Origin of the sequence: Vibrio sp. SCSIO 43155, from assembly GCF_023716605.1 — a bacterium.
Lineage (GTDB): Bacteria > Pseudomonadota > Gammaproteobacteria > Enterobacterales > Vibrionaceae > Vibrio > Vibrio harveyi.
Map to the genome: position 1 here is coordinate 286614 of NZ_CP071852.1, position 56722 is coordinate 343335.

56 protein-coding genes (2 of these 56 only partly in view) are annotated in these 56722 nt (G+C 45.7%); 28 read left to right on the forward strand and 28 right to left on the reverse strand.

Going from position 1 to position 56722, the window contains the following annotated elements; genetic code table 11:
- A protein-coding gene (locus J4N44_RS01380; RefSeq protein WP_005383143.1) for a DNA-directed RNA polymerase subunit alpha crosses the window boundary here: on the forward strand, positions 1–727 show its 3' portion. It extends 266 nt beyond the left edge of the window; only the last 727 of its 993 coding nucleotides appear in the window; the start codon falls outside the window, past its left edge; it ends in the stop codon at positions 725–727.
- Positions 728–753: 26 nt separating this feature from the next.
- Positions 754–1134 carry a 50S ribosomal protein L17 gene (rplQ, locus tag J4N44_RS01385; protein WP_005383141.1) on the forward strand — a complete coding sequence of 127 codons (381 nt, stop codon included), beginning with the start codon at positions 754–756 and terminating at the stop codon, positions 1132–1134.
- Between the two features lie 156 nt (positions 1135–1290).
- Here rplQ and J4N44_RS01390 read toward each other — a convergent pair whose 3' ends face one another.
- Both J4N44_RS01390 and bamJ read right to left on the reverse strand, forming a co-directional pair.
- Complete coding sequence (locus tag J4N44_RS01390) at positions 1291–1770, reverse strand: DUF2780 domain-containing protein (RefSeq protein ID WP_038897746.1); 480 nt, start codon at positions 1768–1770, stop codon at positions 1291–1293.
- Between the two features lie 151 nt (positions 1771–1921).
- Positions 1922–2542 (reverse strand): BamJ family beta-barrel-assembly machinery protein, encoded by a 621-nt coding sequence (gene bamJ, locus J4N44_RS01395; RefSeq protein WP_005450553.1) that lies wholly within the window; start codon positions 2540–2542, stop codon positions 1922–1924.
- Between the two features lie 231 nt (positions 2543–2773).
- Here bamJ and J4N44_RS01400 point away from each other — a divergent pair, with 231 nt between their 5' ends.
- The gene (locus tag J4N44_RS01400) at positions 2774–3370 is read left to right on the forward strand and encodes a LysM-like peptidoglycan-binding domain-containing protein (RefSeq protein ID WP_252044780.1); all 597 of its coding nucleotides are present in this window, start codon (positions 2774–2776) and stop codon (positions 3368–3370) included.
- 76 nt (positions 3371–3446) lie between these two features.
- Here J4N44_RS01400 and J4N44_RS01405 read toward each other — a convergent pair whose 3' ends face one another.
- Together J4N44_RS01405 and J4N44_RS01410 are read right to left on the reverse strand one after the other, a co-directional pair.
- On the reverse strand, positions 3447–4307 hold the full coding sequence (locus J4N44_RS01405) for a DMT family transporter (protein ID WP_252044781.1): 861 nt from the start codon (positions 4305–4307) through the stop codon (positions 3447–3449).
- Positions 4308–4760: a GNAT family N-acetyltransferase gene (locus J4N44_RS01410; protein WP_005450547.1), complete on the reverse strand. Its 453-nt coding sequence runs from the start codon at positions 4758–4760 to the stop codon at positions 4308–4310. It lies immediately after the preceding gene.
- A gap of 145 nt (positions 4761–4905) precedes the next feature.
- Between J4N44_RS01410 and dbpA the strand changes: the two genes are divergently transcribed.
- Positions 4906–6285, forward strand: coding sequence for an ATP-dependent RNA helicase DbpA (gene dbpA, locus J4N44_RS01415; protein ID WP_252044782.1), 1380 nt, complete (start codon positions 4906–4908; stop codon positions 6283–6285).
- Between the two features lie 66 nt (positions 6286–6351).
- Here the strand turns inward: dbpA and J4N44_RS01420 are convergent, their stop codons facing one another.
- Together J4N44_RS01420 and cpdB are read right to left on the reverse strand one after the other, a co-directional pair.
- Positions 6352–6924, reverse strand: a complete 573-nt coding sequence (locus J4N44_RS01420; RefSeq protein ID WP_010646401.1) for a Crp/Fnr family transcriptional regulator — start codon at positions 6922–6924, stop codon at positions 6352–6354.
- Positions 6925–7021: 97 nt separating this feature from the next.
- The gene (cpdB, locus tag J4N44_RS01425) at positions 7022–8983 is read right to left on the reverse strand and encodes a 2',3'-cyclic-nucleotide 2'-phosphodiesterase (RefSeq protein WP_053049882.1); all 1962 of its coding nucleotides are present in this window, start codon (positions 8981–8983) and stop codon (positions 7022–7024) included.
- Positions 8984–9258: 275 nt separating this feature from the next.
- Between cpdB and cobA the strand changes: the two genes are divergently transcribed.
- The 5 genes from cobA (at position 9259) to cysC (ending at position 15127) form a co-directional block, all read left to right on the forward strand.
- Positions 9259–10134: a uroporphyrinogen-III C-methyltransferase gene (gene cobA / locus J4N44_RS01430; protein ID WP_009698871.1), complete on the forward strand. Its 876-nt coding sequence runs from the start codon at positions 9259–9261 to the stop codon at positions 10132–10134.
- A 58-nt stretch (positions 10135–10192) separates the two neighbouring features.
- The gene (cysD, locus tag J4N44_RS01435) at positions 10193–11101 is read left to right on the forward strand and encodes a sulfate adenylyltransferase subunit CysD (RefSeq protein ID WP_005430587.1); all 909 of its coding nucleotides are present in this window, start codon (positions 10193–10195) and stop codon (positions 11099–11101) included.
- A gap of 18 nt (positions 11102–11119) precedes the next feature.
- A complete protein-coding gene (gene cysN, locus J4N44_RS01440) occupies positions 11120–12550 on the forward strand; it encodes a sulfate adenylyltransferase subunit CysN (protein ID WP_005528550.1) in 1431 nt (476 codons plus the stop codon).
- Between the two features lie 210 nt (positions 12551–12760).
- Positions 12761–14485 carry an SLC13 family permease gene (locus J4N44_RS01445; RefSeq protein WP_252044783.1) on the forward strand — a complete coding sequence of 575 codons (1725 nt, stop codon included), beginning with the start codon at positions 12761–12763 and terminating at the stop codon, positions 14483–14485.
- A 24-nt stretch (positions 14486–14509) separates the two neighbouring features.
- Complete coding sequence (cysC, locus tag J4N44_RS01450) at positions 14510–15127, forward strand: adenylyl-sulfate kinase (RefSeq protein ID WP_005450533.1); 618 nt, start codon at positions 14510–14512, stop codon at positions 15125–15127.
- Between the two features lie 90 nt (positions 15128–15217).
- Here cysC and J4N44_RS01455 read toward each other — a convergent pair whose 3' ends face one another.
- The 7 genes from J4N44_RS01455 to J4N44_RS01485 form a co-directional block, all read right to left on the reverse strand.
- Positions 15218–16123, reverse strand: a complete 906-nt coding sequence (locus tag J4N44_RS01455) for a TIGR03899 family protein (protein WP_252044784.1) — start codon at positions 16121–16123, stop codon at positions 15218–15220.
- 320 nt (positions 16124–16443) lie between these two features.
- Positions 16444–16938 carry a DUF3299 domain-containing protein gene (locus tag J4N44_RS01460; protein ID WP_005450528.1) on the reverse strand — a complete coding sequence of 165 codons (495 nt, stop codon included), beginning with the start codon at positions 16936–16938 and terminating at the stop codon, positions 16444–16446.
- 5 nt (positions 16939–16943) lie between these two features.
- Complete coding sequence (locus J4N44_RS01465; RefSeq protein ID WP_050924530.1) at positions 16944–18203, reverse strand: ABC transporter permease; 1260 nt, start codon at positions 18201–18203, stop codon at positions 16944–16946.
- Positions 18200–18928, reverse strand: coding sequence for an ABC transporter ATP-binding protein (locus J4N44_RS01470; RefSeq protein WP_005450525.1), 729 nt, complete (start codon positions 18926–18928; stop codon positions 18200–18202). Before J4N44_RS01470 ends, J4N44_RS01465 begins: the two co-directional genes overlap by 4 nt.
- A gap of 52 nt (positions 18929–18980) precedes the next feature.
- Positions 18981–19682, reverse strand: coding sequence for a zinc uptake protein ZrgA (gene zrgA / locus J4N44_RS01475; RefSeq protein WP_050924529.1), 702 nt, complete (start codon positions 19680–19682; stop codon positions 18981–18983).
- Positions 19683–19776: 94 nt separating this feature from the next.
- Entirely contained in the window at positions 19777–20076 is a 300-nt protein-coding gene (locus J4N44_RS01480) for a DUF2607 family protein (RefSeq protein WP_252044785.1), read from the reverse strand.
- A 205-nt stretch (positions 20077–20281) separates the two neighbouring features.
- A complete protein-coding gene (locus tag J4N44_RS01485; RefSeq protein ID WP_005450518.1) occupies positions 20282–20833 on the reverse strand; it encodes a YtfJ family protein in 552 nt (183 codons plus the stop codon).
- A gap of 215 nt (positions 20834–21048) precedes the next feature.
- Between J4N44_RS01485 and J4N44_RS01490 the strand changes: the two genes are divergently transcribed.
- Positions 21049–21249, forward strand: coding sequence for a DUF1107 domain-containing protein (locus tag J4N44_RS01490; protein WP_005450516.1), 201 nt, complete (start codon positions 21049–21051; stop codon positions 21247–21249).
- Between the two features lie 48 nt (positions 21250–21297).
- On the opposite strand, the gene msrA is transcribed toward J4N44_RS01490, so the two are convergent.
- Entirely contained in the window at positions 21298–21936 is a 639-nt protein-coding gene (gene msrA / locus J4N44_RS01495; protein ID WP_017817246.1) for a peptide-methionine (S)-S-oxide reductase MsrA, read from the reverse strand.
- Positions 21937–22102: 166 nt separating this feature from the next.
- Between msrA and tamA the strand changes: the two genes are divergently transcribed.
- The 4 genes from tamA to J4N44_RS01515 all read left to right on the forward strand — a co-directional run bounded on the left by tamA (position 22103) and on the right by J4N44_RS01515 (position 28591).
- Positions 22103–23815 (forward strand): autotransporter assembly complex protein TamA, encoded by a 1713-nt coding sequence (gene tamA / locus J4N44_RS01500; RefSeq protein ID WP_009698863.1) that lies wholly within the window; start codon positions 22103–22105, stop codon positions 23813–23815.
- Positions 23812–27732: an autotransporter assembly complex protein TamB gene (tamB, locus tag J4N44_RS01505; RefSeq protein ID WP_252044786.1), complete on the forward strand. Its 3921-nt coding sequence runs from the start codon at positions 23812–23814 to the stop codon at positions 27730–27732. The genes tamA and tamB overlap by 4 nt, the downstream gene beginning before the upstream one ends.
- Positions 27733–27760: 28 nt before the next feature.
- On the forward strand, positions 27761–28108 hold the full coding sequence (locus tag J4N44_RS01510; protein WP_005450512.1) for a gamma-glutamylcyclotransferase family protein: 348 nt from the start codon (positions 27761–27763) through the stop codon (positions 28106–28108).
- A 123-nt stretch (positions 28109–28231) separates the two neighbouring features.
- Positions 28232–28591, forward strand: a complete 360-nt coding sequence (locus J4N44_RS01515; RefSeq protein WP_005450511.1) for a DUF2799 domain-containing protein — start codon at positions 28232–28234, stop codon at positions 28589–28591.
- A gap of 63 nt (positions 28592–28654) precedes the next feature.
- On the opposite strand, the gene ppa is transcribed toward J4N44_RS01515, so the two are convergent.
- Positions 28655–29185, reverse strand: coding sequence for an inorganic diphosphatase (gene ppa, locus J4N44_RS01520; protein ID WP_009698861.1), 531 nt, complete (start codon positions 29183–29185; stop codon positions 28655–28657).
- A gap of 125 nt (positions 29186–29310) precedes the next feature.
- The gene (gene fbp, locus J4N44_RS01525; protein WP_005450509.1) at positions 29311–30327 is read right to left on the reverse strand and encodes a class 1 fructose-bisphosphatase; all 1017 of its coding nucleotides are present in this window, start codon (positions 30325–30327) and stop codon (positions 29311–29313) included.
- Positions 30328–30641: 314 nt separating this feature from the next.
- Here fbp and mpl point away from each other — a divergent pair, with 314 nt between their 5' ends.
- From mpl to thiQ, 5 genes are all read left to right on the forward strand, one after another.
- Complete coding sequence (mpl, locus tag J4N44_RS01530) at positions 30642–32000, forward strand: UDP-N-acetylmuramate:L-alanyl-gamma-D-glutamyl-meso-diaminopimelate ligase (RefSeq protein ID WP_050940878.1); 1359 nt, start codon at positions 30642–30644, stop codon at positions 31998–32000.
- Positions 32000–32638: a flavin prenyltransferase UbiX gene (locus J4N44_RS01535; RefSeq protein WP_005450501.1), complete on the forward strand. Its 639-nt coding sequence runs from the start codon at positions 32000–32002 to the stop codon at positions 32636–32638. Before mpl ends, J4N44_RS01535 begins: the two co-directional genes overlap by 1 nt.
- A gap of 251 nt (positions 32639–32889) precedes the next feature.
- A complete protein-coding gene (gene thiB, locus J4N44_RS01540; RefSeq protein WP_005450500.1) occupies positions 32890–33882 on the forward strand; it encodes a thiamine ABC transporter substrate binding subunit in 993 nt (330 codons plus the stop codon).
- A 14-nt stretch (positions 33883–33896) separates the two neighbouring features.
- Complete coding sequence (gene thiP, locus J4N44_RS01545) at positions 33897–35483, forward strand: thiamine/thiamine pyrophosphate ABC transporter permease ThiP (protein WP_252044787.1); 1587 nt, start codon at positions 33897–33899, stop codon at positions 35481–35483.
- Positions 35483–36187: a thiamine ABC transporter ATP-binding protein gene (thiQ, locus tag J4N44_RS01550; RefSeq protein WP_252044788.1), complete on the forward strand. Its 705-nt coding sequence runs from the start codon at positions 35483–35485 to the stop codon at positions 36185–36187. The genes thiP and thiQ overlap by 1 nt, the downstream gene beginning before the upstream one ends.
- 94 nt (positions 36188–36281) lie before the next feature.
- Here thiQ and J4N44_RS01555 read toward each other — a convergent pair whose 3' ends face one another.
- The 4 genes from J4N44_RS01555 to argR all read right to left on the reverse strand — a co-directional run bounded on the left by J4N44_RS01555 (position 36282) and on the right by argR (position 41473).
- Positions 36282–36719, reverse strand: a complete 438-nt coding sequence (locus J4N44_RS01555) for a universal stress protein (protein ID WP_005450497.1) — start codon at positions 36717–36719, stop codon at positions 36282–36284.
- A gap of 44 nt (positions 36720–36763) precedes the next feature.
- Positions 36764–39343 (reverse strand): TRAP transporter permease, encoded by a 2580-nt coding sequence (locus tag J4N44_RS01560; RefSeq protein WP_026000312.1) that lies wholly within the window; start codon positions 39341–39343, stop codon positions 36764–36766.
- A 306-nt stretch (positions 39344–39649) separates the two neighbouring features.
- A complete protein-coding gene (locus J4N44_RS01565; protein WP_009698854.1) occupies positions 39650–40618 on the reverse strand; it encodes a TAXI family TRAP transporter solute-binding subunit in 969 nt (322 codons plus the stop codon).
- 384 nt (positions 40619–41002) lie between these two features.
- A complete protein-coding gene (gene argR / locus J4N44_RS01570; RefSeq protein ID WP_005430583.1) occupies positions 41003–41473 on the reverse strand; it encodes a transcriptional regulator ArgR in 471 nt (156 codons plus the stop codon).
- Positions 41474–41831: 358 nt separating this feature from the next.
- Between argR and mdh the strand changes: the two genes are divergently transcribed.
- Both mdh and J4N44_RS01580 read left to right on the forward strand, forming a co-directional pair.
- Positions 41832–42767, forward strand: coding sequence for a malate dehydrogenase (mdh, locus tag J4N44_RS01575; protein ID WP_005450494.1), 936 nt, complete (start codon positions 41832–41834; stop codon positions 42765–42767).
- 133 nt (positions 42768–42900) lie between these two features.
- A complete protein-coding gene (locus J4N44_RS01580) occupies positions 42901–43092 on the forward strand; it encodes a hypothetical protein (protein WP_005430528.1) in 192 nt (63 codons plus the stop codon).
- A 75-nt stretch (positions 43093–43167) separates the two neighbouring features.
- On the opposite strand, the gene ispB is transcribed toward J4N44_RS01580, so the two are convergent.
- A complete protein-coding gene (gene ispB, locus J4N44_RS01585; protein ID WP_005450493.1) occupies positions 43168–44139 on the reverse strand; it encodes an octaprenyl diphosphate synthase in 972 nt (323 codons plus the stop codon).
- A gap of 257 nt (positions 44140–44396) precedes the next feature.
- Between ispB and rplU the strand changes: the two genes are divergently transcribed.
- From rplU to folA, 6 genes are all read left to right on the forward strand, one after another.
- Positions 44397–44708, forward strand: a complete 312-nt coding sequence (gene rplU, locus J4N44_RS01590) for a 50S ribosomal protein L21 (protein ID WP_000271393.1) — start codon at positions 44397–44399, stop codon at positions 44706–44708.
- 20 nt (positions 44709–44728) lie between these two features.
- On the forward strand, positions 44729–44986 hold the full coding sequence (gene rpmA / locus J4N44_RS01595; RefSeq protein WP_005383095.1) for a 50S ribosomal protein L27: 258 nt from the start codon (positions 44729–44731) through the stop codon (positions 44984–44986).
- A 211-nt stretch (positions 44987–45197) separates the two neighbouring features.
- On the forward strand, positions 45198–46370 hold the full coding sequence (gene cgtA / locus J4N44_RS01600; RefSeq protein ID WP_005450476.1) for an Obg family GTPase CgtA: 1173 nt from the start codon (positions 45198–45200) through the stop codon (positions 46368–46370).
- Between the two features lie 303 nt (positions 46371–46673).
- Positions 46674–47474, forward strand: a complete 801-nt coding sequence (locus tag J4N44_RS01605; protein ID WP_017817252.1) for a threonine/serine exporter family protein — start codon at positions 46674–46676, stop codon at positions 47472–47474.
- Positions 47474–47947 (forward strand): threonine/serine exporter family protein, encoded by a 474-nt coding sequence (locus J4N44_RS01610; protein WP_009698851.1) that lies wholly within the window; start codon positions 47474–47476, stop codon positions 47945–47947. The genes J4N44_RS01605 and J4N44_RS01610 overlap by 1 nt, the downstream gene beginning before the upstream one ends.
- A gap of 9 nt (positions 47948–47956) precedes the next feature.
- Positions 47957–48436, forward strand: coding sequence for a type 3 dihydrofolate reductase (gene folA / locus J4N44_RS01615; protein WP_005450473.1), 480 nt, complete (start codon positions 47957–47959; stop codon positions 48434–48436).
- Positions 48437–48503: 67 nt separating this feature from the next.
- Here the strand turns inward: folA and apaH are convergent, their stop codons facing one another.
- From apaH to lptD, 6 genes are all read right to left on the reverse strand, one after another.
- On the reverse strand, positions 48504–49310 hold the full coding sequence (gene apaH / locus J4N44_RS01620; RefSeq protein ID WP_005450472.1) for a bis(5'-nucleosyl)-tetraphosphatase (symmetrical) ApaH: 807 nt from the start codon (positions 49308–49310) through the stop codon (positions 48504–48506).
- A 12-nt stretch (positions 49311–49322) separates the two neighbouring features.
- Positions 49323–49703 carry a Co2+/Mg2+ efflux facilitator ApaG/CorD gene (apaG, locus tag J4N44_RS01625; RefSeq protein WP_005450471.1) on the reverse strand — a complete coding sequence of 127 codons (381 nt, stop codon included), beginning with the start codon at positions 49701–49703 and terminating at the stop codon, positions 49323–49325.
- Positions 49704–49778: 75 nt separating this feature from the next.
- Positions 49779–50588, reverse strand: coding sequence for a 16S rRNA (adenine(1518)-N(6)/adenine(1519)-N(6))-dimethyltransferase RsmA (gene rsmA / locus J4N44_RS01630; RefSeq protein ID WP_005450470.1), 810 nt, complete (start codon positions 50586–50588; stop codon positions 49779–49781).
- The gene (gene pdxA, locus J4N44_RS01635; RefSeq protein ID WP_005450469.1) at positions 50585–51583 is read right to left on the reverse strand and encodes a 4-hydroxythreonine-4-phosphate dehydrogenase PdxA; all 999 of its coding nucleotides are present in this window, start codon (positions 51581–51583) and stop codon (positions 50585–50587) included. Before pdxA ends, rsmA begins: the two co-directional genes overlap by 4 nt.
- Positions 51573–52856 carry a peptidylprolyl isomerase SurA gene (gene surA / locus J4N44_RS01640; RefSeq protein ID WP_005450468.1) on the reverse strand — a complete coding sequence of 428 codons (1284 nt, stop codon included), beginning with the start codon at positions 52854–52856 and terminating at the stop codon, positions 51573–51575. The genes pdxA and surA overlap by 11 nt, the downstream gene beginning before the upstream one ends.
- A gap of 61 nt (positions 52857–52917) precedes the next feature.
- On the reverse strand, positions 52918–55263 hold the full coding sequence (gene lptD, locus J4N44_RS01645; protein WP_252044789.1) for an LPS assembly protein LptD: 2346 nt from the start codon (positions 55261–55263) through the stop codon (positions 52918–52920).
- 269 nt (positions 55264–55532) lie between these two features.
- On the opposite strand from lptD, the gene djlA reads away from it, so the two are divergent.
- Positions 55533–56393, forward strand: coding sequence for a co-chaperone DjlA (djlA, locus tag J4N44_RS01650; protein ID WP_252044790.1), 861 nt, complete (start codon positions 55533–55535; stop codon positions 56391–56393).
- A gap of 137 nt (positions 56394–56530) precedes the next feature.
- Here the strand turns inward: djlA and J4N44_RS01655 are convergent, their stop codons facing one another.
- Positions 56531–56722: the final stretch of a DUF547 domain-containing protein gene (locus J4N44_RS01655; protein WP_009698849.1), read on the reverse strand. Its footprint extends 591 nt past the window's final position; only the last 192 of its 783 coding nucleotides appear in the window; the start codon falls outside the window, past its right edge — the gene reads right to left on this strand; it ends in the stop codon at positions 56531–56533.

Genomic DNA, 56722 nt, shown 5'->3' on the forward strand with positions numbered 1-56722 from the left:
AGTGCGCGTAGCTGAAGGCAAAGATGAAGTGTTCATTACTTTGAACAAATCAGGCTCGGGCCCTGTGGTTGCAGGTGACATCACCCATGACGGTGATGTAGAGATCGCTAACCCTGAACACGTTATTTGTCACCTAACGGATGACAACGCTGAGATCGCAATGCGTATCAAAGTTGAACGTGGTCGTGGTTATGTTCCAGCTTCTGCGCGTATCCATAACGAAGAAGACGAGCGTCCAATCGGTCGCCTACTAGTAGATGCTACTTACAGCCCAGTAGACAAAATTGCCTACGCTGTAGAAGCAGCTCGTGTAGAACAGCGCACTGACCTAGACAAGCTTGTTATCGATATGGAAACAAACGGTACTCTAGAACCTGAGGAAGCAATCCGTCGTGCAGCTACTATCCTAGCTGAACAATTGGATGCGTTCGTAGATCTTCGTGATGTACGTGTACCTGAGGAGAAGGAAGAGAAGCCAGAATTCGATCCGATCCTACTGCGTCCTGTAGACGATCTTGAACTAACAGTTCGCTCTGCTAACTGTCTGAAAGCAGAAGCGATTCACTACATCGGTGATCTAGTACAACGTACTGAGGTTGAGCTACTTAAAACGCCTAACCTTGGTAAAAAATCTCTTACTGAGATTAAAGACGTACTTGCGTCACGTGGTCTGTCTCTGGGCATGCGCCTAGAAAACTGGCCACCTGCATCAATCGCTGAAGATTAATCGATACTAGTTAGAAGGATTAGGTCATGCGCCATCGTAAGAGTGGTCGTCAACTCAACCGCAACAGCTCACATCGTAAAGCGATGTTCAGCAACATGGCTAGCTCTCTAGTACGTCATGAAGTTATCAAGACTACTTTGCCAAAAGCAAAAGAGCTACGTCGCGTAGTTGAGCCTTTGATTACACTAGCTAAGACTGACAGTGTTGCTAACCGTCGTCTAGCATTTGCACGTACTCGTGACAACGAAGTAGTTGCAAAACTGTTTAACGAACTAGGTCCACGTTTTGCTGCTCGTCAGGGCGGTTACACTCGTATCCTAAAAGCTGGCTTCCGTGCTGGTGATAAAGCTCCAATGGCTTACATTGAGCTTGTAGATCGCCCAGCTGCTGAAGAAGCTGCTGAGTAATCTCAGTTCGTAAGAACAAAAAAAGCCGAGCATTAGCTCGGCTTTTTTGTATCTGTCGTATTTGAAAGCGAAACAAATTGAGTTTTCCGTCTCCCCTCTCAAACTAATCTTTGATAATTGAATCTTTAGTCTTAATTTATGTTTAGGCGAAACTTCTTAGCTGCCTGAACCCCACAATCCACTTAGTGACTTGAGTAAGCCCTCGCTTGCCCCTTGGTCGCCCAAATAGCCCAGTATCACCGGCGCAAATTGACTGATCATTGAAGGGTCTAACCCCAATTTGTCAAAAGTGCTTTGTACCGCGCTTAAACTTTCGATATTACCTAGCAAGCTTTGTGCGCTATCCAAACTCGACATCCCTGGGATCAGAGATTCTAGTTCACTGCTATTTTGATCTGACAGTTGGCTTTGTGCCAAAGCTAATAATGCACTTGTGCCGCCAGCGGCTTGTTCAGTCGAAACTGGTAATTGGCTCGTTAGTAAATCTGTGATTGGAGAGGACTCCGCATTCATACCTTGACTAACCATGTCCATTAAACCTTCTTGGTTATCTTTGTCGGTCACGGCATCAAGAAAAGCGTGAGCTGTACCAATATTCATTGACAGCAGAGCTAAGGTGAGGAGTGTTTTACGCATAATACCTCCATGTGGCTTGCGATTATTATTGTTTGTTTACTTCTTGAGATTACTGAGACGTAAGGTTATTGAGCTCAAGTCTGTTTATTCTAGACAAAAAAAGCGGCGCTAGTGTGCGCCGCTTCGAATTTGCTATTGAGAATGGTCTCAATTATAGGATGTCTAGTAGTTCTACTTCGAATACTAGAGCAGCAAATGGAGGGATTGCAGCACCTGCGCCACGCTCACCGTATGCTAGGTCTTGTGGGATGTATAGTTTCCACTTAGAGCCAACAGGCATTAGTTGAAGAGCTTCAACCCAGCCTTTGATTACGCCAGTTACTGGGAACTCAGCAGGTTGACCGCGAGATACAGAGCTGTCGAATACAGTGCCGTCAGTTAGCTCACCGTGGTAGTGAACACGTACTTGAGACGCCGCTGTTGGGATTTCACCAGTACCTTCAGTGATGATTTCGTACTGAAGACCAGACTCAAGAACGTTTACTTCTGGACGTAGAGCGTTATCTTTTAGGAACGCTTCGCCGTCAGCTGCTGCTGCTTTAGCTGCTTCTTGACGAGCTGCTTCTGCACGAGTGTGTAGCTCTTGAAGCGCGTTGTTGATCTCATCGATTTCGATAGATGGCATGTCACCAGTTAGTGCCGTTGCAATACCAGCAGCGATAGCGTCAACGCTAAGACCTTCTAGACCAGAACCAGCTAGTTGCTGACCCATTTGCAGACCAATACCGTAGCTAGCTTTCTGTTCTGCAGTTTCAAATTTAATTTCAGACATGAATGTCGCTCTTGTTAGGAGTGATAAAGGCACAGGATATCAGGTTCGAGCCTCGGTTTAAATGATTGAGCTCGAATGTCGCATTCTGGAGCAGAGGGTGTGACTTATCTCTTACTCCAAGTGAAATTTCTGCTAATTTACGCCAAATTACATTTTACTTTGGCGAAAAACATATACTCTCCGCGCTGGTATTTTTATACTGAGATTAGAAGCATTAAGGGACTCATCAGAATGAATCGTCGCAGAAAGAAAAAGCAGCAAGTCGACCACGTCGAATTGATGAAAAAAAAGTTCGCTGCTATCGATTGGAAGCAGCCGTTTAGCAAAGAGAAGTGGCAGGAGAGGATCGAGCCTGTCACTCAGTTTTGGCACCGTCTTCCAAAACTACATCAACGTGCACTAATGGTATTGGTGCCTGTGGTGTTGGTGCTTCTGATCATTCCAGTGCCAAAAGATACTGAAGCACTTATCGATGATACTCAAGTTGAGAATCAACGTGTTGCCATTCAATTGAATGCACAAAGCTTGAGTGAGCAGCGTTCTGCACAAAACTCAGAACCAAAGTCTGAGCAATGGAAAGAGTACACGGTAAAGAACGGCGATACACTTGCCCAAGTATTCCGCAGTAATCAACTGCCAATGGCGGACTTAAACGCCCTAGTTAAAATTGAAGGCAGCGACAAACCTTTAAGTCGAATCAAGCAAGGTCAATTGGTGCGCTTCAAGCTCGCTGACGATGGCAAATTAGATATGCTTCAACTTGAGAAAAGTGGTGAGTCGGTGATGTTCTTCCGTTTATCTGACGGGACATTCGGACGTAATAAATAACGTTCACTCGTTAGCATTCTAAAGGCGCGATGATTCGCGTCTTTTTTATGTCTGTCACCTTACTTGCTGCTGGAACTCAATCTTGTCCCTGTTGATTGGCATGTTGTCTTCTCTTATTCCATGGTAAGAGTGGTAATACGATCATCAGGATCCCTATTGCAGTCAGCCAATCTGGAATCTCGTCAAACCACCATATCCCAAAGAGTGTTACGAACACTAAGCCAGAGTATTCTGCTAAAGCAATTTCTCCGGCTGGAGCTTTTTGATATGCCATTACTGCCAAGCCGTTATAGCTTAAGATGCACACTGCACTTGCGATAACTAGTGTCAGTTCTTGCCAACTCATCGGCTGCCAATAAAACCAAGCCATTATCGCCGATATAGGCAACGAGAACAGCGTGGTCCACCAAAGTGTGGTGACCACAGACTGTTCACTGGGTAGCTTCCTTACCAATATATTAAACATCGCCAATGTGGTCGCCGTGCCGAGTGCAAACAATGCAGCCCAATGAAAATGATCCGGTCTGAGTACCACTAGGACACCAAGGAACCCGAAGCAAGTGAGCAAGATTTTACTTAGTGGAGGATGCTCTTTGAGGAACAATATCGACAGCGGCAACATTAAAATCGGCGCTGCGTAAAAAACCGCGTTTGCAGTTGCCAGAGGGAGGTGAGTCACCGCAACCATCATACATCCGCTACCAATTAATATTAGATGCGCTCGCAACAAGGTAATAGGTGCTTGCTTTAGGCTACGTTTATCCGGTTGTTGTCTGAGATAGAAAGGTAGGATGAGCAGCAGTGAAGCCAACTGGCGCACAAATATATATTGGAACGGGCTAATGCCGCCTTCAATCAGTTTAACGGCGACATCGGAGAGTGACGCCGCCAAGTTGCCGATAACCAGTAATAGTAACGCCAGATGGTGGGGTGACATTTAGCTTACTCGGCGCATATCCACATGAGGGATACCATCCTCAAGGTAGCTTTCGGAAATAACTTCAAAACCATGACTCGCATAGAAAGCCATCAGGTGTTCCTGTGCGCCGATATCTATCGTTTTACCTGCCCAAAGCTGTTGGCAATGTTGCAGGGCTTGCTCAAGCAGTTCATGTCCAAGACCACCACCACGAGCGCTTTGCTTGGTTACTACACGACCAATACTGACATTGTCGTAGGTGGTACCTGCAGGCAATAGGCGAGCACAGGCAACCAGTTCATCTCCTTTGTAACCTAATAGGTGAAAAACGCCTTCCAGTGTATCTTTTCCATCTAGCTCTGGATAAGGACAGGTTTGCTCCACCACAAAGACATCAACGCGCAAGCGCAGCATCTCGTAGAGTTGTGTCGTCGTCAGTTGAGAGAAAGGTAGGGCAGTCCAGTTGATCATTTTCAATTTCCATAATGAGCGAATGCAGCTGACTTTACGTCGTTTTCTGCTATTACTCATTAACAATGGTTAATTTTCACTGGTCTTCGTGACAAATCTGGCGATAATGTGCCCTCTTTTTCATCCCACCTGAGGATATTTCCCTGTGAGCAAACAAACTTTTGACCAAGTAGGGCTTAATCCAGCGCTACTAGAGACGCTTGAATCATTGAACTACACCCATATGACGCCAATTCAAGCGTTGAGCTTACCTGCGATTTTGAATCAGCGTGATGTGATTGGTCAGGGCAAAACAGGCTCAGGTAAAACCGCGGCATTTGGTCTGGGCGTATTGTCCAACCTAAACGTGAAGCGCTTCCGTGTACAATCTTTGGTGTTGTGCCCAACGCGTGAACTGGCTGATCAGGTGGCGAAAGAGATCCGTACGTTAGGTCGTGGTATTCACAACATTAAAGTACTGACATTGTGTGGTGGTATGCCAATGGGACCGCAAATCGGTTCACTAGAGCATGGCGCGCATATTCTGGTAGGTACGCCCGGTCGTATCCTTGATCACCTAGAGAAAGGTCGCATTAACCTAGAAGAGCTAAACACGCTGGTTCTAGATGAAGCAGACCGCATGCTGGAAATGGGCTTCCAAGACGCACTCGATGCGATCATTGATGCAGCACCGAAGCAACGTCAAACACTGCTATTCAGTGCGACTTTCCCAGAGAAGATCGAACAGATTGCTCAACGTATTATGCAATCACCAGAGATGATCAAAGTAGAATCGACACATGATACGTCGAGCATCGCGCAATACTTTTACAACGTTGAAGGTTCAGAAGCACGCGATGAAGCTCTGGCAAACCTACTACTGACGCACCAGCCAGAGTCAGCAGTAGTGTTCTGTAATACCAAGAAAGAAGTACAGAATGTGGCAGATGAACTGCATCACAAAGGCTTCAGTGTGGTGGACCTTCATGGCGATCTAGAACAACGTGAACGCGACCAAGCTCTGGTACAGTTTGCTAACAAGAGTGTGTCTATCCTTGTTGCAACAGACGTGGCGGCGCGTGGTTTAGACGTCGACAACCTTGATGCAGTATTTAACTTCGAACTGTCTCGTGACCCTGAAGTACACGTTCACCGTATTGGTCGTACTGGTCGTGCGGGCAGCAAAGGTCTGGCGTTCAGCTTCTTTGGTGAGAAAGATGGTCTACGTGTAGCTCGTATTGAAGAGTACCTAGATATGGATGTGGTACCAGCAACACTGCCAGTGAAATCAACTCAGCAGCCATACCAAGCGAAGATGGTGACGATTAATATCGATGGCGGTAAGAAACAGAAAGTACGTGCGGGTGACATCCTTGGCTGTTTGACTGGTAAAAATGGTATCACGGGTGCACAAGTGGGTAAGATCCAGCTAATGGCGATGCGCTCTTACGTTGCGGTAGAGAAATCTGTGGCGAAGAAAGCACTGCAAACCATCAGTAACGGTAAGATGAAAGGTCGTCAATTCCGTGCTCGTATTCTGAAGTAAGCAGAACCTCATTTAATGCAAAGGAGCTCGATATGAGCGCCTTTGTTTTTTCCTGCCTACCTGATCTTATTCATTGCCTTTCTTTAAGCGCGACTTAATGCGGCTAAGACTGATCGCGGTAATACCCAAGTAAGCGGCAATCTGGCTATCGGTGATGCGTTGTTCTAAGTCTGGATAATGCTGACAAAACAGTTGGTAGCGCTCTTCTGGTGAGTAGAGCAACATAAAGCGTTCTTTGTTTTCTTTATGCATCAGCTGCGCTTCGAGCAGCTTTAAGTAGATAGGATGCTTTTCTGAACGCCACTGATGTAGTACTTCAACCGGTAAGCAAAACAGATGACAAGGCGTCAGTGTTTCCAATAAATATGGCGAAGGCTGATTCTTGATAAGCCCTTCAAAGCCAATCACCCAGTCTTTTTCCCAGTAGAACTCTTTACTGAATTCCTTCCCTTTGTCGGTAAGATAACTGGCGTGGCACAAGCCCTCTAATACAAAGTAGATATGAGAGCTGAACTCACCTTGGTGATTGAGAATATGGCGCGTTGGCAGTTCTAACTGCTGCCCATGTTCAATAAGCTGATTCGCTTCATCTTCAAGGAAGCCATGATTGATTAAGTCAGAAAAAAGATCGCTGTGCATGTGATAACTCAGAAACGGTTTTCGTCATTCTAACGGTTTTTACTGACAACAAAAAAGCGGCTCATGAGAGCCGCTTGAAATTATTGCTAAACTTGCCTTATTTATTCAGGTCGATTTGGTAAATCGCGAAACCAACTTCGTCAGTGGCGACACGTTTCATCGGGTATTGCCCTTTCTCTTTGATGAACTGCGCAGCTTTATCACTTGGTGAGGTTTCAAAGCGAACATCAAGTTTGTTATCCGATTTGATTGGTGCGAAAGACCAGTTGTTATCTGCACTTGGTGTTACTTCACCTTGCTCTTTACTGATGCGAGAGATGTAAGCAGCAACAACTGAGCGGTTCTCATCTGGAGAATCAAATGCGATGAAATCCGGACCAGTGCCTGGGAAAGTCGCGCTGTAAGCACGGTAGTTGTTGGTTGCAATGATGAAGTCTTGCTTCGGATCAACCGGTTTTCCGTTATAAGTCAGGTTCACGATACGTTGTGAGTTTGGGTTGATCACGTTACAACTTGCATCGTACTTCGGTGGTTGAGTGACATCGATTTGGTAGTTCACACCATCAATCACGTCGAAGTTATAAGTGCGGAAGTTATCCCAATTCAACAAAGACTGAGGTTTGGTGCTGTTGACATCAATCTGGTTGAACTGACCCGCGCTACACTCTAGCCATTCGTGAACTTCTTTGCCTTTAACCTTCATTGCTACCAGCGTATTCGGGTATAAGTAAAGATCCGCGGCATTACGGAAAGTCAGCTGGCCGGACTCTACTTCCGTGAAGCCATTTGGATCGTCTTTACGTCCGCCCACTTTAAATGGTGCAGCTGCGCTTAGTACTGGAATGTCTGCAAGATCTGGGTCGCCTTGGATAAAGCGTTCCACGTAATCTTTTTGAGCAAGGTTTACGATTTGAATCGTTGGATCATCTTGTACAAGCGCTAGGAAGCTGTACATCACATCATTTGCTTTACCGATTGGCTGATTGACGAATTCACGTGTGCCTTTGTGGTCATCAACAAGTGCATCCACGATGCCTTTATCGGCTTCCGCCAACGACTTTTTGTTGGCTTTGTCGAAGATAGGGCGAGCTTCAGATTGACCCTCAACAACTTGCCATTTGCCGTCTTTTTCTTTCAGCATCAAGTCCATTACGCCAACGTGGCTACCCCAGCGACCTGGCATGACTGCGGTTACGCCATTAATTGTGCCTTTTGCGTTGTCGACACCCTGCAGCTTGGCAAAGTCTTTACCTGGGAACACGGCGTGAGAGTGACCAAACGCAATCGCATCAATGCCTTCAACTTCTGTGAGATAGTAAACCGAGTTTTCAGCGCCGAGCTTGTATGGGTCAGTAGAAATGCCCGAGTGTGGAATCGCCACAATCACGTCAGCACCTTCTTTCTTCATCTGAGGAACCAGCTTTTTCGCAGTCTCAGTGATGTCTTCAGCGAAGACTTTACCTTCTAGGTTTTTCTTATCCCACACCATGATTTGCGGTGGTACGAAGCCGATGTAGCCCACTTTGATTTCGTGGCTTTGACCATCAGTGTCTTTGAACGTGTGCGTTTTAATGAGATAAGGTTTGAAGTAGTGCTCACCTGTCTTCTTGTCGAAAACGTTAGCACTAACATAAGGGAAGTTCGCACCGTCGATAGAGTTTTTCAGGAACTCAAGACCGTAGTTGAATTCATGGTTACCAATGTTACCTACATCGTAATCCAACTGGTTCATCGCTTTGTATACCGGGTGGATTTCGCCAGCGTTAATCCCTTTCGCTGCCATGTAATCGCCCATCGGGCTGCCTTGAATCAAGTCGCCATTGTCGACCAATACACTGTTTACAGCTTCTTCACGAGCTTGCTTAACCAGTGTTGCCGCACGGCTAAGACCGATTTGTTGAGAGGGCTGATCTTTGTAGTAGTCGTAATCCATCACATTGGTGTGAATATCGGTGGTTTCGATAATACGTAGCTTAATAGTGTCCGCCATTGCTGGACCTGCAAGCGTCAACATACCGCTTAAAACTGCGACGGATACGGGATTAACTGCCATTTTCATGAGGTGCTCCAATTAAATGGGATAGAGGGGTCGTACAGCGTAATGTAACAAATATTAGTGCAAGCTCAGGCTAAGATGCAGAAAACTGTGAACATTAGGCAATTAAATGCGGAGGAAAGTGTCAAAGTGATGCCTTTTTCACCATTTTGAATGAGACCTAACAAAAGCTTCTTAGCAGTTTTTTGAATAAAAAATGAAATTTTAGAATTTCCGGTAATATAAACCCACCGCCATAATGCCATCCATAACGATATCAATGGATGATGAGCAAGCACATGGCAGTTAACGATTCAGTAACGAATTTTCCAATCAACAAGCCTCGGCTGGTTTCGAATAACCGAGCTGCCGATCTTCCGCGTTTTAGCAAGCAATCTCTTCAACCGGGTGAAGTTGCCCTTGTTGGTGCCGGTCCGGGTGACCCTGAGCTGTTAACACTGAAAGCACTTAACTGCCTACAACAAGCTGACGTCGTGCTTTACGACTACCTAGTGTCTGACGAGATCATGGCACTAATTCCAAGTGAAACCATTTTGGTGTGCGTGGGTAAACGTGCTGGTCACCACAGTGTGCCGCAAGAAAAGACTAACCAATTGCTGGTGGACTTTGCCAAGCAAGGCTACAAAGTGGTGCGCATTAAAGGTGGCGATCCATTTGTGTTTGGTCGCGGTGGTGAAGAATTGGAAGTTTTGGCTGATGCCGGTGTTCGTTTCCAAGTAGTTCCGGGCATTACTGCCGCTGCGGGTGCAACTGCTTATGCCGGGATCCCGCTGACGCATCGTGATTACGCGCAGTCAGCACTGTTTGTTACGGGTCATCTTAAAGAAGAAAGTGACGACATGGACTGGTCGACATTAGCGCGCGGGAATCAGACTTTAGTGATCTACATGGGACTGATGAAATCACACTATATTCAGAATCAGCTCATCAAACATGGTAGGGCAGCCTCAACCCCTATCGCCATCATCGAGCGCGGTACGCAAATCCAGCAAAAAGTTTTCACCGGAGAACTTTCTCAACTATCTGAATTATCTAAAGAAGCTCAAGCTCCGTCTTTGATTGTTGTCGGCGAAGTTGTGCGTCTGTCTCAAAAGTTGGACTGGTTTTTGTCTAGTACTGAATTCAACAAAAGTGCTATTGCCAGCTCCATATAATTTCAGACCAAAGATTAGGGACTAATGAGCCTTCAAGCTTAAAAAGGAAAGACAAAACATGGACCAACAACGTTTAACTCACCTTAAACAACTCGAAGCGGAGAGTATTCATATCATCCGCGAAGTTGCGGCTGAGTTCGATAACCCAGTCATGATGTATTCGATTGGTAAAGATTCATCAGTCATGTTGCATCTTGCGCGTAAAGCCTTCTACCCAGGCAAAATTCCATTCCCACTGCTGCACGTAGATACGGATTGGAAATTCCGCGAGATGATCGAGTTTCGTGATCGTACCGCTGAGAAATACGGCTTTGAGCTTTTGGTTCATAAGAACCCAGAAGGTCTAGCAATGGGTTGTAGCCCATTTGTGCACGGCTCTTCAAAGCATACTGACATCATGAAGACTCAAGGTTTGAAGCAAGCTCTGAACAAGTACGGTTTTGATGCGGCATTCGGTGGTGCTCGTCGTGATGAAGAGAAGTCACGTGCAAAAGAGCGCGTGTACTCATTCCGCGATAAGAACCATACCTGGGATCCGAAAAACCAACGTCCGGAGCTTTGGAAAACATACAACGGTCAAGTAAACAAAGGGGAAAGCATTCGTGTGTTCCCACTTTCAAACTGGACTGAGCTGGATATCTGGCAATACATCTACCTAGAAAACATCGAGATTGTGCCTCTGTACCTTGCAGACAAGCGACCGGTTGTTGAGCGTGATGGCATGCTGATCATGGTAGATGACGACCGCATGAAGCTAGAACCAGGTGAAGTGATTGAAGAGAAGAGTGTGCGTTTCCGTACTTTGGGTTGTTACCCACTGACTGGCGCGATTGAGTCTGAAGCAAACACGCTAACAGGCATCATCGAAGAAATGCTGGTGGCAACCTCAAGTGAGCGCCAAGGTCGTGCGATCGACCACGATCAGTCAGGATCGATGGAACTTAAGAAACGTCAAGGTTACTTCTAAAGGATCTAAGGAAAGATAATGAACAGTGCAGTTGAAGCTCAGTTAGCCGAGCTTGGTATTGAAGGCTATTTAAAACAACACCAGTACAAGTCGTTACTTAGATTCCTGACTTGTGGCTCGGTAGATGATGGTAAAAGTACCCTAATCGGTCGCTTACTCCACGACTCAAAACAAATTTATGAAGATCAGCTAGCAGCGGTTCACTCGGATAGCCAACGCGTAGGCACCACGGGTGAAAAGCCAGATTTGGCATTGCTGGTAGATGGTCTACAAGCAGAACGCGAGCAGGGCATCACCATTGATGTGGCTTACCGTTATTTCTCGACGCAGAAACGTAAGTTCATCATTGCTGATACGCCAGGGCATGAGCAATACACGCGTAACATGGCAACAGGTGCATCGACCTGTGATTTGGCTGTGATTCTGGTTGATGCACGTAAAGGTGTGTTGGACCAAACGCGTCGTCACTCATTCATTTCTAACCTACTGGGTTTGAAACACTTTGTTGTCGCTATCAACAAAATGGACTTGGTGGATTACTCACAAGAACGTTTTGAAGAGATCCGTGATGAGTACTTACAGTTCTCAGAAAATCTAGCGGGTGAGACGGATATCCAAATCATTCCGTTGTCAGCGCTAGAAGGCGACAACGTAGTAGAGAAAGGACAGAACCTAAGTTGGTTTGAAGGTCCATCTCTGCTTGAGCTACTTGAGACTGTTGATGTTGACCATGAGAAAGGCGAAGGTGATTTCCGTTTCCCTGTTCAGTATGTAAACCGTCCTAATCTCGATTTCCGTGGTTTTGCGGGCACGATTTCATCAGGTTCAGTGAAAGTAGGTGATGCGATCAAGGCGCTGCCATCAGGCAAAACCTCAACCGTTGCACGCATCGTGACCTTTGATGGCGATGTACAGGAAGCACAAGCAGGTCTGGCTGTGACGCTGACTCTGAATGACGAAATTGATATCAGTCGTGGTGATTTGCTGGTGCTGGAAAATGCACAAGTAGAATCAACTAACCACTTGTTGGCGGACGTAGTGTGGATGACAGAGCAACCGCTGCAACCGGGTCGTGATTACGACATTAAGATTGCTGGTAAGAAGACGGTTGGTCACGTTGAAGCGATTCGTCACCAGTACGACATCAACAATCTTTCTACTCACGGTGCAGCTGAATTGCCACTCAACGGCATCGGTTTGTGTGAGTGGTCGCTGAACGAATCTGTCGCATTGGATAACTACCAAGATTGTGCCGATACCGGCGGCTTCATCATCATCGATCGTCTGACCAATGTAACGGTTGGTGCAGGTATGGTGAAAGAAAGCCTAGCGGCTGTTGAGCGTGGTCTTGCGGATGTTTCAGCGTTCGAACTTGAACTCAATGCTTTGGTTCGTAAGCACTTCCCGCATTGGGAAGCTAAAGACCTGAGCCAGTTATTGAAGAAGTAATTGGTTCATTTAGCCTGACTGGATTGCGAAACCCGTCAGGCTGATTTCCCCCGAATCCAGAATGCTCCGGAAGCCCAAGAAACCGAGCATTCTGGCGTTCTTTTTCGCTTGCTTTGCTTTTTTGTCTGGTTACTCGGTTGTCACTCCGTGCAGCTAAGTTTGCACGAGTCGTTGTTGTGCCCGTATCGGGTTTATTGGTAAGGATTGGCTATGTGGGAACAAGGATTTGTATTAGCGATTTTGCTTGGCATTATCACTTGTTTACTCGTAACCAAAATTAAACCAAGTTACGTATTTGCTGGAGCAGCTTTCATTGCGTTTATGGCGGGGATGATTGAGCTCAATACCATCGCGGCAAACTTTACTAATTCTTCACTTCTGACCTTGGTGTTGTTGATTCTTGCATCGAGCGCATTAGAAAAAACGCTATTAATCAGTTGGGTCAGTCGCAGTATTTCTGAAGGGCACCTTGGCAGTGTGATCGCTAAGTTGGGTTTTTCTACTGCTTTGCTTTCTTCTTTTACTAATAATACTGCCGTTGTGGTGTCGTTAATTGGTGCGATTAAACGCAACCAACAACATGCGCCATCTAAGCTTTTGATTCCACTTTCTTATGCGGCGATTTTTGGTGGCACGTTGACGTTGATTGGTACCTCGACCAACTTAATCATCAACAGCTTTGTCGAAGATGCCGGTCTGCCAAGCTTGAGCTTCTTTACTCCAACCATGATTGGTTTAGCGGTGTTGGTGGGCGGTGTGCTTATTCTCATCCCGCTGAGCTATCTATTACCTAATTACGATGACCAAAACCAAGAGGACTTACCTTACTTCTTAGAGTCTCGTGTCGAACCGGGCTCACCACTGGTTGGACGTACTATTACGGAAAATAACTTACGCGCATTGAGAAAACTATTCTTGGCTGAAGTGATACGCGATGGTGTCAGTGTGCCTTCTGTTGGTCCTGATTTTGTGCTTAATGCTAAAGACCGATTACTATTTTGTGGTGATGTAGAGAGTGTTGCGACGCTACAAGAGATCCCAGGTTTAACGTTGTTTGGTCATCAACACCTCAACGGACAAAATTTTATGGAAGTGGTGGTGAGCTCATCGGCGACCTTCTGCCATAAAACGCTTAAAGAGAGCCGTTTTCGAGATCGATTTGATGCGGTGGTCGTGGCGATTCGCCGTGGTCATGAGCGTCTTGAAGGTGGCTTAGGCAATATCACTTTAGCCGCAGGTGATACGTTAGTTTTAGTTCCCGGTAAGCGCTTTGAAGCAGAACGTCGCGCGCATCGTAAAGAGTTCGTGTTGGTGAACGATTTAGATTCGAGTGCACGTTTGGATGCGAATAAATCGGCCTTGGTGTTGTTTGGCTTTGCTACAGTGATTGGCTGTGCGTTGTTGGAACTCGTACCTATTATCAAAGGTCTGGCGGCGTATTTGATTGCGCTACTTGCCTTTGGTGTGATTCAACTTTCTGAACTTCGTCGTCGCTTCCCAATTGATATCGTGGTGATTGTTGGCTCTGCGTTATCTATTGCGCAATTGATGATTTCATCCGGCTTGTCGGTGCGTATGGGCAATATGTTTATCGAAGCCTTTAATGGCTGGGGCGTGTTTGGCGCTTTAGTTGCAACTTACATCATGACTCTGGTGCTAACGGAACTTGTCACCAATAATGCGGCGGCGGCGCTGTCTTTCCCTATTGGCTATAGCATGGCGGTAGGCTATGGCGTTGACCCAATGCCTTTCATTATGGCGGTGCTGTTTGGTGCCAGTGCCAGTTTTATCTCTCCTTACGGATACCAAACCAACTTGTTGGTATACAGCGTAGGGAATTACAAATTGACCGATTATGTGCGAATTGGCGTGCCGATTTCCATTGTGTATTCAGTGCTAGTACTGACGCTGATTCCGGTCTTCTTTCCGTTTTAATCTGTAAATTTACAAGGATACGTTATGACTGCCGAAACTCCGGTAAAAGATGAAAACATCGTTTGGCATCAGCACTCGGTTGATAAACAGTTTCGTGCTGGATTAAAAAAGCAGAAGCCTGCGGTACTTTGGTTTACTGGGCTATCAGGTGCAGGTAAATCAACGGTGGCGGGCGCATTGGAAAATCGCTTAGCCGAATTGGGTTATCACACTTATTTGCTCGATGGCGACAATGTGCGCCATGGCTTGTGCAGCGATTTAGGCTTTTCTGAGCAAGACCGTCGCGAGAACATTCGCCGTATTGGTGAGTTAGCAAAACTGATGGCAGATGCGGGGTTGATTGTTTTGTCAGCGTTTATTTCTCCTCACCGCGCTGAGCGTCAATTGGTGCGTGATCTACTGCCTGAGGGGGAGTTTATTGAAGTGTTCGTCAATGCGTCTCTAGAAGTATGTGAAGGTCGCGATCCAAAAGGCTTGTACAAAAAAGCACGCGCAGGTGAAATCCCGAATTTCACCGGTATTGACTCAGAATACCAAGCACCAGCAAACCCAGAAATTGATTTGCCTGCGGGCGAAAAGAGTGTCGAAGAGCTGGTGGAGTTGTGTTTAATCGACCTTAAACAACGTGGCGTGATCCGATAAAAAAGCATTTGGATCATAGGTGGCCAAAAAGTCATTGAGCAGATAAAAGAGCTTTTGGATCATAGGTGACCAAAAGCTCTTTTTGCTGTACTAAACGGTGTGATTCACCGTAGGTTTTGCTTCACTATGAACGCTAAATCTCTGATTTAAAAGCGCTAACATCTGATCGTAATACTGGTTGTTAGGTTTATTTCCGAGCAGTTTACACAACTCATTACCTGTTGGGGTAAAGCGGTAGTACAACAGGCGCACGCCTTTCGTATTTACCTGCAGTGATAAGTTTTTACCTTGATAGGTGAGCATCAAAGGCGTTTCAATGCCAATTTCTCCGGACTCTAATTCAGTGCTGTGCAGCAGTCCCAATTCAATCAACACTAACAAGCTTGAATAAGGAAGCTGGAAGCTGCCCATATTAAGATTGCTAGTGGTATCGCGTTTGCCAAAGCTGAACATCCCGCCATGCGCTTTGTAGCCAATCAGCAGTTTGCGACTGGTATCTCCACCGAAGCTGCATGCCAGTGTGGCTGCCCGTTGCAGAGTCTGTGCTTCTCTCGGCGACATATCTTTAAGGACTTTAAGCGCTTTCATCGATGTTGAGCCGGGGTTGGTCACTTCGCGCTTCATGACTTGTGCCCACAACTTTTGCATTGAGCTGTTGTGGATGTCCTGAGCCATATCGAAAAAACGATACAACCAGTCTTGGTCAGGTTCACCTGCGGTCTCATCTCGACATGAGCTGTGCGCCAGTTTTAGGATCTGCTCTAAGTTCTTTTGTCTTTGCTCTTGGCGGCGTTGTTCACGCAATTGAGCGCGTTCTAGTGGGGTTTTAGCTGGAGGATCACTTTGCAACAATGCGTCTAACCCGTAGATTTGGGCAATGCTTTGAACACGGCTTGCACTGTCTTTAATGTAGCCAGACTTCTTTTCATGATGAGTATGTTTTTGTTGTGTGGGTTCGTGTTCGATAACAACAGGTTGCTTTGTTGGTTCTGCCATTTCATTTCCTACCAAGACTGGCGATTAGCGCTTGCTTAAATTTACACCTTTCCTGTTTTCTCGACCAGAGAGGCATGTCCGGATTTTGACAGAATAAGGACTATTCAAAATGATAATGAGTTGTTAAAATTGTTATCGTTATTTTGGAGGGGTGATGAAATATTCAGACGCAAGCAAACTGAGAAAACACCTGTCGATAGCGCTACTTTTGGTTTTGTATGTTGGCGTGTTAGCGTATTTATCTCGTTACATCGTATAAACAGCAGGCATAAAAAAGGCGCCGAACCGACGCCTAGTGTATTTATTTAATCAAGCAGACATTACATGTCATCGTAGGGTTCGATTGATGAGCCTTCAATCACGTAGGCAGTTTCTGCCAACTCATGTTCAATGGTCTCGGTTTTTAACGTTCCCACCACATAAATGACATCCCAAAGCTCCTGCACTGGGGCTCCTTTCGGGAATTTTACATAGATGATCTGATTTGGTGGTGGTGGCGGAACATGGATACAAGCGCCAAAATATGGCACCAGTAGGAATTCCGTCACCGTATTCGCATCACCTTCTAATGGGATGACAAAGCCCGGGATTTTCACTTTGCTGCCGTTAAGCTCAGGGCGAACATTACCAATCTTAGATTGAAGTGCCGCACCCCCATTGTGGTCAGTGGCAGGCATGCCAACACTGTCGAACATCTTGCGCTCATTCTCTGGCACAAGATCAATCCAATCGAGCGTTAATGGTTCATCACTTGCCATTACTGGCGCAGTGAAGGAAATTAGTAGCAAACAGCTAGCGAGTATCTTTTTCCACATTTTTACTAAATCCTAATTGTCATTCCATCACTGAGCGATTGTCGGTAAGCGCGGAATGCTGGGATGAAGCCAATCACAATACCTGCACACTGTACAAAGCCAAGCAACATCCATTCATACGGCGACAGTGCCGTTAAGGTTAGGTGTATACCATAACTTTGTTGGATTATTGGTTGCAAGAGGGCAAGAATGGAATACAAGCCCGCAACACCAGTAATGATGCCTGCAAACGTCAGTAAACTCGCTTCACTGATCAGTAATGAGAAGACGTGTTTAGGTCTTGCCCCCATCGCACGCAGAATTGCCATTTCACGGCGGCGTTCTTGTAAGCTGGTTAGCAAGCTACTCAACATACCTAATAAACCTGCAACGACTACGAAGCCTGAGACTGCCATCAGTGCTTGTTCTGCAACCGACATCATGCCCCATAATTCATGCAGAGCGACGCCCGGCATGATGGCGCTAAGCGGCTCTTTCGGGTAAGTATTAATTTGTCTTTGCAGAGCAAAAGTCTGAATGCGTGATTTCAAGCCAACCAACATGGCAGTGATCTGTTTAGGTTGGAAGTCTCTGGCTTTGAGCTCAGCCGCACTTGGTGTCGGACCTAAGCGAGCCCCGCTTTCCCAACCGACGTGAATCGCTTCAATCGCTTCTAGAGAAACATGGACAGTTTTGTCCACCGGAGTGCCAGTAGGCGCAAGAATCCCCACCACTTTAAATGGCAAGTTATCGTGTCGACTGAAGCCGACATCACTGATGCCATGAGCAATGATGATCTCGCTACCAATCTTATAGCCAAGTTGTTTCGCAACATCAGAGCCAAGTACGGTTTCAAATAAGCCATTGAATTCTCTACCTTCAGAGAAGGTTAGTGGTTGCTTACTTCCGTACCTATAATGTTCGAAGTAACTGTGGTTGGTCCCCATGACTCGAAAGCCTTTGTGTGAATCACCCAGCGAGATTGGAATCGCCCAATCTACGGCGCGGTGGTTAGCAAACTCTTGGTAGCTCTTCCAGTCAATGTTGTTTGTGGCATTACCAATTCTGAATACCGAGTACAACAACAGGTTCACTTGCCCTGAGCGACCTCCGACAATTAAGTCTGTACCAGAAATGGTGTTAGCGAAGCTGTCTTTTGCTTGGGTTCGAATGCGTTCTACACCCAATAGTAGAACAACAGAAATAGCGACTGTCATGATGGTGAGAATAGCAGTCGCCTTGCGGTTCATCAGGCTTTTCCAAGCGAGCTTTACAACTGCACTCATGATGCGGCTCCTAGGGTTTGCGCTTGATTGATTTCAGGCAGATTGAGTGTTCGGTCAAACAAGGACTCTAGCGTCGGGTCATGGCTGACAAAAACCAGTGTCGCGTTAGCAAGGTTGGCTTGTTCCATTAATAGTTCAATGAAAGCCTTACGGTTGTCATGATCCAATGCAGATGTCGGTTCATCGGCAATCACCAATTCAGGCTGACCGATCAAAGCGCGTGCGGCTGCGACACGTTGTTGCTGACCAATGCTGAGTTCTGATACCGGCTTGTCATGCAGTGCTTTTGGTAAACGTAAGCGCTCTAATAGCGTTGTTGCTTGTTGCTCCAGTGATGCCGTAGAAGCATTTGGAGCAACGCGGTCGCGGCGAATTCTGCTGAATTGGCATGGAATTAGGACATTCTCAATCACATTTAGGTAAGGCAACAAATTGAATTGTTGGAAGATATAGCCAATGTGATCGGCACGAAATTTGTCTCTTTGGCTTGCTCTTAGGCTGGCGATATCAGTGTTCAATACCGACAGTGAGCCAGATGTGAGTGTGTTGATGCCAGTTAACAAAGCAAGCAGAGTCGATTTACCACAGCCGCTAGGACCTTTGATAAAGACATGCTCGCCTTGAGCAATGTGAAGTTGCGGGATGTTAATGGTCGCGTTTTCTGAGCCGGGCCAGACAAACTGGGCGTTAGATAGCTCAACAACGTTTGACGTGGTTTCAGTCATAGTAAATCACCAAAGCAATGGCGTGTAAGTGGGTACTTACACGCCATATGAGTTATTTAATTGCGATCTTTGCGTTGTCTTTGCTTAGGTTAGTCGCAGACTGAGTGGTGTCAGTGAACAGGTTCACACTGATAGATTCCGTTGCTGGGAATTGCTTAAACCAAGTCGTATCTATGCTGTTTAGGTCTGCAACTGAATCACAGTGGTAGCGGTACTCTACGGTGAATTCACCATGACCACCGTGTTCATGGTCATGACCTTCGTGATGCTCGTGACCGTCATGATCGTGGTGGTCATCATGCTCATCATGATCATGGTCTTTATGCTTGTCATGGTCATGGTCATGTTTATCGTGATCATGCCCTTCGTGGTCATGTTTATCATGATCGTGACCTCCATGGTCGTGGTGATCATGACCTTCGTGTGACTCTTCTCCTAGCGTGTGAGCTACATGTACATCTTCAATTACACACTTTGCTTGCTGGTTGATAGCAAACAGTTTGTTCGTGTCTTTTAGAGCAGCAATAGCATTATTCAGTGCATTTTCTTGTTCTGCGTTTTCTGGTGCATGCTCAAAGCCCACTACGTCAGCACCTGGAGATGTGATTTCGATCAATAGGTCTTTACCGTCTTGAGCAATATTGAATTCTACGTGACCGTGCACGTGTGCTTCATGTTGACGGTATTCTTCAGCGTTAGCAGTAGCGGTTAGTGATAGACCGATAACAAGAGCTAGAGCGTGTTTAGATGGCATTTTCTTATCCTAATTTTGCTTAATTTTCTGATGTGGTTGCAGTTCAAATCGTGCGACTAGCAACCTTAATTTCTTATAAGGGGACTTCTTAAGTTTAAGCAAAAATAGGAGGTGCACGCGCAGTATAACGCACGTCGCTAAGGCTGAACTGCCGTTCTATGACTTCAGAGTGTGCGGCGCGCTGGTAGGTTGGAGGGATTATCTCCGGTAACTGCTTGACCAAACCATGTTGTGCACCAGCAAACAGCTGGCAATGATGATGGCTATGATGTTCTGGGATGAGATCAAGTTGATGCGCGATGGTTGCAAAGTTCCAGGTAAGCAGCAGCGCAACACTGAGTAATATGACAGTGCGACGCCAATGATGTGTGGTGACTTGCCAACGAGAATGCATCTTAAAACCTGAAACGATACCTAGTGTTATAATATAACACCCATTTTCGTTAAAAGTTCACTCTTTTGTTCGTTTTGGGTAAATTATCTAGGTGAAATAAGAGCTTACGCTCAGGAAAATAGGGGGCTCTTTGCTTAAAGTGTGTAATGAGCGGAGAGCTGTATACCCAAGCATCTCGAGGTTACTTGGGTATATATCAACAGATCTAAATATTCTGTTTGATTAAGCCAAGCACTTGAGTGATTTCGTCAGGCGTTAATGCGCCCTCTTTTACAAACAAAATCTTACCCTGCTTATCTTGGACTACGATTGCAGAGCTTTCTTCTTGCAGTGCCCATGTGTTTGCCACAACACCGTTTTCATCCAGCACCATTGAAGACCAAGGGAATTCTTGTTTGCTGTCTTGCGCCGATGATTTTACAAATGAACCTGTTCCCCAAACAGCATCATCTTGGTTAATGATGGTAGTCGTTTGGTAAGCGTCTTCTGGGAATTTCGCTTCAGTTAGCGCTGTCATTAGTGGTGCGTTCATCGCTTTTGAGCTGCTGCGTCCTGCAATTGCATGAATGACACGAACTTTACCCAGCATGTTTTGAGTTGCCCAAGGCTGGTAAGCGACACCTTCGCCTTGCAGTACGATTTCACCATAAGCATCGACTTTGGCTGCGGGTACACTCTCACCAACAGATAGGTTATGAGCCAGAGCCAGACCCGGAGCAAGAGCGAGTAGAAGAGGGAGGAGAGTCTTAGTTTTCATGTTGTTATGTTCCATATGGGTTGTGAGACTCACCAAGTATATACGTACGGTGCATAAAAATGTAGAACCTGCAATAACAATTATTTAACGTATGCCATCTAATAATGTTGCGTTCACGTTGGAATTTGATAGAATGAAGTTCGTCGCAAATTGCGCATAAAGGTTGCCAAGGAAAGAGCAATCGGTGTTTTCTCAAAAGGATGTTGAGGTTGGTTATGCTACGTGAGTTTGCTGTGTACCGTCCACGTCAGGTGGCGCGTTTCGTTAAGACTTTATTCAAAGGTCAATTCTCAATTGCAGGTATTGGTGAGTTCCGTTTTGACAACGGAAAAGTGCTATTACCTGATGTCAAAAATCCCAAGCAACTCTCTGTATTTAGAGAAGTAAACCAAGCGATTTTATCTCTTCCAGTGTGATGACAAGAATTGTAAAAGAGCGACTTTTGTCGCTCTTTTTCGTTGTGGTTAACTTTGTAGGCTTGGTGGGAAGCACACACCCGTACCACCTAAACCACAATAACCGTTAGGGTTCTTCGCTAGGTATTGCTGGTGGTAAGTTTCAGCAAAGTAATAAGGACCTGCTGCTTGGATCTCTGTAGTGATTGCTGAACGTTGATCTTCTTGCAGTGCTTGCTGATATTGAGCTTTTGATTTTTCAGCGGCATCTTGTTGTTCTTGAGAATAGGTGTAGATCGCTGAGCGGTATTGAGTGCCCAAATCGTTGCCTTGACGCATACCTTGAGTTGGGTCGTGTTTTTCCCAGAATGCCGCAAGTAACTGCTCTACAGAAATTACCGCTTCATCGAATACGACACGAACAACTTCTGTGTGTCCGGTTTTTCCAGAGCAGACTTCTTCGTAAGTTGGATTTGGAGTATAACCGCCAGCGTAACCGACCGATGTTGAGATCACGCCATCGAGTTGCCAAAACAGGCGTTCAGCTCCCCAAAAGCATCCCATGCCAAACAAAATCTGTTGCTGGTTAGCTTGTGGCTGCGCCGTTAAACTCGATTGATTGACAAAATGAGTGTCGTCGATCTGCATTGATGCCTCTCTACCGGGCAGTGCATCTTCTATACTGATCATTGTCTGTTTGTTGAGCATGGTATTTGTCCTTTAATACGTGTCTTAATTTTGCGAAAAAATCTATTCAGTCTGAATATGATGTTGTGATGACATAGACCGTGTTAAACCTATTAATATTACAGACTTAGCCTTTATTTGGCGTTATTATTGTTTACGTTTATTTAACCTCGTCCAGCTAAAAAGCATGATAAGAAAAGCTACTCCGATCATTGTCAGCCTACTTGCCTTTTCTCATAGCGCTTATGCCGATGTTTCCTTAAAAATTAAAGGGATCGATGGTGCGCTAGAAGATAATGTGAACGCTTATTTGTCTTCCATTCCTGAAGACGATTATTCCACGTCCCTGCGTTTTCAGGCGCGATTGGAACAAAGTATCACTGAAGCGCTCAATGCGCTCGGCTATTATCATGCGAAAATTTCATACACTATTACGAAAGATAATGATGAATTGATCGTCAATGTCCAACCGGGTGAGCCTGTAAGGGTGAAACTGATGGATGTGGTGATTTCAGGTGAGGCAAACCAAGACGAAGCATTCGTTAAGCTTCTTGAAAAATCACCATTGAAGGTAGGACGCATCTTAAATCAAGGTGAATACGACAGCTTGAAATCAAGTATTCGTAACTTAGCGTTGCAACGTGGTTACTTTAATGGAGATTTCACTTTAAGCCGTCTTGAGGTGGTTCCCGAACTTAACGAAGCGAATGTGCGTCTTCATTATGACAGTGGTATCCGTTATCACTTTGGTTCGGTGGAGATTTTTGGAAGTCAGATTTGGGAAGACCGTGTTGAGTCTCTGCGTCCATTTAAAACTGGTGAACCTTATTTGGTTTCAGAAGTTGGGGAATACAACCAAAACCTGTCTAATACCGATTGGTTTTCGTCAGTATTTGTTGAGCCAGATTTAAGTAAGTTAGACGATGGTCGCGAGCTGCCAATCAAAGTCTCACTTGCCCCCGCAGCGAAAAACCAACTTGAGACTGGTATTGGTTATTCGACCGATACGGGTGTTCGCGGTACGCTGAAATGGAAAAAACCGTGGGTAAGCGCACGCGGTCATAGTTTTGATACTGCTCTTTCTCTTTCCAAGCCTGAACAAACTATCACAGCAGGCTACAAAATCCCTCTTGATGACGTTCTACACGAATACTACCAATTGCAGTTTGGTCTCAAGCATCTTGATAACCGAGATACCGAAAGTTTGGAATCGAATCTTGCGGTAGAACGCCACTGGATCACCGACGGTGGTTGGCATAAGACTTTGTATGTTCGCCACCTGTACGAAAACTTCTCGCAAGGTTTGCAAGAAGATGGTGTGCAATTTGTCTTGCCTGGTGCTTCTTTTTCTCGAACCCGGACCCGTGGTGGCAATATGCCAATGTGGGGGGATAAGCAGAGTGTGACCGTTGAATATGGCGATACTGCTTTGCTGTCAGAAACACGAGTACTGCGCTTGTTAGGACGCACATCTTGGATTCGCGGTATTGGCCAAAACCACCGTGGTTTGTTCCGTTTAGAGGGCGGTGCCAACATTACGGATGAATTTGAAAAACTATCGCCATCACTACGTTTCTTTGCTGGTGGTGATAACAACATTCGTGGTTATGGCTATGAGTCTATCTCACCGAAAGATGCCAGTGGTGCATTGACGGGTGCTAAGTATATGGTGACCAGCACCCTTGAATATCAATACCGTGTCTACGGCAACTGGTGGGGCGCTGCTTTCTACGATATTGGTGATGCATTTAATGAAACCCCAGAATGGAAGGCAGGTGCGGGTGTTGGTATCCGCTGGGCGTCACCGGTTGGTCCGGTGAGCTTTGACTTTGCTTGGGGGCTCGACTCCGAGCCTGATCCAGAATTCCGCATTCACTTCTCGTTGGGGCCTGAACTATGATCAAAACAACTCTGAAGTGGACGAAATGGCTCTCAATCGGTCTGCTGAGTCTATTATTGCTGCTGACGGTTTTTGTTGGCACATTGCTTTTCACCCATCCGGGTTTAAAACTTGCGCTGTGGGGGGCTGAGAAAGCCTTACCGCAACTCAAAGTGGAAGAAGTTCAAGGTTCGCTTTTTCCGCGTTTTGCTTTACATAACGTCAGCTTTGTCGATGAATCCTTACATGTCGATGCTAAGGTTGAAAGCGTAACGCTTGCTATCAACTTTCGTTGCTTCTTCGATCCGAAAGTGTGTGTCGATGAGTTGGCACTGCAAGGGGTGAACTTTCAGATGCCAGAGCTCCCTCCGGCAAGTGACGAGCCTGAAGAAGAAACGCCACCATTGCGCTCTATCAGTACGCCAGTGCCTATTTTTGTCAATAAAGTCAGATTTAATGATATCAATCTGAATATCTTGGGGAATAAGATTGATTGGCAAGATTTTTCAACCGCATTATCAATGCAAGGTGATCGTTTGGTGATTGCCCCTACGGCATTGAAAACCATCAATGTGGCACTTGCACCAAGTGAAGAGGGTGTGGAACAGCCGCCAGTTCAAGACACGAAAACGAACCATCAAGCTCAAGCTAAAATTGAGCAAGATGCGGAAGTCCAGTCGTCAACATCGGTCAATTCAGACGCGTCTAAAAATCCATCGCAGCAAGGTGCAGAAAATGTTGCTGCTAACAAAGGTTCAAAGTCTGATGAACAGAAGTTAGACGTTAAGCCTGAATCAAATGGTATCGCTCTACCTGAAGTCTGGATTCCGCTCACTATTGAAGCACAGCGCCTCGATATTCATGACTTTAAGTTGGCTGGTGACACACCGGTTATCGTTCATCATTTAGGGTTAGAAGCCAAAGCGGGTGGTGACCAAGTCGATGTCAAAACCCTTGAGCTTGACATGCCGGAAGTGAAAGGGCAGTTAAGCACTCAAGTGACATTATCAGGTGACTACCCAATTCAAGCCCAAATTGACGCATTGGTTGAACAAGCGGATGTAAAAGGTCAGAAATTATCACTGACGGCATCTGGCTCGGTTGGTGATTTATCACTGGATGCCACGTTATCTGATTTGGTGAAAGCCAAGATTCAGGGGCAAATTCAACCCCTTAAGTCTGAGTTGCCGTTTGATATCAAATTGAAAGATGTTGAGGCGCAATGGCCATTGAGTGGTAAGAGTGATTACCAAGTATCGGTCCCAAGTCTTGCAGCGAAAGGCTCTTTACAAGGTTACACGGTTGCCTTGGAAACTAAGGCGTCTGGTAAAGATATTCCAGCAGTTGATGTGGCGTTAAACGGTAAAGGTACTTTAGAACAGATTGACTTAGACAGCTTAGTTGTCAAAACGCTGGGTGGTGAGCTTGCAGGTAAAGTCATGGCGAATTGGGCTGCACCTATCAACTGGCAAGCCGATCTGAACTTAAAAAATATTCAACCGGGCTTACAGTGGGAAGAAGCGGAAGGCGATATCAGTGGCAGCTTGTCGACGTCGGGGTCATTAACCGCACAAGGTGGCTGGCAAGTGAGTCTACCTAAATTGGATATTGACGGTATTTTACGTGGCTACCCTTTGCATATCGAAGGTCAATTAGAAGCCTCAGATAGGAACGGTAAAGGTGAAGATATTCAATTGAACACGCAAGGTTTAGCTTTGTCACATGGTCCCAACTCTTTGCGAGCAAAGGGTAAAATCGACAAACAAATCTTGATGGATGTTGATGTTAATTTCCCTGATTTTGCGAAAAGCGTACCGGATCTTGCTGGTAAGATGAATGGTACGGTTGCTCTTCGCGGCAGTTTGAAACAGCCGGACATTAATTTAGATCTCGCGCTGAACCAGTTGAATTGGCAGCAGCAAGCCAAGGTGGAAACCATCACTCTAAAAGGGGATGTTACACCACTGCCTGCGCCAAAAGCCGATGTTAGCCTAATTGCGAAGAACATCACTTACGACGACATTAAAATTGACAGTGCAGATTTGGAAGTGAGTGGCGATGAAAAGCTACACCAACTGACACTCGACGTGGTTTCAGACATTGTTTCGAGCAGTTTAGAGATCGAAGGCACCTTTAAGCAAAAGCCAGAAATGATTTGGGATGGTGCACTACGCCGCTTAACGCTGAGCACGCCTCAAGGTCCATGGGCATTGCAAAAGTCGACGGCAGTCAAAGTGAACATCGACAAGCAGATTGCTAATGTGCAAGCACACTGTTGGTTACAGTCAAAATCAAGCGTGTGTTTAAGTGAAGACATCAGCGTTGGTAAAAGCGGTGAAGCGAAGTTAGCCATCACTAACTTTGACTTCGACCAAATCAGACAATTCTTACCGCCAGAAACCAAACTGCAAGGTTCTGTGAACGCGAATGCTTTCGCGAAATGGGCGCCAGACATGAAACCGGAAGTCACGGTGAATGTCGATATGCCAAAAGGTCAGGTAGAACAAACGCTAGAACAACCGGTGAAAGTCGGTTGGGAAAGTGTGAGTTTTAAAGCCAAGTTGGCGCAAGACAAGCTAGATGCTGAGTGGTTGCTTGATGTAACGGATAACGGTGATTTGTCTGGTAAAGTCGCCTTGAATGATGTGTCGTCCGAGAAGCCAACGATTGACGGTAAGGTGTCGCTATCGACATTCCACTTGGACTTTTTAGCGCCCCTGATTGGCGAATACAGCCTGTTTAAAGCCAACATGAACACTGACCTTGCTCTATCTGGTGATGTGATGCATCCAAAGGTGAATGGTCAGTTCTTGATTGATCAAATGAAACTGCAAGGTGAAGTCACGCCAATTGATATCAATTCAGGACAAGTGGCGATTAACTTTAAAGGTCATCAAGCTGATTTAGACGCTGGGATCATTACGCCAGATGGCAAGCTAGAAATTAAAGGCGATGCTGATTGGCGTGACCTAGAAAATTGGCACACTAAGGCTCGTGTGTTCGCTGAAGAGCTTAAAGTGGATATGCCACCGATGGTGAGAATCAAAGTCAAACCGGATATGACTATTGATGTGACGCCTCAACTTGCCAAGGTCGAAGGCAGTATTAATCTACCTTGGGGACGTATCTTAATTGATGAACTGCCACCAAGTGCGGTTGGTGTTTCAAGCGACACAGTTATTTTGAACAAAGACATGCAGCCTGTTGATGGTGAGCAAGCGTTGCCGTTTAACGTTGAAACCAACATTAACATCAAAATCGGCGATGATTTCCAGTTGTCTGCGTTTGGTCTAAAAGGTGACTTGCAAGGTAACCTCAACGTGACGCAAAAAGACAAAGGTCCGTTTATTGTCGGTGAGGTGAACATCATTGACGGTTCTTATCGCTCATTTGGGCAAGACTTGGTCATCCAAGAAGGTAAGATCATGATGAATGGACCAGCGGATCAGCCTTATGTCTCGATCAAAGCGATTCGTAATCCGGACAACACGCAAGATGATGTGACAGCGGGTGTGCGTGTGACTGGTCCTGCAAGTGATCCTACGGTGGAAATCTTCTCTGATCCGGCAATGCCGCAAGCGAATGCACTTTCTTACCTGTTGCGAGGTCAAGATATCGATGCAGAATCGGGCGGTAATGCGATGACGACGACCCTTATTGGCTTGAGTTTAGCGAAGAGCGGTAAAGTCGTAGGTGAAATCGGCGAAGCCTTTGGCGTACAAGATCTGCAACTGGATACTGCAGGTTCAGGTGACGACTCTCAAGTAACGGTGAGCGGCTATATTCTTCCTGGTTTACAGGTGAAATATGGTGTGGGTATCTTTACCTCATTAGGTGAGTTCACAGTGCGTTATCGTTTGATGAAAGACTTGTACCTAGAGGCAGTTTCAGGTGTTGATAGTGCTGTTGACCTGCTCTATCAATTCGAATTCAACTAAACTTAGCTTGTAAGCAGAAGGAGCGGCTATGCAACATTTAGTGTTTGTGTATGGAACTTTGCGCAAAGGAGAGTGCAATCATCACTTTTTAAGCACTGCTGAGTTTCTTGGTCACCATGAAACAGATGCCCAATTCGCTCTGTATGATTTAGGTCCTTACCCGGCTTTGTCGGTCGGACAAAATGCGATACAGGGCGAAGTTTATTTGATTGATAATGACACGCTGCAGGAACTTGATAAGTTAGAAGACGTACCGGTTGAGTATCGTCGAGAAAGCATTACTACACCTTTTGGCCAAGCTTGGATCTACTTGTATCAAGACACTGAGCAGTTGAGTGAAGAGATTGCATCTGGTGATTGGTGTCAGAGAGTGTGAACCATACTCCGCGAGTACGCGTAAGCATTTGTAGTGAAAGTGTATGACTGTCGAATGAGTACTCGATAAAGGGGTATGAAAGTGAGTTTCCGACGGTCTTTTGTATAAGCCCAAGGAGAACTTATGAGATCCATCATCATCGGCGCCATGCTGCTTTTTCTCACCGCTTGTGCGCAGACAAGGTTACCAGATTCAGTGAACGTAACAGATTGGCAGGACTTCGGTAAGCAATCTGCTCTCGATGGTCTGATTGAATTATCGGAAGACCGTATTGTCAAGCTTGATGATACAAATCGTGCTACACCGGAATTGATCATGGCTTATCAATCTGGTTACCAAGAAGGTAAAAAAGAGTACTGTGAGCAAAGTGCTTATATGCTTGGCGTACGAGATATGCCTTACTTTGGCATTTGTGATGATATTGACCCGTTTTTCAAACAAAATTATGAATCGGGTCGAACTTCTACCGCTGGCGAGTACTAGTCAAAACGATATAACAAAAAAGAGCTGCTAATTTGCAGCTCTTTTGCTTTCTGGCGTTCGCAATTACTTGTTTTGCGCACGCTCGTAAGATTCTAGGATTTCGGCTTTTGCGGCAGCCACATCTGCCCAGCCATCCACTTTCACCCACTTACCTGCTTCAAGCTCTTTGTAACGTTCAAAAAACTGTGTGATTTGGGCTTTGAGTAGCTCTGGAATATCGTCAACATCTTGAATGCCTTCGTACTCTTTTGAGATTTTAGAGTGCGGTACAGCGAAGACTTTCGCGTCTTCACCAGATTCATCCGTCATCTTCAATACACCGACTGGACGGCAGCGAATCACAGAACCTGGCATTAATGGGTAAGGGGTCGGAACCAGTACGTCCACTGGGTCGCCATCTAGAGAAAGGGTGTTGTTCACGTAGCCGTAGTTACATGGGTAGAACATTGGCGCAGACATGAAACGGTCGACAAATACAGCACCAGTGTCTTTATCTACTTCGTATTTGATTGGATCCGCATTAGCTGGGATTTCAATAACGACATAGATATCTTCAGGCAAAGATTTACCTGCTGGTACGTTGTTTAAGCTCATTTGAATATTCCTTTTCATTGAGGATTAAGCATTGAGAGGCTTAATCTGGCTAACATTTACGCAGTTCACTTTAACGACAAAAACGCGGCAGGTAAACACCTGCCGCGTTGGACAAAGGTCTGAAATTAGTCTTCTTCGCGATTCAGCTCAAGAAACTCTTCGACTTTGTTCACCATGTTCTTTGAACCCACAAAGAAAGGCACACGCTGGTGCAGTTCGGTTGGTTTCAAATCCATAATGCGGTTTACACCGTCAGATGCCAGACCGCCAGCTTGCTCAATCAAGAATGCCATTGGGTTGCACTCGTACAACAGACGCAGTTTGCCTTGAGGGTGGCTTTGCGTGCTTGGGTACAAGTAAATGCCGCCTTTGAGCAAGTTACGATGGAAGTCCGCAACCAGTGAGCCTATGTAGCGAGAAGTGTATGGGCGACCATCTTCAGGCACATTCTCCTGACAGTACTTGATGTACTTCTTCACGCCCTGCGGGAAGCGGATGTAGTTACCTTCGTTGATCGAGTAGATGTTGCCGTCTTCTGGGATCATCATGTTTTCATGAGAAAGACAGAAGCTGCCAATCGATGGATCGTAAGTGAAGCCGTTTACGCCATTACCTGTGGTGTAAACCAACATAGTAGATGAGCCGTAAATCACGTAGCCCGCTGCCACTTGTTTGTGACCAGGCTGTAGGAAGTCTTCTTCTGTTGGTGGGGTACCAATAGGAGAAACTCGACGGTAAATAGAGAAAATCGTACCGACTGATACGTTCACATCGATGTTTGATGAGCCATCGAGTGGGTCCATTAGTACAACGTATTTTGCGTTTTGGTTGAGTTCTTTGTTGAACGCAACCGCTTCATCTTCTTCTTCACTTGCAACGCCACACACTTGGTCACGTGCTTCGAGTGCTGCTTTGAACTTGTCGTTCGCGTATACATCAAGCTTTTGCTGATCTTCGCCTTGTACGTTTTCCGTACCTACAGCGCCGGTGATATCACCAAGACCTGCCGCGTTAATTTCACGGTTAACAATTTTTGCAGCTAAACGAATGGAAGCTAAGAGAGATGAAAGATCACCGCTAGCGTGGGGGAAATCCGCTTGTTTCTCAACAATGAATTCGCCTAGGGTGCGCAGTCCTGACATGGTTTATCCTTACATTTTTCATTTCGTTGGGGGTGTCGCGCAATGGGGTCATCTCTTTATGGATGTTAAACGATTGCGCTAGATGTAAGTTTATGACGTGGATCTTATTAATGGTAATGAAGTAACCGACTGAGATCTCAATTTATTTGTCTTATTGCATAAGAAGTCTGTCACTTGGTTAATGCTTGGTCAGTCAGTGCTAAGCCCTGTCAGATTTGTGAAAGAGACTGCAAGAACACAGCGAAAGGCTCTCGCTTTTCTGGTGGTTATCACGATAATGAAAGGATTAAAGAACGCATTACAAGGTTAAGTTTATGCACATTCATATCTTGGGTATCTGCGGCACGTTTATGGGCGGTGCGGCAATTTTAGCGCGTCAGCTAGGTCATAAAGTGACGGGTTCGGATGCCAATGTTTATCCACCAATGAGTACCCTGTTGGAGTCTCAAGGTATTGAAATTATTGAAGGCTTTGACCCTTCTCAACTTGACCCTCAACCAGATCTTGTGGTGATTGGTAACGCGATGAGCCGTGGCAACCCATGTGTTGAGCATGTGCTGAATACCAATATGCGTTACACCTCTGGCCCACAATGGTTACAAGAGTTCTTATTGCACGATCGCTGGGTTCTAGCGGTATCGGGTACCCATGGTAAAACCACCACTTCAAGTATGTTGGCGTGGATCTTAGAAGATTGCGGTTACCAACCAGGTTTTCTTGTTGGTGGTGTGTTAGGTAACTTCGGTGTGTCAGCTCGCTTGGGTGAAAGTATGTTCTTCGTCGTCGAAGCAGACGAATATGACAGTGCTTTTTTCGACAAACGATCTAAGTTTGTTCATTACCACCCACGCACACTGATCATGAATAATCTTGAGTTCGATCATGCAGACATCTTTGACGATCTAGAGGCGATAAAGCGTCAATTCCATCATTTGGTGCGTACTGTTCCGGGGAACGGTTTGATCTTGGCTCCGAAGCAAGATCAGTCGCTGCAAGATGTGATCGAGCGTGGTTGTTGGACAGAAAAGCAGTTCTCTGGTGTCGATGGTGATTGGCAAGCACGCAAACTGGTTGTTGATGGCTCGAAATTTGAAGTGTCGCTGCAAGGCGAGAAAGTAGGCGTTGTAGATTGGGAGCTTGTTGGTGACCACAACGTGGATAACGCTTTGATGGCCATCGCTGCTGCTCGCCATGTTGGTGTTGCACCAGAACTGGCTTGTCAGGCTCTCGGTCGCTTTATTAACACCAAACGTCGCTTGGAGCTCAAAGGAGAAGAGCAAGGCGTGACGGTTTATGATGATTTTGCTCATCATCCAACGGCGATTGAACTGACATTGGGCGGTTTACGTAACAAGGTTGGCGAAAAACGTATCCTTGCCGTTTTAGAGCCTCGCTCTGCGACGATGAAGCGCGGCGTTCACAAAAATACTTTGGCGGCTTCATTGCACAATGCTGATGAGGTGTTCCTCTTCCAACCAGACAACATTGATTGGTCGGTACAAGAGATTGCAGACCAGTGTAAACAACCTGCTTTTGTGGATGCAGAGATGGACAGCTTTGTCGCAAAAATCGTAGAGCAAGCGCAGCCGGGTGACCAAATCCTCGTGATGAGTAACGGTGGCTTTGGTGGTATCCACGGCAAGCTTCTGCAACAACTTAAACAAAAAGCTTAATGACATCTATGCAGCAAAAAGTAACCCCTAAAAAAGCCATCACATTAGCACTAACGGGCGCCTCTGGTGCTCCATATGGGCTTCGTCTTCTTGAATGCTTGGTTGCCGCGGATTATCACGTGTATGTGCTGATCTCTTCAGCTGCGCGAGTGGTAATGGCGACCGAGCATGATCTGAAATTACCAAGCGGCCCTGAAGCGGCGCAAAAGGCTTTAGTTGAGCATCTCAACTGCAATCCAGATAACATCACCGTTTGTGGCAAAGACGATTGGTTCTCTCCGGTAGCATCGGGCTCTGCTGCACCAAAGCAAATGGTAGTGTGCCCATGTTCTGCGGGGAGTGTCGCAGCCATTGCACATGGCATGTCGGATAACTTGATTGAACGCGCTGCGGATGTGGTAATGAAAGAGCGCGGACAGTTATTACTTGTGGTGCGTGAAACGCCTTTCTCTACACTGCATCTTGAGAACATGCACAAGCTCTCTCAGATGGGCGTCACCATTATGCCTGCGGCTCCTGGTTTTTATCATCAACCAAAGAGTATTGAAGACTTAGTGGATTTTATGGTGGCAAGAATTCTTGATCACTTGGGCATTGAGCAAGGCTTGGTGCCACGTTGGGGTTATGACCAACGTTGATTGTGTAATCAATAAAAGACCTTTACAATCCATCCAACTCATCGGGGAGCAAACCCATTTGGCATTGACCTTATCAATACCATTGGGTGCTGAGACCTAATCGCTTAACGTTGTTGAGCAAACAGGGACCCGTATTACCTGAACCAGATAATGCTGGCGTAGGAATTGAGTCTGGATATTGGAAGTCCTAGATACCGCCTCAACCCTGTGCCGCTCAACTCATGTTTACTAATGCAAATGGAGAGCGAGCAGTGAAAACCACTCTTAGTCTGATTGCCCTTGCAGCCATCACTTCTACTTCAGCGTTTGCCGCTGAAAACACCCTAACTGTCTACACTTACGACTCTTTCGCTGCCGATTGGGGACCTGGTCCTAAAGTTGAAAAAGCGTTCGAAGCCAAATGCGGTTGCGACGTTAATTTCGTTGCTCTGGATGACGGTGTTTCAATCCTTAACCGCCTTCGCTTGGAAGGAAACAATAGCAAAGCGGATATCGTGTTAGGTTTGGATAACAACCTGATGGCGGAAGCGAAAAAGACTGGGCTTCTGGCTGAGCACAATGTTGATACATCGAAGACGACCTTGCCTAATGGTTGGGATGATAAGACCTTCGTACCGTACGATTACGGCTACTTTGCGTTTGTGTACAACAAGGAGAAGTTGGCGAATCCTCCAAAAAGCATGAAAGAGCTAGTGGAAGAGCGTGATGATCTGAAAGTGATTTACCAAGACCCTCGTACTTCGACGCCGGGTCAAGGTTTGATGCTTTGGATGAAGTCCATCTACGGCGATGATGCGACTCAAGCGTGGAAGCAACTGGCAACGAAAACAGTTACGGTTACGAAAGGCTGGTCAGAAGCTTACTCGATGTTTTTGAACGGTGAGTCCGATCTCGTGCTGTCTTACACGACTTCTCCCGCGTACCATTTGATTGCAGAAGATGATGCGAAATATGCGAGCGCAGATTTTTCTGAAGGTCACTACATGCAAGTAGAAGTAGCGGCTAAGGTTAAAGGCTCAAAGAATGCGGAACTTGCTGATGAGTTTATGAATTTCATCTTGAGTGATGAGTTCCAATCGGCAATGCCAACAGGCAACTGGATGTACCCAGTGACTGACGTTGAATTACCAAAAGGCTTTGAAACCTTAAGCGTACCAAGTAAACCATTGAGCTTTAGTGCAGACGAAGTAGCAAAAATGCGCAAGACTTGGATTCGTGAATGGCAAAGCGCATTGACGTTCTAAGATAGGTTCTACTTTTGAATTCTGTTCCGAAAATAGGGTTAGGGGTCGCGATGATTATCGCGACCTTTGTTATTTCTGCCCTAGGTGCTTTGATTGTCCAAGCACCTTCTCTTGATGTGTCTATAGTGTGGGGAGATCCATACTATCAGCACGTCACCAAGTTCAGCTTTTACCAAGCTTTCCTCTCTACGATTTTGAGTGTCGGTTTGGCGATCCCTGTGGCGCACGCGCTTTCTCGACGTGAGTTCTATGGTAAGTCTCTACTATTAAAGTTGTTTGCGTCTACCTTAGTTCTGCCTGTGTTGGTCGGTGTATTTGGCTTATTGGCGATTTACGGTAATAGCGGCTTATTGGCTCAATGGCTAAAAAGTATCGACGCTGAGCTGCCGTTTTCCATCTATGGTCTGAACGGAATTTTACTTGCGCATGTGTTCTTCAATATGCCCTATGCGGCGCGCCTACTTTTACAAGCATTAGAGTCGATCCCCGCAGAGCAACATAAACTGTGCGCGCACCTTGGAATGAGCCATTGGGACAAATTCCGCTGGGTAGAATGGTCACGCCTAAGGCAGCAATTACCACACGTAAGCGGCTTAGTGTTCATGCTTTGCTTTACCAGCTTTGCCACCGTGATGGCGCTGGGTGGTGGACCGAAATCGACCACTATTGAGCTTGCCATTTATCAGGCAATTAAGTTCGATTTTGATCTGCAGGCAGGGGCACTTTTGGCACTATGGCAAATGCTGTTATGTGGCTTGTTAGCAATTGGCGTACAGAAGTTGACGAAGCCAGTATCAGTAAGCGCTGGCAGTACATCAGTACAGCAATATTTAACGAAGGATCATGGGTGGTCAAAAGCTTGGGATGGCTTTTGGATCATAGGTGCCTTTTTACTAGTAATACCGCCACTTTTGATGGTGGTGTTCAGTGGGATCAACCAACAAGTTGGGACGGTATTGACCGATGAGCGTTTTTGGTCCGCGTTGCTTAATTCAATCAAAGTCGCTGTTCTCGCTAGCTCTCTTGCTGTTGCTGCTGGCGTGTCGATTTTACTGACCAGCCGACGTTGGCGATTGCAGTGCAAAAACACTCGCGCCGACCAAATCGAGCTTATCGGAACCATTATCTTAGTAACGCCGGGATTGGTGATCAGTACGGGATTGTTCCTGTTACTACGATCGTTTACCGATGTATTCAGCTTGGCGTTTTTCGTCGTTATTCTAGTGAATGGATTAATGGCATTGCCATATGTGATTAAAACCTTGTCTCAACCCATGTTGCACATTGAGCAGCAATATCAGTACGTGTGTGCCAGCTTAGGTATGTGTGGTTGGCAACGATTTAAAGTCGTGGAGTGGCAAGCACTGCGTAAGCCGTTTGCACATGCTTTTGCCATCAGCTTTATGTTTGCGATTGGTGACTTAAGTGCGATCGCCTTGTTTGGCGGGCAAGAATTTAGAACCTTACCGCTGTATTTATTCCAACTACTGGGCAGTTATCAAATGGATGCAGCAGCGGTTGTGTCGGTTACCTTGCTATTACTCAGCGTAGGCTGCTTTGCTGTGATTGAAAAAGTATTAAAAACAAAGGGGAAAGCATAATGTTAGTGTTGGATGATGTTCAGTACACCTATCAACGTGAGCTATTTCGCTTTGATTTAGAGATTAAACGCGGACAAATCGTGTCGCTGATGGGACCGAGCGGTGCAGGTAAATCAACGTTGCTCGCTTTGGTTGCTGGATTCATTAATCCTGACCTAGGCGATATCTTGGTTGATGGCACATCTATCGTGAGTAAAGAGCCGTATCAGCGCCCGTTTTCAATGCTGTTCCAAGAACACAATCTGTTTGCCCACCTGTCAGTAAGGGACAACATCGGTTTAGGGCTGCATCCGGGGTTAAAGCTCACGACAGACCAAAAGCTTCTTGTGGAGCAAGCAGCAATGCAAGTGGGTGTTGCTGAGTATCTGGACCGTTTACCTGAACATCTTTCTGGCGGTCAACGCCAGCGTGTTGCTCTTGCGCGTTGTTTTGTTCAACCGCATCCGATGTGGCTACTCGATGAGCCTTTTTCTGCACTTGACCCCGTGCTGCGTGAAGAGATGCTGACACTGGTGAAACAGCTTGCGACTGATCGTGGTATTACCGTGTTAATGGTGACGCACCATTTGAGTGATGCGAGAGCGATTGCGAGTCATTTTGCTTTTGTGGCTGGTGGTCAGGTCGAAGCGTCAGGTGACATTGATGAATTAGCGGTATCGCACTCTAGCGATGTTTTAACAGCGTTTGTGCGAGCGGCAGGGTAGAGCGCCGTTTATCTTTGGTGAATTAGGCGTCAGAAAAACAAAAGGTTGATGCGAGCATCAACCTTTTCTTTCATTTTGAGTTTGAATGAGCGCGTTAGCCTTGAGGCTTCACCACCATAACGTTGATTGGTGAGTTCTCTACTACTTTACTCGCTACAGAGCCCAGCATCACTTTGTTGATCTTCGAACGTTTGTGGCTTGGCATAATGATAAGGTCTGCACCTAAACGTTCTGCGTAATCTAAGATGGTTGCGTAAGCTTTACCTTCCGCAACATGCACCTTGTAAATCACTTCGTCGTCCATATGCTGATCAGCAAACGCTTTTAGCTGCTGCTTTACGTCTTGCTTCATTTTTGCAGCGGCATCTTTCGGAAAGTAACTCGCGACCATTGACATATGGATGCCTGGCAATACTGTCAGCAGGTGCACTTCAGCATTGGCTTGCTTCGCCTGCCATACCGCCAATTCAACGGCGCGGTCAGAAAAGCCTTGGTCATTTAGATCAACCGGAACAAGAATTTGTTTGTACATTCAATGTCTCTCATTAAGGCCCCGTATCCTCGAGGCCAAATCGGTTATGCGCTCAACTGTTCCTTACGAGCACGACGTTTTTGGTTCAGGGCAAGTACCAGCAAAATCATCAAACAAGGGATAAATACCCACTCTTTCATCGGTCGATCGGCGTCTTGAACTACCGATTTGATCTCCCAATCGAAGTCGATACCAGAAGATTCTGCCGGGCTGCCAAATTCAACCATGTCTACGATCATTTTGCCGTCGTTCTCGGTCAGCATTAGACCCATTGAAGAAATACGCTCTTCAGCGGTTGCCGCTTTATCTTCGAACGGAAGACGTACCGTTTTCTCTATGTAATCGCCTTCTAAGTTTTCACCAGCGACACGTAACTCTAGGGATTCTCCTACATTTAGCCCTTCTGTGATTTGAGCTATCTCAACACCAGGGGAAAGAACTTTCGCTGGGTAGAGCATGTCCCACCAGAAACCAGGGCGGAAGAAAGAGAACGTTAATACTAATAGTAGGACCGTTTCCCACCATTTGTTACGTGTGAACCACCAACCTTGCGTCGCCGCAGAGAAAATCAACATGGCAATGATTGAAGAGATTACGGTCAGCGCTAAGTGCCACCAAGTGTCGATCCCCATCAATAGAAGTTGAGTGTTGAAGACGAACATAAATGGCAGGATCGCAGTTCGAATATCGTAGGTAAAGCCTTGAATACCAGTACGAATCGGATCTGACTTGGCAATTGCAGCAGCTGCAAATGCAGCCAAACCTACTGGAGGGGTATCGTCAGCCAATATACCGAAGTAGAACACGAATAAGTGCACCGCAATCAGTGGGATGATCAAGCCATGAGCTGCCCCCAGAGTTACGATAACCGGTGCCATTAGTGTTGATACAACGATGTAGTTTGCAGTTGTTGGCAGACCCATACCCAGAATCAAACTGATAACCGCAGTAAACAGCAGCATGAGTATGACACTACCGCCAGAGATGAACTCGACGAAGTCTGTCATCACCAAGCCAATACCAGTGAGGGTGACCACACCAACTACAGTGCCTGCCGCTGCTGTTGCGACACCGATACCGATCATGTTACGTGCGCCTGACACCAAGCTCTCTGCGAGGTCAACAAAGCCGTCTTTAGTTTGTTCAACCAAGTCACCTTGTTTTGACAGTAATGCGATCAATGGACGTTGCGTCAGCAAGATAAAGATCATGAATACCGTTGCCCAGAATGCCGATAGACCCGGAGAAAAACGTTCAACGGTCAAACACCAAACCAGTACGACGATAGGCAATAGGAAATGTAAGCCAGATTTAATTGTTGGACCTGGATCTGGGACCTCAGTGAGTTCCGCATCAATTTCGATTGCACCATCTTTGGCGTGGTTGGCTGAAATCTTCACCAGACCGACGTAAGCAATTAATAACGCGATGGTTACGATGGTTGTAGCAGCATCGCCAAATACGTCTTTAGTCCAACCCACACCGTAGTAAACCAAGGCACTGATAACGCACAAACCGAGAATAGTGCCAGTAAATGACAATAGGCTTTGTAGCATTGTTGGGTTGTGGCGACGAGGAAGCCCTGTCATGCCAGCTTTACATGCTTCTAGGTGAACAATGTAAATCAAGGCGATGTAAGAAATCAGTGCTGGAAGTAGAGCAGCTTTGATGACTTCAACGTAAGAGATACCGACGTACTCTACCATCAAGAATGCCGCTGCACCCATGATAGGTGGTGTGAGCTGACCGTTAGTAGAGGCTGCAACTTCAACAGCACCCGCTTTTGTTCCAGGGAAGCCAACTCGCTTCATCAATGGAATCGTAAACGTACCTGTCGTTACTACGTTAGCGATGGATGAACCTGAAACTAGACCGGATAGACCTGATGCAACCACTGCGGCTTTCGCTGGACCACCTTTCATGTGACCAAGCAGTGAGAAAGCAACTTTGATGAAGTAAGCACCAGCACCTGCGCGCTCTAGCATGGCACCAAACAGTACGAACAAGAATACGAAAGACGTTGATACGCCAAGCGCTACGCCGAATACACCCTCTGTTGTTAACCACAGATGCGACATCGCTTTGTTTAAGCTTGCGCCTTTATGAGCAATAACATCTGGCATGTATGGACCAGCGAAGGTGTAAGTCAGGAATACGGCTGCAACTACCATCAAAGGGGGACCAAGTGCACGACGTGTTGCTTCAAGCAACAATGCCATACCAGTGACTGATACCACGATATCGACAGTGGTTGGTGCGCCTGAACGGCCGGCAAGCTCAGTGTAGAAAATATAAATGTAAGCTGCCGCAAAACTGCCCGCTAGTGCCAATATCCAGTCAATCAAAGGGATATGATCACGCGGAGAGTTTTTCATTGCTGGATAAGCAGTGAAAGCGAGAAAAGTAGCAAAAGTTAAATGAATTGCTCGCGCTTCAGTGTCATTGAGTACGCCAAAATTAAAAATAAATGGTAGCGGAGAGGCATACCATAATTGAAATAGCGACCAGCACAGTGGTACGAACCATAGGATTCGACCTTGCAAGCCCATTGGGCTACGCGCACCTGTGTCTGCCTGAGCCACCATCTCTTGCACATCTTGTGACGGAGTGTTGTTCGTCGCCATGTACTTTTTCCTTATTATTGATGGTCCTGTCTGTTTTGTGTTTCGAGAACCTCGCTTCGCTATAACAGTGTAGTGAATAGAGCGAAGTTTGCTTTCGATTGAACCGCGATAACCCTTAAACTCACTGAACGATGAGAGTGGTAAAGGTGCGTTTTCTTTTTCTTAGGTATGAGCGCGACTTCCGAAAGAAATCGGCAGATTGCATAAAGCAAATTGAACAAAGTATGCTGATGGGGCTGTCCCGCCAGCATACTCAATCAGGCAGAAAGCGATCCGTTTCTGCCTGAGCTTGAAGTCAGTAGTTGCTTACTTAAGCAGACCTACTTCTTTGTAGTATTTCACTGCACCTGGGTGAAGAGGGATAGAAAGACCAGCTTTCACCATGTCTTCTTTCTTCAGGTTTGCAAATGCAGGATGTAGACGTTTGAATGTGTCGAAGTTTTCAAACACCGCTTTTGCCACGTTGTAAGCGACATCATCAGAAACGTCTGATGTTGTTACCATTGTTGCCGCAACACCAAAGCTGTTTACGTCTTTGTCTGTACCACGGTACATACCAGCAGGTACTGTGCTAAACGCGTAGTAAGGGTTTTCAGCAACGATCTTGTCGATCTCTGGGCCTGTCGCAGGGATCAGTTTCGCGTCACAAGAGGTTGTTGCTTCTTTGATTGAACCGTTCGGGTGACCAACCATGTAGATGAACGCGTCGATCTTGTTGTCACATAGAGCTTGTGAACGCTCTGAGCCTTTAAGCTCTGATGCTAGCTTGAAGCTGTCGTTAGTCCAGCCCATTGCATCCATCACTACACCCATTGTTGCGCGGTCGCCAGAACCTGGGTTACCGATGTTTACACGTTTACCTTTCAGGTCTTTAACGTTTTCGATACCAGAATCTGCACGTGCAATGATGTTAAAAGGTTCTGTGTGAAGAGAGAACATTGCGCGTAGTTTTTTGTACGGACCTTGTTCAGCAAACTTGCTCGTACCGTTGTAGCCGTGGTACTGCCAATCCGATTGCACGATACCAAAGTCTAGCTCGCCAGCACGGATTGTGTTGACGTTGTAAATTGAGCCGCCAGTCGATTCTACTGAACAACGAATGTTGTGATCTTTACGACCTTTGTTTACCAATTTACAAATAGCACCACCAGTAGGGTAGTAAACACCTGTAACAGAGCCAGTACCGATAGTAATAAACTCTTGAGCGTTAACTGCGCCTGCGCCCATAACTGCTGCAGCGATAGCGCCTACTTTAAGAAGTTTGTTAAATGCCATGAATTTCCCTTCCTTATATTCATTATTAACCCGGAAATAACCATAAATTACTTCAGGAGTTTCCTATTTGGAAACGGCATCTTTTCCAATCCAATCGTTTGAAAAAGCGAGCGAATCATAACAAAAAATTGGCAGAAAATTATCCGATTGTTAAAAGTTATAGCGAATAAGTCTAAATGTTGCGACTGAGAGTGGAGATAAATTTGTAAGTTAATTCTTTCTAGAACAAATACTTATGATGAGTTTGAGAAGAGGTGTTAAAAAAACCAATAGCGTGATGTTGATCACAAAATTGCCGGGTGAAAAATAAGCTGTAAAATCAAAAAATTTACATTTTTAATGGGCTACAAAATTCAATTAATTTCATAGCCCACAAACAGTTACTTAGCCTGTGTATTCGAAAAGTTCACACACAGATTTGAACAGTTGTTCTGTAGATACTGGCATTGTTGGGGTAATGAAGATAGTGTCATCGCCCGCAACGACACCAAGAATACCCTCAGATTTGCCAAGAGAGTCAAGCAAGCGTGCGATCAGTTGAGCAGCACCTGGACCTGTATGAATGACAACCAAAGCGGCGTTATGATCAATATCTAATACCAACTCGCGTAGAGAGCTGCTCACTGTTGGTACACCTAGCTCAGCAGGCAGACAGTAAACCATCTCCATTTTTGCGTTGCGTGTACGGACAGCACCAAACTTGGTTAGCATGCGAGAGACTTTAGATTGGTTGATGCTTTCAAAACCTTGTTGTTTTAGTGCATCAACGATTTCGCCCTGTGAGCCAAAACTCTCTTCTTTTAATAAGGCTTTAAAAGCGCGAACTAAGTTATCTTGTTTTTCTGAATTGCGCATAGTCGTTATGATTCTCTTATCAAGGGTCAGCAATTTTGCATATTCTCGCATAGATATTCATGCAGTGCCAAAAAGTCACGACATTATGTTAATTCCATCACTGTAAACCCTAAACAGGATAGGATTCTTTAAGTATGAAATTGTTGACCTATTTATTGTGTTGAATTTCTTGTCATTTCAACAGAATAAAAGAATAATCAGACCTTTGTTTGTAGCACGGTAACAGTGAGTTGCGCGAGGTCGCAAAGCTGGCGTTAATTGATTGTAATCAAGTTGTGATTCCGATAGCTTTATTTCAGCTGGTTACAAAATACCCTACGAATACGTTTATAAGAGAAATACTCTCAAGGAGAACTACATGAAAGTAGCCGTTATTGGTGCCGCTGGCGGCATCGGTCAAGCACTGGCCCTTCTACTTAAGAACCGTCTTCCTGCAGGTTCTGATTTAGCCCTATATGATATTGCTCCAGTAACTCCTGGTGTGGCTGCTGATCTTAGCCACATTCCAACCCCAGTTTCTATCAAAGGTTACGCTGGTGAAGATCCAACGCCTGCACTTGAAGGTGCGGACGTGGTGCTAATCTCAGCTGGTGTGGCTCGTAAGCCTGGTATGGATCGCGCGGATCTGTTTAACGTAAATGCTGGCATCGTTAAATCGCTAGCAGAGAAGATTGCCGTTGTATGTCCAACAGCATGTGTAGGTATCATCACTAACCCAGTGAACACAACGGTGCCAATTGCTGCTGAAGTGTTGAAAAAAGCAGGCGTTTACGACAAGCGCAAGCTGTTTGGTGTAACGACGCTAGATGTTATCCGTTCAGAAACATTCGTTGCTGAGCTAAAAGACAAAGATCCAGGTGATATCCGCGTGCCTGTTATCGGTGGTCACTCTGGCGTAACGATTCTTCCTCTACTTTCTCAAGTTGAAGGTGTTGAGTTCACGGCTGAAGAAGTAGAAGCTCTGACGAAGCGTATCCAAAACGCAGGTACAGAAGTTGTAGAAGCAAAAGCGGGTGGCGGTAGTGCAACTCTGTCTATGGGTCAGGCGGCATGTCGCTTTGGTCTAGCGCTAGTTCGTGCTCTTCAAGGTGAAGAAGGCGTGATCGAGTGTGCATATGTTGAAGGCGATAGCGAGCATGCTCCTTACTTCGCGCAACCTGTGAAGCTAGGTAAAGATGGCGTAGAAGAAGTTCTAAGCTACGGCGCATTAAGCGACTACGAGAAGTCGGCACTTGATGGCATGCTAGAAACGCTAAATGGTGATATCAACATTGGTGTTGAATTCGCAAAATAAGCGTCTCTACATGCAAAGCATGTAAACAAGACAAATAGCAAAGAAAGCCGATCTTAGGATCGGCTTTTTTGATCCTTTCTTTTGGCTTGCCGTATCAGAGTCAGAACCAAACAACTTTGTGAAGGAGAAGATGATGGAAGCGAGTCGAATCCGTAAAGGTATGGTTGTAGAGTGTCAGCAAGGTGTTGGAACCATCTTGGTCGTTGATCAAGAAGCTGAAACCGTTCTATTGGCGAAGCAGGGGTCAGAAGAGCAGCTTGCGGTAAGCTTTGATGAAATAGAAGACAACCCACAGTTGCATGGTAACTGCGATCAATATTACTAAGGTCTGTTACCAGTAAAAGATAACAAAAAGGAAGAGCATGGCTCTTCCTTTTTACTTTTGGGTCTTTCTTTTTTGTTAGCTAGTACGCTTCACAGACATATGAGCGAGTGTAATTAGTGCTTGCTTATAGTCGGATTCAGGCAGCACCGCCAACTCAGCAATGGCTTTATCGGCTTCTTCTAACGCTTTTTGTGTTGTGTACTCAAGAGAACCAGCTTGCTGCATAACCGTTAAGATATCTTCTAGTCGATCCATACCGTTAGCTTTCTCGATAGCTTCACGAATCATCGCTGCGTTATCTGGCGTGGTATTGCGCATCGCATGCAATAGAGGAAGCGTTGGTTTGCCTTCAGCCAAATCGTCACCAACATTCTTACCCATATCCTCACCGTCTGACGTATAGTCCATCACGTCATCGATCAGTTGGAATGCGGTGCCAAGGTATTTGCCGTAGTTTTGCAATGCCACTTCTACTTCTTCTGGTGCGTCATTTAAGATGGCACCAATCTGCGTTGCTGATTCAAACAGACGCGCAGTTTTTGAGTAGATGACCTGCATGTAGCTTTCTTCAGTCGTGTCAGGATCATTACAGTTCATTAACTGCTGAACCTCACCTTCTGCGATCACATTAACTGCATCACTCATCAGTTTAAGGATCTTCATTGATCCTAGCTCAGTCATCATTTGAAATGAGCGAGTATAAATAAAGTCCCCAACTAACACGCTCGCGGCATTACCAAACGCAGCATTCGCTGTCGCTTTACCACGGCGCATGTCAGATTCATCAACTACATCATCGTGCAACAGAGTCGCAGTATGGATGAACTCGATAAACGCCGCAGCCATGGTATGACCGTTACCTTGGTAACCAAGAGCACGAGCTGACAATATCGCCAGAAGTGGTCTCAGACGTTTGCCTCCACCACTCACGATATAGAAACCGAGTTGGTTGATTAAAGAGACATCAGAATTTAGTTGGGCTTGAATTGTTTCATTCACTTTTGCCATGTCATCGGCAGTAAGCGCTTGGATAGTTTTAAAATCCATCGTATATCCGGCTGAAGTTAGACCCTGCAAGGCTTATTCGATTTATATAATTGTCGAATAATACACTAAAAAACGTTGATTAATACATTACTAAAGGGCATGATTGCCGCACTTTTCTTTGGCGATTAGCTTTTCGCCAATTTTTTCAAAATATGGCTTGTCATAGGGGCATCTCTTCTGTAGAATCTGCGCCCTATTGATGATTAGTTTAGCGCACACCCTCATGAAAAGGCTGTGCGGAAAAAGCGGAGTAAAATATGTACGCTGTTTTCCAATCTGGTGGTAAACAACACCGTGTAAGCGAAGGTCAAACTCTTCGTTTAGAGAAATTAGACGTTGAAACTGGTGCAACTGTAGAATTTGATAAAGTTCTTCTTGTTGCTAACGGCGAAGACATCAAAGTTGGTGCTCCTCTTGTAGAGGGCGGCAAAGTTGTTGCTGAAGTTGTACAACACGGTCGTGGCGATAAAGTTAAAATCGTTAAGTTCCGTCGTCGTAAGCACTCTCGTAAGCAACAGGGTCACCGTCAGTGGTTCACTGAAGTGAAGATCACTGGTATCAACGCTTAATCTATTAGGAGAGTTTAACAATGGCACACAAAAAAGCTGGTGGTTCTACTCGTAACGGCCGCGATTCAGAAAGCAAACGTCTAGGTGTTAAGCGTTTCGGTGGTGAATCTGTTCTTGCAGGTAACATTATCGTTCGTCAACGTGGTACTAAGTTCCACGCTGGTAACAACGTAGGTATCGGTAAAGACCACACTCTATTCGCTCTTACTGAAGGTAAGGTGAAGTTCGAGGTTAAAGGTCCTAAGAACCGTAAGTTTGTAAGCATCGAAGCTGAGTAATTTTACCTTTTAGGTTAATTACTAAAGCTTTATAGCTGAATTCAAAAGCCCTGCCGATTCGGCGGGGTTTTTTATTTGTAGCAGTCGGCATATTCAAGTTTCTCGTTTTAGCCCATCGCGGTTGGAATCTGGGAGCTTAGATCTGTCATCTGCTAAAATTGTTTGATGGCAAATCAGATTTAATCCACGCACGAAGTAGTCGGAGTAAAAGATGAAGTTCGTAGATGAAGCGGTAGTAAAAGTTCAGGCTGGTGACGGCGGTAGCGGCGTTGTAAGTTTCTGGCGTGAAAAATTCATCACTAAAGGTGGCCCTGATGGTGGCGACGGTGGTGATGGTGGTGATGTATACATCCAAGCCGATGAAAACCTAAATACCCTGATCGATTACCGTTTCCAACGCTTTTACGAAGCAGAACGCGGTGAAAACGGTCGCGGCGGTAACTGTACTGGTAAACGTGGTAAAGACATCACACTTCGCGTGCCAGTAGGTACTCGCGCAGTTGATATCCACACTAACGAAATCGTTGCCGAAGTAGCAGAACACGGTAAGAAAGTGATGGTCGCTAAAGGCGGCTGGCACGGTCTTGGTAACACGCGTTTCAAATCTTCAGTAAACCGCGCACCTCGTCAGAGAACGCTGGGTACTAAAGGTGAAATCCGTGAGATCCGTTTAGAACTATTGCTATTGGCTGATGTTGGTATGCTTGGTCTGCCTAATGCAGGTAAATCAACCTTTATCCGCGCAGTATCAGCAGCAAAACCAAAAGTAGCTGATTACCCATTTACTACGTTAATCCCAAGTTTGGGTGTAGTGAGTGTCGTACCTGAGAAAAGCTTTGTTGTTGCAGACATTCCAGGTCTAATTGAAGGCGCAGCTGACGGTGCTGGTCTAGGCATTCGCTTCCTTAAGCATCTAGAACGTTGTCGTGTGCTGCTGCACATGATCGATATCATGCCAATCGATCAGTCAGATCCAATCCAAAATGCCCTAACTATCATTGATGAGTTAGAGCAGTACAGTGAAAAACTAGCAGGCAAACCTCGTTGGTTAGTTTTCAACAAAACGGATCTGATGCCTGAAGAAGAAGCGAATGAAAAGATCCAAGAGATCTTGGATGCGCTAGGTTGGGAAGACGAGTACTTTAAGATCTCGGCGATCAACCGTAACGGCACAAAAGAGCTTTGCTACAAGTTAGCTGACTTTATGGAAAACCTACCTCGCGAAGAGGAAGAAGTTGCTGAAGAAGATAAAGTTAACTTCATGTGGGATGACTACCATAAAGACGCGATCGCTGGTAAAGATGTTGTTACTGAAGACGACGACGATTGGGATGACTGGGACGATGAAGAAGACGACGGTCACGTTGTTTACGTCCGCGACTAATCGCTAGCTAATTCACTAAGCCGCAATGTGTATTGCGGCTTTTTTTGTATCTAAATCATGTTTAGTGGATGTGATTTACGGCACAATAATAAATTATACCCAAGTGACTTCAAGGCGAAGGAGTCAGAGCGAGTCGATGACACGCTTACAAAGGGCGAGTTGTCTTGGCTTGTGCACTTTGTTGTCGATTTTTAATTTAGGTTCACTAAATCCTTAAATCGCTGTGCGTCTACAACCCAAGACATTCTTGCTGAACCAAACGTCTTGAGGTTACTTGGGTATAAATGGACTTAGGAAGTATTTATGACACTGGAAGCTATACCGTCTTGTACTACGACGGCATCCAATCAAAGAGCCATCTCTCGGCTTGTTGCCCAAGCAGGGCAAATGTTATTAGCCCATGGGGCAGAAAGTACGCTGGTTAGTGACATTATGCAGCGCATTGGCATTGCATGCGGTGTGAGTGACGTTGCGGTGGCATTATCAGCCAATGCTTTAGTGGTGACGACCGTAAAGGACGATCACTGCATCACCACCACAAGAAGCTGTGCGGATCGTGGCATTAATATGCGCGTGATAACTCAGATCCAACGCATTTGTATCATGATGGAGCGTGGCTTACTTGATGTGAAAATGGCGCAGAAGAAGCTCAATAGTATCAGTCCTGAGCGCTATAACCGTTGGTTAGTTGTATTTATGATAGGGCTTTCCTGTGCGGCATTCAGTCATTTGGCTGGAGGTGATTTAGGGGTGTTTGTCATGACTTTTCTTGCTTCTGCTGGCGGTATGATCGTGCGACAAGAAATTGGTCATCGACACTTTAATCCCCTTCTCAATTTTGCTGTTACGGCCTTTGTTACGACGTTGATTTCAGCTCAAGCGGTTATCTTCGAAATTGGTAACTTGCCGACTGTTGCCATGGCGTCTTCCGTATTAATGCTGGTTCCAGGCTTTCCATTGATTAACTCGGTTGCCGATATGTTGAAAGGGCATATCAACATGGGCATTGCACGATTCACTATGGCGAGTTTGCTTACTCTAGCTACTTGTCTTGGTATTGTTGCTGCAATGGAAGTAACCGGTATTTGGGGATGGATGAGCTAATGAGTGTATTTGAGCTGATTTTAGGGCTTTTAAACGACATGTTCTTTGCCGCTATTCCTGCGGTTGGTTTTGCTATGGTCTTTAACGTGCCACAAAAGGCACTTAAGTACTGTGCGGCAGGTGGTGCGATCGGTCATGGTAGCCGTTATCTAATGATGCACTTTGGCTTGCCAATTGAGTGGGCGACCTTTTTCGCGGCGACTTTAGTGGGCTTGATAGGTGTTCACTGGTCCCATCGCTTTCTGGCTCATCCAAAAGTATTCACTGTGGCTGCTTTAATCCCTATGGTTCCAGGGGTATTCGCTTATAAAGCCATGATAGCCATGGTTGAGATAAACCACTTAGGTTATTCGCCTGAACTCATTGCGACGTGCATGGAAAACTTTCTTAAGGCGATGTTTATTATTGCAGGCTTAGCGGTTGGCTTGGCGGTTCCGGGGCTGTTATTCTATCGCCGCAGACCCATAGTATAAGGACCCAATATGATCATCAGCATGATTGCCGCGATGGCAGACAATCGAATCATCGGTAAAGACAACCAGATGCCTTGGCATCTTCCTGCAGATTTTGCATGGTTTAAGCGCTGCACTATGGGCAAGCCTGTTGTGATGGGACGTAAGACCTATGAATCGATCGGGCGTCCTCTACCTGGTCGTTTGAACATTGTCATCAGTCGTGATGAGTCACTTTGTATTGAAGGTGTAACAACTGTCACATCGATTGAGCAAGCGTTAGACGTTGCGGGTGAGGTGGAAGAGGTGATGATCATTGGTGGTGGTGCGATTTACGCAGCTTGTCTGCCAATGGCAACCAAGTTGTATGTGACTCATATCGAAGCTGAAATTGAGGGCGATACTCAGTTCCCTGATTGGGGTATTGAGTTTAAAGAAACGTACTCTGAGGCATACCAAGCAGATGAGAAAAACGCTTACAACATGCGTTTTACTGTCCTTGAAAAGTAATCGGATAGAATGAGAAAAGCACCGCAAACGCGGTGCTTTTTGTTTTTTAGTCCGGCAATCAGAGCCGTTAACTGAGAGCTTCTTGAATGAAGACTTGTTTGTCTTCCCAACGAATCATAGTTAGTGAGCCCCCCCAAACGCAGCCCGTATCAAGTCCAATAATGCTTTCATCGATATGACCTTGCAGTGCCGCCCAATGCCCAAAAAGTACCGCTTTTTCTAGAGGGATTCTTTGCGGTAACTTAAACCACGGCACCAGTTCATCCTCTGATACTTCTTGCGGTGGCAATTTACAATCCATATCCAGTCGCCCGTCAGGAAAGCAGAAACGCATACGGGTAAAGGCATTGATGGTATAGCGATAGCGATCAAGTCCCGATAGGGATTCATCCCAAAGATCAGGTTGGTTGCTGTACATGTTTTCTAGTAGCCAAGGTAATTGTTCACTTCGAATGATCGCTTCCACTTCACGGGCACAGGCTCTGGCGGTTTCAAGATCCCATAGCGGAGAGATACCGGCATGGCACATTACAAACTCATCGTGTTCTGCAAGCAGTGGTTGTTGAGCGAGCCAAGTCAGTAATTCGTCTTTGTCTGGGGCAGAGAATATGGGTGCGGTTTTGTCTTTATCTTTGACCTTTTTGAGTCCTTGCGAGACCGCCATAAGATGCAGGTCATGATTACCGAGCACGACTTTAGCGCTGTCACCAAGAGAACGAACAAAGCGCAGTGTTTCTAATGATTTAGGACCTCGAGCGACAAGGTCGCCAGCTAACCAAAGTTGGTCATGTTCTACAGAAAAATTAACTTGCTCTAATAGCTGTTGAAGCTCGTCAAAACAGCCTTGGATGTCTCCAACAATGTAGTTAGCCACAGAGTCTCCTGATTAATTTAAGACGTTAGGAACAGCCAAGCGGAATGGGTCAATCTCAGTGATGAATTCCTGTCCTTTTTCATCCAGTAACATGTAGTGTCCCTGCATGACACCAACTGGTGTTTCTAACGCAGTGCCACTGCTGTAAGTATACTCGTCATTACCTGCGATAAAGGGTTGTTGACCAACAACACCTTCGCCCTCTACCGTCATTTGTTTACCGTTGGAGTCGGTAATCAACCAGCGACGACTGACTAATTGTACCGTTTGTTGGCTGAGGTTTTTTATTGTGATGACGTAAGCGAACACATAGCGTTGTAGCTCTGGATTGGACTGTTCTTCGATGTATTTGGTATGAACTTGAATCTTAATGCAAGGTTGAATGACGTCCATGTGCACTCCTCAGAAACGTAATATCCCAATAATAATAAGCCAAACCGGCAAGGGTTTGGCTTATCGTTTGAGTTCTTAGTGCTGCGGGTTATCCGCGAGCCAGTTCGCCATGGCGACGAATTGTTGTAGCGTCAAGTTTTCTGGACGCATGCCTGGGTTGATACCAAGCTCTTCCAACACCTCTGTACTGAGCAGAGATTTATAACAGTTACGTACTGTTTTACGGCGTTGGTTAAAGCCTTCACGACATACTCGCTCCAGCAAACGTAGATCTTTAGCTGGGCATGGAAGTTCTTCGTAAGGTACTAGACGAACAACAGCTGAGTCTACTTTCGGTGGCGGAACAAAAGCGGTTGGTGGCACTTCTAGCACTGGTACTACTTTACAGTAGTACTGCGCCATGACCGTTAGACGACCATAAGCCTTGCTACCCGGACCTGCTGCCAAGCGGTTTACTACTTCTTTTTGAAGCATAAAGTGCATATCTTGAATGTCTTTATGGAATTCAAATAGGTGGAACATCAATGGTGTAGAGATGTTGTATGGCAAGTTACCAAAGATACGCAGCTTGTTGTTTGGCTTCACCAGTTGAGTGAAGTCGAAACGCATCGCGTCGCCTTCATGGATAGTAAGCTTATCTGCCAATTCAGGATGGTTGCGTAGACGTTCTGCTAGGTCACGGTCCAATTCGATCACCGTGAACTTGTCGACTTCGCGACCAACAGGTTCGGTGATTGCACCTAGACCCGGGCCGATCTCAACCAGGTTTTGACCTGGTCTTGGGTTAATTGCTGATACGATACCGTCAATAATGTACGGATCGTTCAGGAAGTTTTGACCAAAACGTTTACGCGCTTTGTGTCCTAAATGGACATCATTTCTCATTGTTTCTTCTCTACCAATTCTATCGCATGCGTGAGCGCTGTTCGGAAGCTCCCTGTATCCGCTTGACCTGTCCCTGCCAGTTCTAATGCAGTACCGTGATCCACCGAGGTTCTAATAAAAGGTAGACCAAGAGTAATGTTTACTGAACGACCAAAGCCTTTGTACTTTAATACTGGCAACACTTGGTCGTGGTACATGCCTAAAACAGCATCAGCATCGTTTAAATACTTTTCATTGAAAATAGTATCTGCCGGTAATGGACCGATCAGATTGATTCCTTTTTCTTGTCGAATCTTTTCCAATGTCGGAGTGATGGTCTCGATCTCTTCGCGACCCAAACAGCCATCTTCTCCCGCATGTGGATTTAACCCGCAAACATAGATGTTTGGCTGCGAGATGGCAAATTTTTCTACAAGATCTTTATGAAGAATATCGATGATTTTTTCTAATCGCTCTTCCGTGACGGCTTTTGATACGTAAGCTAAAGGAATGTGCGTAGTGACAAGTGCTACTCTCAGTCCTTCAGTTGCGAGCATCATCACGACCAACGGTGTGTTGGACTTCTCGGCGAAGAATTCAGTATGACCACTGAAAGCAACGCCTGAGCGATTGATCACCCCCTTATGTACAGGGCCGGTGACAATAGCATCAAATTCATCATTCATACAGCCCAAAGCGGCTCTTTCTAGTGTTTTTAATACGTAGTGACCGTTAGCTTCATTGAGTTGACCAGCGATGACATTCTCTGCCATTTCGATATGGTCAACGATCAAGGTACCCGCTTTTTGGGCTTTGGGTGCTTCTTCTGGATTGTAATCAGTCAGTTGAACATCAATGCCGAGTAGTGCGGCACGTTCCAACAGCATGTTTTTGTCTGCGCAGACGACGATTTGGTGTGCCCAGTCTTCCTTAGACAAGGCGAGCACCAAATCGGGACCGATACCCGCAGGTTCCCCTGCGGTTACGACGATTCTGCGAATCGAATTAGTTGCCATCATTATCATCCACGATTTCAACGAATGCGCTTGCGCGTAGCTCTTGCATCCATGCGCCAGCTTCTTCATTAAACTTACGGTTAAATAGAATTCGGTATGCTTTGTTCTTCATCGCTGAATCCGTGCGGTCTACCTGGCGACGGTCTAGAACTTCAACAATGTGCCAACCGTGTACCGTTTTAAATGGTTCACTGATTGAGCCGATCGGTAGTGTTTCTACTTGGTGTTTAAATTCTGGCACGTATAGGTCAGGAGTTTGGTAACCTAGCTCACCATTTTGCGCTGCTGAACCAGGGTCTTGGCTGTATTGTGTCGCTAGTTGAGCAAAGGTCGCTTCGCCTGCCTTGATACGACGAATAAAGTCGTTTAGCTCTTTCTTCGCACCATCATCACTTAGGATTACCGTCGGTTTGATTAGGATATGGCGAGCATTTACTTCTGTTACTGCTACGGTTTCAAGACCTTTTACATCTTCAATTTTTAGGATGTGGAAGCCTACGCCGCTGCGGAATGGACCAATGATGCTACCTTTGTTTTGCATCTTGATCTGGTCTGCAAAGATGGTCGGCATTTCTTCTTTACGCATCCAACCCCAATCACCACCTTGTAGGGCTTTTGGACCTTTTGAATAGGTGTATGCCATTTCCGAGAAGTCAGCACCGTCTTTTAGTTTCTTAACCAAGGCTTTTGCTTCGGCTTCTACTTCTGACTTGTCTTTATCATCAGAGAAGCGAAGTTGAATATGACCAATTTTGTACTGAACGGTTGCATTGGTTTCTTTTGCCAGTTGGTCGGCAAGGCTGTCTACTTCAGCAGGAAGAATATTGATACGACGACGCACTAGCGCATTGCGAGCTTCAGAAGCCGCGATTTCTTTACGGATCTGTTCACGAAACTCTGGGTAGCTTAGACCTTCAGCTTGAACAGATGCTGCAAGTTGCTCTACGGTCTGCTTGTTATTACGAGCAATTTCCGCAATTGCTTGGTTTAGACGGTTGTCATCGATACGGACGCCAATACGATCAGCTTCCTGTCCTTGCAGTGTGTCGATGATCAGTTTTTCTACCACTTGGTCTTTCAGCACACTTGCTGAAGGTAGGCTCTTGCCATTTTGACGAGCATTTGCCTGAAGTGTCTTCATCGCAGTATCGATGTCACTTTGAAGAATTACGCCGTCGTTAACGATAACCGCAACCTTATCAAGCTCTACTGGCGCAGCGGTTACACCACAAGAAAGTAGCGCGGTGAATAAGAGTGATTTCCAAATTTTCATTAAAAATTCCGTCAGTAATATAGATTAAGCGTCTTGCTATTGTTTAAGACGCCTAATTTGATTAATTGTTCAAATAGAATGGACGACCGTATTTGATTGCGTTGTCTGAGCCATCAAGCTCTTTCGCCGCAGTATCAGCTCGTTGGTTGGTTGCAAAACCTTGAATACCAAAGTTCACGCTGATGTTGTTTTCGTATTTTGGTGATGCGCCAGCACTGCCGATGGCTTTTTCATCCCAGCCAAGCAGTTGGTTGGAATATGTCAAACCAAAGTACCAACAGTCAGATTGGTAACGCACGCTCGCCAACCATTCCATATCAATGTTTTCATTCAGGTCATAGTAGTACTGACCACTTGCAGACCAGCTTGGGTTGAACTCGTAAGCCGCTACAATACCCGCTTGTGAAATCCCCTTACGAGTGATCGTATCTAGGTTTTCGAGAATGATCGTATCTTCGATGTATTCTCGAGTGACGTAACGGTAGTTACCTTGAACAAAGCCACCATTGAATTGGTATTCCAGCGTGCTGTTAGCAAGCTGCATTGCGCTCAAATCAATGTCGTATTGAATACCGCCGTGGTAAAACAGGTAATCGTTGTAGTTGAAGTCTGTTTCAATTGCCCAAGATGAGTAGTTTGAGGTCTCATCTGGCACGCTAGGACTGTTACTGATCTTGGTTTTCTTATCGAAGTAGTAGATCTGACCAAACGAGATATTGAGGCGCTCTTTATAGTCATCATCAAAGAATCGAGTACTTGCACCGTAACTCAACTGGTTTGCTGATGCGATCTTATCAATGCCACTGTATTTACGGCTGCGGAATAGACCATAGTAGTCAGTTTGCAGCAAGGTGGTATCGTAGTTGTAGATGTTCGTCTGATCTTCTTCAGGGACATACAAGTACTGCAACTGAGGCTCTAGCGTTTGTGTGTAGCCGTCAATCCAGCTAGTGTCACGCTCTAGATATATACGCGCATGCGTACGGAACTCTGGGATGACGCGTGATACGTTTTCATCAAGCTGGTTTCGTAAATTAGTATCTGTTAGCCCTGTTAAGTCTTGAGAGTAGTATGTCGATAGGACACGAGCTTCTGTAGTCCATGTCGCCCATGAGTTCGAAAGCGGGATAGTAAGACCTGGCTCTACGTGAACACGAGTTGCATCGGGCTTAGCTGTATCATCAGTATCAAAGCGGCTGATTTGGCTCTTCACGTCAAAGTTAACGTAATTGCCCATGAGTGGTGTGTAGTAGTTCAAATCCAACTGAGGCAGCAGACGGTATGGTTGGTTCTCGTCTTGAAGTAGGATTTGGAAATCACGAACTCGCAGTGATGCATCCCAGAAATTCGAACGGTATTGTACTTCACCTTCTTGAAGCAACTGACCATCTTCTCGGTTACCAATATCAGAGCTGAGATCTCGGAAGTAATCAATATCGCTGACTTTGGAGTAGTCTAAGTTGACTAACCATTGCTTGTTGATGATGCCTTCATGTTTGAACTGGTAACCCCAACGCGACTCGTCGTTGTACTTCTTGTCGCTGTTCATGTACTCGCCTTTGATTTCACCTTGTCCCCAACCATCAGTTAGGTAACGAAAATCAGCGTCGAGCTTGTTACCACGCTTCTGCATGTATAACGGGGTAATCGTCATGTCGTACTCAGGCGCGATGTTCCAATAGAATGGAATCTCAACTTCCATACCATCGTTGGAGCCATACGACAGAGAAGGGAATAGGAAACCTGTCTTACGCGTATCACCAATTGGCATTGTTAAGTACGGTACGTAAAAAACGGGAACGTCCAATACTTCAAAACGAGGGTGGTGCAGTGTAGCGGTTTCTTCATCTTGGTCGACATCAATACCTGATGCGACTAATCGCCAAGAGTTATCGCCTTGAGGGCATGATGTGATAGAGCCGTCTTCCAGCTCATAAACGGATTGACCCGTACGTGCGATATACGCTGCGGTACCTCGACCTTGCTGGCAAAGGAATTGGTAGTCGGTATTTTCTAGCGAGAAGGTATCTCGGTTGATGTCGTTGGTGACACGATCAGAGCGCGCCTTCACCTTACCGTCATTGAAGGTTACGTTACCTTCCGCTACCACTACATTGTCTTGTTGATGAAGTGTCACGCTATCCGCAGTAATCTTCTTTGGTCCTTGCGTCACTTCTACGTTGCCGGAGTATTGGGCTTTGTCGCCATTGATCGCCTGAAGACTATCAGCTTGTACTACGACTGGGGAATTTAGCGCGTCCTCCTCACCACTTGTCTCGACCAAACATTGATCTGTGATGGGCATTTCCTGCACACTATCATTGATATTCGCTTCAGCTTGAGTGGTGGGTACAAACAAGGCGGTGCTGATAGAGGCCGCTAAAAATGTGCGGGAGAAATGTTGCATTGAATTGAACTTTCCTGTGTCACTACTACTCGATGGCTATAGGGCTTGTTGTACCCTAGCTTTATAGCCAAATGAATCAACTATAGTTTGCAATTATCCCAGAGCATGGACTCGCTGTGGCATAATGCCGATATAAAATAGCTGCAAAGATAAGCAGGCGAAATAGCCTGACCGTAAAAAAACTAATTCCATTATCATAAAGGAAATCGTTGCGTCCGGCACTATAAGACCGCCGTCGTCGATAAAAATTCATTGATAGAGAACACATAATGCATATTTTTGGCAAAATATTGGGTGCCTTTTTTGGCTTGTTACTCGGAGGTCCATTCGGTTTATTGTTTGGTCTATTTATCGGTCACCAATTCGATAAAGCACGTCGTTTGAGTCAAGCGGGGTTTTCTACTGGCGGTTTTGGTAAAGGTCCAAGCCAATCTCAACGTCAGGAAGAATTTTTTAAAGCAGCATTCGCAGTAATGGGACATGTGGCTAAAGCCAAAGGGCAGGTAACGAAAGAAGAGATTCAACTTGCTTCAACGATGATGGACCGCATGAGCCTTCATGGTGAGCAACGCCGTGCTGCCCAAGATGCATTCAGAGAAGGTAAAGAGAGCGACTTTCCGCTGGAAGAAGTATTGGTCCGAGTGAAGATCTCTTCAGCCGGTCGCTTTGATTTGCTGCAATTCTTTTTAGAGTTACAAATTTCTGCCGCATTTGCCGATGGTTCTATTCACCCGAGTGAGCGCAGTGTTCTACATAAAATTGCTCGTGGTCTTGGTTTCTCTTCCGAACAGCTAGAGCGACGTCTCAATATGCAAGAAGCGGCTTTCCGTTTCCAAAGCCAAGGTGGCTTCCATGGTCAGCAGCAAGGTCAGTATCAATCTTCAGGTGCAGGGTGGCAGCAAGCGTCACAAGCAGACCAGTTGGCCGATGCCTATAAAATTCTGGATGTGTCTTCAGATGCAGACGGTAAAACCGTTAAGCGTGCTTACCGTAAATTGATGAACGAGCATCACCCAGATAAATTGATGGCAAAAGGTCTACCACCAGAGATGATGAACGTTGCGAAAGAAAAGTCGCAGGAAATTCAAAACGCGTACGATCTGATCAAAAAGGTGAAGGGCTTTAAATAAGCGCGTATTCTTATCAAATCTCAATAAAAAGGGCACCTAGTGCCCTTTTTTTAGTTTCTGTCTGGTCTTTGGTTTGGTGATGGTTTCGAGCTTTCGGGTTAGCATGATCCAAAAGCGCATAGACCTACCAGTCCCCATTAATTGGCTTGATTTAGATTCCAATCGTATTCGTATTTTACTTTTCCAGAAAAGCCTTGGTATTGCGGTGCATATTGAGCAATGTGATTAAATACTTGTTCCTCACCGCCAAAATCTTCAGCAAACCAGTCATAAATGGAAGAAAGCTGCGCTGAATTACCTTTAATTGATACACCTTTACTACTGTTAAT

Excerpts from the sequence above, each read along its gene's own strand:
- rplQ (WP_005383141.1), top strand. The coding sequence starts at position 754 with ATGCGCCATCGTAAGAGTGGTCGTCAACTCAACCGCAACAGCTCACAT.
- J4N44_RS01390 (WP_038897746.1), bottom strand. The coding sequence starts at position 1,770 with ATGCGTAAAACACTCCTCACCTTAGCTCTGCTGTCAATGAATATTGGT.
- bamJ (WP_005450553.1), bottom strand. The coding sequence starts at position 2,542 with ATGTCTGAAATTAAATTTGAAACTGCAGAACAGAAAGCTAGCTACGGT.
- J4N44_RS01400 (WP_252044780.1), top strand. The coding sequence starts at position 2,774 with ATGAATCGTCGCAGAAAGAAAAAGCAGCAAGTCGACCACGTCGAATTG.
- J4N44_RS01405 (WP_252044781.1), bottom strand. The coding sequence starts at position 4,307 with ATGTCACCCCACCATCTGGCGTTACTATTACTGGTTATCGGCAACTTG.
- J4N44_RS01410 (WP_005450547.1), bottom strand. The coding sequence starts at position 4,760 with ATGATCAACTGGACTGCCCTACCTTTCTCTCAACTGACGACGACACAA.
- J4N44_RS01420 (WP_010646401.1), bottom strand. The coding sequence starts at position 6,924 with ATGCACAGCGATCTTTTTTCTGACTTAATCAATCATGGCTTCCTTGAA.
- cpdB (WP_053049882.1), bottom strand. The coding sequence starts at position 8,983 with ATGAAAATGGCAGTTAATCCCGTATCCGTCGCAGTTTTAAGCGGTATG.
- cobA (WP_009698871.1), top strand. The coding sequence starts at position 9,259 with ATGGCAGTTAACGATTCAGTAACGAATTTTCCAATCAACAAGCCTCGG.
- cysD (WP_005430587.1), top strand. The coding sequence starts at position 10,193 with ATGGACCAACAACGTTTAACTCACCTTAAACAACTCGAAGCGGAGAGT.
- cysN (WP_005528550.1), top strand. The coding sequence starts at position 11,120 with ATGAACAGTGCAGTTGAAGCTCAGTTAGCCGAGCTTGGTATTGAAGGC.
- J4N44_RS01445 (WP_252044783.1), top strand. The coding sequence starts at position 12,761 with ATGTGGGAACAAGGATTTGTATTAGCGATTTTGCTTGGCATTATCACT.
- cysC (WP_005450533.1), top strand. The coding sequence starts at position 14,510 with ATGACTGCCGAAACTCCGGTAAAAGATGAAAACATCGTTTGGCATCAG.
- J4N44_RS01455 (WP_252044784.1), bottom strand. The coding sequence starts at position 16,123 with ATGGCAGAACCAACAAAGCAACCTGTTGTTATCGAACACGAACCCACA.
- J4N44_RS01460 (WP_005450528.1), bottom strand. The coding sequence starts at position 16,938 with ATGTGGAAAAAGATACTCGCTAGCTGTTTGCTACTAATTTCCTTCACT.
- J4N44_RS01465 (WP_050924530.1), bottom strand. The coding sequence starts at position 18,203 with ATGAGTGCAGTTGTAAAGCTCGCTTGGAAAAGCCTGATGAACCGCAAG.
- J4N44_RS01470 (WP_005450525.1), bottom strand. The coding sequence starts at position 18,928 with ATGACTGAAACCACGTCAAACGTTGTTGAGCTATCTAACGCCCAGTTT.
- zrgA (WP_050924529.1), bottom strand. The coding sequence starts at position 19,682 with ATGCCATCTAAACACGCTCTAGCTCTTGTTATCGGTCTATCACTAACC.
- J4N44_RS01480 (WP_252044785.1), bottom strand. The coding sequence starts at position 20,076 with ATGCATTCTCGTTGGCAAGTCACCACACATCATTGGCGTCGCACTGTC.
- J4N44_RS01485 (WP_005450518.1), bottom strand. The coding sequence starts at position 20,833 with ATGAAAACTAAGACTCTCCTCCCTCTTCTACTCGCTCTTGCTCCGGGT.
- J4N44_RS01490 (WP_005450516.1), top strand. The coding sequence starts at position 21,049 with ATGCTACGTGAGTTTGCTGTGTACCGTCCACGTCAGGTGGCGCGTTTC.
- msrA (WP_017817246.1), bottom strand. The coding sequence starts at position 21,936 with ATGCTCAACAAACAGACAATGATCAGTATAGAAGATGCACTGCCCGGT.
- tamA (WP_009698863.1), top strand. The coding sequence starts at position 22,103 with ATGATAAGAAAAGCTACTCCGATCATTGTCAGCCTACTTGCCTTTTCT.
- tamB (WP_252044786.1), top strand. The coding sequence starts at position 23,812 with ATGATCAAAACAACTCTGAAGTGGACGAAATGGCTCTCAATCGGTCTG.
- J4N44_RS01510 (WP_005450512.1), top strand. The coding sequence starts at position 27,761 with ATGCAACATTTAGTGTTTGTGTATGGAACTTTGCGCAAAGGAGAGTGC.
- J4N44_RS01515 (WP_005450511.1), top strand. The coding sequence starts at position 28,232 with ATGAGATCCATCATCATCGGCGCCATGCTGCTTTTTCTCACCGCTTGT.
- ppa (WP_009698861.1), bottom strand. The coding sequence starts at position 29,185 with ATGAGCTTAAACAACGTACCAGCAGGTAAATCTTTGCCTGAAGATATC.
- fbp (WP_005450509.1), bottom strand. The coding sequence starts at position 30,327 with ATGTCAGGACTGCGCACCCTAGGCGAATTCATTGTTGAGAAACAAGCG.
- mpl (WP_050940878.1), top strand. The coding sequence starts at position 30,642 with ATGCACATTCATATCTTGGGTATCTGCGGCACGTTTATGGGCGGTGCG.
- J4N44_RS01535 (WP_005450501.1), top strand. The coding sequence starts at position 32,000 with ATGACATCTATGCAGCAAAAAGTAACCCCTAAAAAAGCCATCACATTA.
- thiQ (WP_252044788.1), top strand. The coding sequence starts at position 35,483 with ATGTTAGTGTTGGATGATGTTCAGTACACCTATCAACGTGAGCTATTT.
- J4N44_RS01555 (WP_005450497.1), bottom strand. The coding sequence starts at position 36,719 with ATGTACAAACAAATTCTTGTTCCGGTTGATCTAAATGACCAAGGCTTT.
- J4N44_RS01560 (WP_026000312.1), bottom strand. The coding sequence starts at position 39,343 with ATGGCGACGAACAACACTCCGTCACAAGATGTGCAAGAGATGGTGGCT.
- J4N44_RS01565 (WP_009698854.1), bottom strand. The coding sequence starts at position 40,618 with ATGGCATTTAACAAACTTCTTAAAGTAGGCGCTATCGCTGCAGCAGTT.
- argR (WP_005430583.1), bottom strand. The coding sequence starts at position 41,473 with ATGCGCAATTCAGAAAAACAAGATAACTTAGTTCGCGCTTTTAAAGCC.
- mdh (WP_005450494.1), top strand. The coding sequence starts at position 41,832 with ATGAAAGTAGCCGTTATTGGTGCCGCTGGCGGCATCGGTCAAGCACTG.
- J4N44_RS01580 (WP_005430528.1), top strand. The coding sequence starts at position 42,901 with ATGGAAGCGAGTCGAATCCGTAAAGGTATGGTTGTAGAGTGTCAGCAA.
- ispB (WP_005450493.1), bottom strand. The coding sequence starts at position 44,139 with ATGGATTTTAAAACTATCCAAGCGCTTACTGCCGATGACATGGCAAAA.
- rplU (WP_000271393.1), top strand. The coding sequence starts at position 44,397 with ATGTACGCTGTTTTCCAATCTGGTGGTAAACAACACCGTGTAAGCGAA.
- rpmA (WP_005383095.1), top strand. The coding sequence starts at position 44,729 with ATGGCACACAAAAAAGCTGGTGGTTCTACTCGTAACGGCCGCGATTCA.
- cgtA (WP_005450476.1), top strand. The coding sequence starts at position 45,198 with ATGAAGTTCGTAGATGAAGCGGTAGTAAAAGTTCAGGCTGGTGACGGC.
- J4N44_RS01605 (WP_017817252.1), top strand. The coding sequence starts at position 46,674 with ATGACACTGGAAGCTATACCGTCTTGTACTACGACGGCATCCAATCAA.
- J4N44_RS01610 (WP_009698851.1), top strand. The coding sequence starts at position 47,474 with ATGAGTGTATTTGAGCTGATTTTAGGGCTTTTAAACGACATGTTCTTT.
- folA (WP_005450473.1), top strand. The coding sequence starts at position 47,957 with ATGATCATCAGCATGATTGCCGCGATGGCAGACAATCGAATCATCGGT.
- apaG (WP_005450471.1), bottom strand. The coding sequence starts at position 49,703 with ATGGACGTCATTCAACCTTGCATTAAGATTCAAGTTCATACCAAATAC.
- rsmA (WP_005450470.1), bottom strand. The coding sequence starts at position 50,588 with ATGAGAAATGATGTCCATTTAGGACACAAAGCGCGTAAACGTTTTGGT.
- pdxA (WP_005450469.1), bottom strand. The coding sequence starts at position 51,583 with ATGGCAACTAATTCGATTCGCAGAATCGTCGTAACCGCAGGGGAACCT.
- surA (WP_005450468.1), bottom strand. The coding sequence starts at position 52,856 with ATGAAAATTTGGAAATCACTCTTATTCACCGCGCTACTTTCTTGTGGT.
- lptD (WP_252044789.1), bottom strand. The coding sequence starts at position 55,263 with ATGCAACATTTCTCCCGCACATTTTTAGCGGCCTCTATCAGCACCGCC.
- djlA (WP_252044790.1), top strand. The coding sequence starts at position 55,533 with ATGCATATTTTTGGCAAAATATTGGGTGCCTTTTTTGGCTTGTTACTC.